52 protein-coding genes and 1 pseudogene (1 of these 53 running past the window's edge) are annotated in these 56,429 nt (G+C 70.9%); 34 read left to right on the top strand and 19 right to left on the bottom strand.

The features are described from left to right. Positions 1-430 carry the 3' portion of an alpha/beta hydrolase gene (locus IG08_RS0111365; RefSeq protein ID WP_030599653.1) on the top strand. Its footprint begins 698 nt before the window's first position, so only the last 430 of its 1,128 coding nucleotides appear in the window; its start codon lies beyond the left edge, outside the window; its stop codon occupies positions 428-430. Positions 431-545: 115 nt separating this feature from the next. Next, entirely contained in the window at positions 546-1,937 is a 1,392-nt protein-coding gene (locus IG08_RS0111360; RefSeq protein ID WP_199820850.1) for an ICP22 family protein, read from the top strand. A 42-nt stretch (positions 1,938-1,979) separates the two neighbouring features. Here the strand turns inward: IG08_RS0111360 and IG08_RS0111355 are convergent, their stop codons facing one another. Further along, on the bottom strand, positions 1,980-3,314 hold the full coding sequence (locus tag IG08_RS0111355; protein WP_030599645.1) for a PH domain-containing protein: 1,335 nt from the start codon (positions 3,312-3,314) through the stop codon (positions 1,980-1,982). After that, positions 3,311-3,823: a PH domain-containing protein gene (locus IG08_RS0111350; RefSeq protein WP_030599642.1), complete on the bottom strand. Its 513-nt coding sequence runs from the start codon at positions 3,821-3,823 to the stop codon at positions 3,311-3,313. The genes IG08_RS0111355 and IG08_RS0111350 overlap by 4 nt, the downstream gene beginning before the upstream one ends. Before the next feature lie 31 nt (positions 3,824-3,854). Here IG08_RS0111350 and IG08_RS0111345 point away from each other — a divergent pair, with 31 nt between their 5' ends. Further along, positions 3,855-5,006, top strand: a complete 1,152-nt coding sequence (locus IG08_RS0111345; protein WP_030599640.1) for an NADH-quinone oxidoreductase subunit D — start codon at positions 3,855-3,857, stop codon at positions 5,004-5,006. Here IG08_RS0111345 and IG08_RS0111340 read toward each other — a convergent pair. Further along, positions 4,971-6,035, bottom strand: coding sequence for an SAM-dependent methyltransferase (locus tag IG08_RS0111340; RefSeq protein ID WP_030599637.1), 1,065 nt, complete (start codon positions 6,033-6,035; stop codon positions 4,971-4,973). The two genes, IG08_RS0111345 and IG08_RS0111340, sit on opposite strands and share 36 nt — an antisense overlap. Positions 6,036-6,153: 118 nt before the next feature. Here IG08_RS0111340 and IG08_RS0111335 point away from each other — a divergent pair, with 118 nt between their 5' ends. From IG08_RS0111335 to IG08_RS0111325, 3 genes are all read left to right on the top strand, one after another. Beyond that, entirely contained in the window at positions 6,154-7,356 is a 1,203-nt protein-coding gene (locus tag IG08_RS0111335; protein WP_030599635.1) for a sensor histidine kinase, read from the top strand. An 84-nt stretch (positions 7,357-7,440) separates the two neighbouring features. Beyond that, positions 7,441-8,112 carry a response regulator transcription factor gene (locus IG08_RS0111330; RefSeq protein WP_030599633.1) on the top strand — a complete coding sequence of 224 codons (672 nt, stop codon included), beginning with the start codon at positions 7,441-7,443 and terminating at the stop codon, positions 8,110-8,112. A gap of 50 nt (positions 8,113-8,162) precedes the next feature. Beyond that, the gene (locus tag IG08_RS0111325; protein ID WP_030599630.1) at positions 8,163-8,807 is read left to right on the top strand and encodes an AAA family ATPase; all 645 of its coding nucleotides are present in this window, start codon (positions 8,163-8,165) and stop codon (positions 8,805-8,807) included. A gap of 15 nt (positions 8,808-8,822) precedes the next feature. Here IG08_RS0111325 and IG08_RS0111320 read toward each other — a convergent pair whose 3' ends face one another. After that, positions 8,823-9,929, bottom strand: a complete 1,107-nt coding sequence (locus IG08_RS0111320) for a DUF5937 family protein (RefSeq protein ID WP_030599628.1) — start codon at positions 9,927-9,929, stop codon at positions 8,823-8,825. A gap of 168 nt (positions 9,930-10,097) precedes the next feature. Here IG08_RS0111320 and IG08_RS58935 point away from each other — a divergent pair. Then, positions 10,098-10,314: pseudogene (locus IG08_RS58935) on the top strand (hypothetical protein). Here the strand turns inward: IG08_RS58935 and IG08_RS0111310 are convergent. Then, a complete protein-coding gene (locus tag IG08_RS0111310; protein ID WP_030599626.1) occupies positions 10,304-11,479 on the bottom strand; it encodes a threonine aldolase family protein in 1,176 nt (391 codons plus the stop codon). The pseudogene IG08_RS58935 and the gene IG08_RS0111310 sit on opposite strands and share 11 nt — an antisense overlap. A gap of 185 nt (positions 11,480-11,664) precedes the next feature. Here IG08_RS0111310 and IG08_RS0111305 point away from each other — a divergent pair, with 185 nt between their 5' ends. The 10 genes from IG08_RS0111305 to IG08_RS0111260 all read left to right on the top strand — a co-directional run bounded on the left by IG08_RS0111305 (position 11,665) and on the right by IG08_RS0111260 (position 20,828). Further along, positions 11,665-12,621, top strand: a complete 957-nt coding sequence (locus IG08_RS0111305) for a Rossmann-like and DUF2520 domain-containing protein (RefSeq protein WP_030599624.1) — start codon at positions 11,665-11,667, stop codon at positions 12,619-12,621. Next, complete coding sequence (panC, locus tag IG08_RS0111300) at positions 12,618-13,619, top strand: pantoate--beta-alanine ligase (protein ID WP_030599623.1); 1,002 nt, start codon at positions 12,618-12,620, stop codon at positions 13,617-13,619. Before IG08_RS0111305 ends, panC begins: the two co-directional genes overlap by 4 nt. Further along, positions 13,616-15,331, top strand: coding sequence for an L-aspartate oxidase (locus IG08_RS0111295; RefSeq protein WP_030599621.1), 1,716 nt, complete (start codon positions 13,616-13,618; stop codon positions 15,329-15,331). The genes panC and IG08_RS0111295 overlap by 4 nt, the downstream gene beginning before the upstream one ends. 5 nt (positions 15,332-15,336) lie before the next feature. Next, the gene (gene nadC / locus IG08_RS0111290) at positions 15,337-16,323 is read left to right on the top strand and encodes a carboxylating nicotinate-nucleotide diphosphorylase (RefSeq protein WP_030599619.1); all 987 of its coding nucleotides are present in this window, start codon (positions 15,337-15,339) and stop codon (positions 16,321-16,323) included. Between the two features lie 6 nt (positions 16,324-16,329). Next, positions 16,330-17,127 (top strand): type III pantothenate kinase, encoded by a 798-nt coding sequence (locus tag IG08_RS0111285; RefSeq protein ID WP_030599617.1) that lies wholly within the window; start codon positions 16,330-16,332, stop codon positions 17,125-17,127. A gap of 337 nt (positions 17,128-17,464) precedes the next feature. After that, entirely contained in the window at positions 17,465-18,118 is a 654-nt protein-coding gene (locus tag IG08_RS0111280; RefSeq protein ID WP_030599615.1) for a hypothetical protein, read from the top strand. 809 nt (positions 18,119-18,927) lie between these two features. Further along, entirely contained in the window at positions 18,928-19,122 is a 195-nt protein-coding gene (locus IG08_RS0111275) for a hypothetical protein (RefSeq protein ID WP_030599612.1), read from the top strand. Between the two features lie 176 nt (positions 19,123-19,298). Next, a complete protein-coding gene (locus IG08_RS0111270; protein WP_030599608.1) occupies positions 19,299-19,703 on the top strand; it encodes a BlaI/MecI/CopY family transcriptional regulator in 405 nt (134 codons plus the stop codon). 9 nt (positions 19,704-19,712) lie between these two features. Beyond that, positions 19,713-20,252 (top strand): amino-acid N-acetyltransferase, encoded by a 540-nt coding sequence (locus IG08_RS0111265; protein ID WP_030599606.1) that lies wholly within the window; start codon positions 19,713-19,715, stop codon positions 20,250-20,252. A 240-nt stretch (positions 20,253-20,492) separates the two neighbouring features. Further along, positions 20,493-20,828, top strand: coding sequence for a histone-like nucleoid-structuring protein Lsr2 (locus IG08_RS0111260; protein ID WP_030599604.1), 336 nt, complete (start codon positions 20,493-20,495; stop codon positions 20,826-20,828). 16 nt (positions 20,829-20,844) lie between these two features. Here the strand turns inward: IG08_RS0111260 and IG08_RS0111255 are convergent, their stop codons facing one another. Continuing rightward, positions 20,845-21,489 carry an SCO3374 family protein gene (locus IG08_RS0111255; RefSeq protein ID WP_043454000.1) on the bottom strand — a complete coding sequence of 215 codons (645 nt, stop codon included), beginning with the start codon at positions 21,487-21,489 and terminating at the stop codon, positions 20,845-20,847. A 430-nt stretch (positions 21,490-21,919) separates the two neighbouring features. Between IG08_RS0111255 and IG08_RS0111250 the strand changes: the two genes are divergently transcribed. Further along, positions 21,920-24,445 (top strand): ATP-dependent Clp protease ATP-binding subunit, encoded by a 2,526-nt coding sequence (locus IG08_RS0111250; RefSeq protein WP_030599600.1) that lies wholly within the window; start codon positions 21,920-21,922, stop codon positions 24,443-24,445. A 69-nt stretch (positions 24,446-24,514) separates the two neighbouring features. Here the strand turns inward: IG08_RS0111250 and IG08_RS0111245 are convergent, their stop codons facing one another. Together IG08_RS0111245 and IG08_RS0111240 are read right to left on the bottom strand one after the other, a co-directional pair. Continuing rightward, the gene (locus IG08_RS0111245) at positions 24,515-25,147 is read right to left on the bottom strand and encodes an HAD family acid phosphatase (protein WP_030599598.1); all 633 of its coding nucleotides are present in this window, start codon (positions 25,145-25,147) and stop codon (positions 24,515-24,517) included. Positions 25,148-25,262: 115 nt separating this feature from the next. After that, entirely contained in the window at positions 25,263-28,382 is a 3,120-nt protein-coding gene (locus IG08_RS0111240) for an NACHT domain-containing protein (RefSeq protein WP_030599597.1), read from the bottom strand. Positions 28,383-28,755: 373 nt separating this feature from the next. Between IG08_RS0111240 and IG08_RS0111235 the strand changes: the two genes are divergently transcribed. Beyond that, positions 28,756-29,355, top strand: a complete 600-nt coding sequence (locus IG08_RS0111235; protein WP_030599595.1) for a M23 family metallopeptidase — start codon at positions 28,756-28,758, stop codon at positions 29,353-29,355. 8 nt (positions 29,356-29,363) lie between these two features. On the opposite strand, the gene IG08_RS0111230 is transcribed toward IG08_RS0111235, so the two are convergent. Then, positions 29,364-29,960 carry a TetR/AcrR family transcriptional regulator gene (locus IG08_RS0111230; RefSeq protein WP_030599593.1) on the bottom strand — a complete coding sequence of 199 codons (597 nt, stop codon included), beginning with the start codon at positions 29,958-29,960 and terminating at the stop codon, positions 29,364-29,366. Positions 29,961-30,129: 169 nt separating this feature from the next. Here IG08_RS0111230 and IG08_RS0111225 point away from each other — a divergent pair, with 169 nt between their 5' ends. The 3 genes from IG08_RS0111225 to IG08_RS0111215 all read left to right on the top strand — a co-directional run bounded on the left by IG08_RS0111225 (position 30,130) and on the right by IG08_RS0111215 (position 32,976). Then, entirely contained in the window at positions 30,130-31,743 is a 1,614-nt protein-coding gene (locus tag IG08_RS0111225) for an MDR family MFS transporter (RefSeq protein ID WP_030599589.1), read from the top strand. A gap of 294 nt (positions 31,744-32,037) precedes the next feature. Beyond that, on the top strand, positions 32,038-32,469 hold the full coding sequence (locus tag IG08_RS54075; protein WP_078655559.1) for a helix-turn-helix transcriptional regulator: 432 nt from the start codon (positions 32,038-32,040) through the stop codon (positions 32,467-32,469). Positions 32,470-32,529: 60 nt separating this feature from the next. Next, positions 32,530-32,976 (top strand): VOC family protein, encoded by a 447-nt coding sequence (locus IG08_RS0111215; protein ID WP_030599588.1) that lies wholly within the window; start codon positions 32,530-32,532, stop codon positions 32,974-32,976. Between the two features lie 40 nt (positions 32,977-33,016). Here the strand turns inward: IG08_RS0111215 and cseC are convergent, their stop codons facing one another. The 5 genes from cseC to IG08_RS0111190 form a co-directional block, all read right to left on the bottom strand. Continuing rightward, positions 33,017-34,351 carry a two-component system sensor histidine kinase CseC gene (gene cseC / locus IG08_RS0111210; RefSeq protein ID WP_030599587.1) on the bottom strand — a complete coding sequence of 445 codons (1,335 nt, stop codon included), beginning with the start codon at positions 34,349-34,351 and terminating at the stop codon, positions 33,017-33,019. A gap of 17 nt (positions 34,352-34,368) precedes the next feature. Continuing rightward, positions 34,369-35,073: a two-component system response regulator CseB gene (cseB, locus tag IG08_RS0111205; protein WP_030599585.1), complete on the bottom strand. Its 705-nt coding sequence runs from the start codon at positions 35,071-35,073 to the stop codon at positions 34,369-34,371. A gap of 79 nt (positions 35,074-35,152) precedes the next feature. Next, positions 35,153-35,761, bottom strand: coding sequence for a hypothetical protein (locus IG08_RS0111200; RefSeq protein ID WP_030599584.1), 609 nt, complete (start codon positions 35,759-35,761; stop codon positions 35,153-35,155). A 101-nt stretch (positions 35,762-35,862) separates the two neighbouring features. Then, positions 35,863-36,402, bottom strand: a complete 540-nt coding sequence (locus IG08_RS0111195; RefSeq protein WP_030599582.1) for a SigE family RNA polymerase sigma factor — start codon at positions 36,400-36,402, stop codon at positions 35,863-35,865. A gap of 250 nt (positions 36,403-36,652) precedes the next feature. Next, complete coding sequence (locus IG08_RS0111190) at positions 36,653-37,582, bottom strand: HhH-GPD family protein (protein ID WP_030599579.1); 930 nt, start codon at positions 37,580-37,582, stop codon at positions 36,653-36,655. A 184-nt stretch (positions 37,583-37,766) separates the two neighbouring features. Between IG08_RS0111190 and IG08_RS0111185 the strand changes: the two genes are divergently transcribed. Next, the gene (locus IG08_RS0111185; RefSeq protein WP_078655545.1) at positions 37,767-38,609 is read left to right on the top strand and encodes a hypothetical protein; all 843 of its coding nucleotides are present in this window, start codon (positions 37,767-37,769) and stop codon (positions 38,607-38,609) included. Between the two features lie 103 nt (positions 38,610-38,712). On the opposite strand, the gene disA is transcribed toward IG08_RS0111185, so the two are convergent. Together disA and radA are read right to left on the bottom strand one after the other, a co-directional pair. Continuing rightward, a complete protein-coding gene (gene disA, locus IG08_RS0111180; protein WP_030599575.1) occupies positions 38,713-39,837 on the bottom strand; it encodes a DNA integrity scanning diadenylate cyclase DisA in 1,125 nt (374 codons plus the stop codon). Between the two features lie 80 nt (positions 39,838-39,917). Next, positions 39,918-41,327: a DNA repair protein RadA gene (gene radA / locus IG08_RS0111175; protein WP_030599572.1), complete on the bottom strand. Its 1,410-nt coding sequence runs from the start codon at positions 41,325-41,327 to the stop codon at positions 39,918-39,920. Between the two features lie 187 nt (positions 41,328-41,514). Between radA and IG08_RS0111170 the strand changes: the two genes are divergently transcribed. After that, positions 41,515-43,236 carry a BACON domain-containing protein gene (locus tag IG08_RS0111170; RefSeq protein ID WP_030599570.1) on the top strand — a complete coding sequence of 574 codons (1,722 nt, stop codon included), beginning with the start codon at positions 41,515-41,517 and terminating at the stop codon, positions 43,234-43,236. Positions 43,237-43,240: 4 nt separating this feature from the next. On the opposite strand, the gene IG08_RS0111165 is transcribed toward IG08_RS0111170, so the two are convergent. Further along, entirely contained in the window at positions 43,241-44,089 is an 849-nt protein-coding gene (locus tag IG08_RS0111165; RefSeq protein WP_030599567.1) for a DUF3109 family protein, read from the bottom strand. A 71-nt stretch (positions 44,090-44,160) separates the two neighbouring features. Here IG08_RS0111165 and IG08_RS0111160 point away from each other — a divergent pair, with 71 nt between their 5' ends. From IG08_RS0111160 to ilvD, 4 genes are all read left to right on the top strand, one after another. Next, positions 44,161-45,093, top strand: a complete 933-nt coding sequence (locus IG08_RS0111160; protein ID WP_030599564.1) for a Ppx/GppA family phosphatase — start codon at positions 44,161-44,163, stop codon at positions 45,091-45,093. A 148-nt stretch (positions 45,094-45,241) separates the two neighbouring features. Further along, positions 45,242-46,066, top strand: coding sequence for a sugar phosphate isomerase/epimerase family protein (locus IG08_RS0111155; RefSeq protein WP_030599562.1), 825 nt, complete (start codon positions 45,242-45,244; stop codon positions 46,064-46,066). 34 nt (positions 46,067-46,100) lie between these two features. Then, the gene (locus IG08_RS0111150) at positions 46,101-46,706 is read left to right on the top strand and encodes a TetR/AcrR family transcriptional regulator (protein ID WP_030599559.1); all 606 of its coding nucleotides are present in this window, start codon (positions 46,101-46,103) and stop codon (positions 46,704-46,706) included. A gap of 123 nt (positions 46,707-46,829) precedes the next feature. Beyond that, positions 46,830-48,683: a dihydroxy-acid dehydratase gene (ilvD, locus tag IG08_RS0111145; RefSeq protein ID WP_030599557.1), complete on the top strand. Its 1,854-nt coding sequence runs from the start codon at positions 46,830-46,832 to the stop codon at positions 48,681-48,683. Positions 48,684-48,737: 54 nt separating this feature from the next. Here the strand turns inward: ilvD and IG08_RS0111140 are convergent, their stop codons facing one another. After that, positions 48,738-50,822 (bottom strand): protein kinase domain-containing protein, encoded by a 2,085-nt coding sequence (locus IG08_RS0111140; protein ID WP_030599550.1) that lies wholly within the window; start codon positions 50,820-50,822, stop codon positions 48,738-48,740. A 181-nt stretch (positions 50,823-51,003) separates the two neighbouring features. On the opposite strand from IG08_RS0111140, the gene IG08_RS0111135 reads away from it, so the two are divergent. The 4 genes from IG08_RS0111135 (at position 51,004) to IG08_RS0111120 (ending at position 53,107) form a co-directional block, all read left to right on the top strand. After that, positions 51,004-51,321 (top strand): SH3 domain-containing protein, encoded by a 318-nt coding sequence (locus IG08_RS0111135; protein ID WP_030599549.1) that lies wholly within the window; start codon positions 51,004-51,006, stop codon positions 51,319-51,321. 26 nt (positions 51,322-51,347) lie between these two features. After that, the gene (locus IG08_RS0111130) at positions 51,348-51,686 is read left to right on the top strand and encodes an SH3 domain-containing protein (RefSeq protein ID WP_030599546.1); all 339 of its coding nucleotides are present in this window, start codon (positions 51,348-51,350) and stop codon (positions 51,684-51,686) included. Between the two features lie 48 nt (positions 51,687-51,734). Next, positions 51,735-52,241, top strand: coding sequence for a hypothetical protein (locus IG08_RS0111125; RefSeq protein ID WP_030599545.1), 507 nt, complete (start codon positions 51,735-51,737; stop codon positions 52,239-52,241). Positions 52,242-52,303: 62 nt separating this feature from the next. Continuing rightward, a complete protein-coding gene (locus tag IG08_RS0111120; protein WP_030599542.1) occupies positions 52,304-53,107 on the top strand; it encodes a class I SAM-dependent methyltransferase in 804 nt (267 codons plus the stop codon). Here the strand turns inward: IG08_RS0111120 and IG08_RS0111115 are convergent. After that, positions 53,071-54,522, bottom strand: a complete 1,452-nt coding sequence (locus IG08_RS0111115; RefSeq protein ID WP_030599540.1) for a SulP family inorganic anion transporter — start codon at positions 54,520-54,522, stop codon at positions 53,071-53,073. The genes IG08_RS0111120 and IG08_RS0111115 overlap by 37 nt on opposite strands. A 248-nt stretch (positions 54,523-54,770) precedes the next feature. Between IG08_RS0111115 and IG08_RS0111110 the strand changes: the two genes are divergently transcribed. Together IG08_RS0111110 and IG08_RS0111105 are read left to right on the top strand one after the other, a co-directional pair. Then, entirely contained in the window at positions 54,771-55,586 is an 816-nt protein-coding gene (locus IG08_RS0111110; RefSeq protein ID WP_030599538.1) for an ABC transporter ATP-binding protein, read from the top strand. Beyond that, entirely contained in the window at positions 55,583-56,374 is a 792-nt protein-coding gene (locus IG08_RS0111105) for an ABC transporter permease (RefSeq protein ID WP_030599536.1), read from the top strand. Before IG08_RS0111110 ends, IG08_RS0111105 begins: the two co-directional genes overlap by 4 nt. Positions 56,375-56,429 lie beyond the last annotated feature (55 nt).

Genomic DNA, 56,429 nt, shown 5'->3' with positions numbered 1-56,429 from the left:
GGTGGGTGAAAAGCCGGGCAGTTGGGGCGTCATCGGCGACTCCACGGGCGGCTACTGCGCATTGAAGCTCGCCCTGCACCACCCCGATGTGTACGCCGCCGGAGCGGGCCTGTCCCCCTACTACGACGCGCCGACCGACCCCACCACGGGCGACCTCTTCCACGGCGACAAGGAGCTGCGCGACCGCGCGAACCTGTGGTGGTACCTCAAGCACAGGCCCGCCTCGGACACCTCACTGCTCGTCAGCAGCAGCAAGGTCGGCGAGTCGAACTACAAGGACACGCTGAAGTTCATAGAGCGGGTGAAGGACACGCGGCTGACGCGGATCTCGTCGATCATCCTCGAAAGCGGCGGGCACAACTTCAACACCTGGCGGCGGGAGATTCCGGCGACGCTGCAGTGGATCAGCGGGCGGCTGGACGACCGCTGAAAATGATCAATTCGACAGCGGGTCTGATTCCTGATGTCGTGTGAAGCCTGCGGTGTGGCTGTGTTTTTACGGGGCGGGGCACCACGATTCGCCTACGCGCGGTAAGTTTCTGGCCATGCCACGTGGACGTCACCGCCATTCCCCTCCTTTGCACAGACTGCTGCCTCCTTCGGCGATCGCCGGCGTCTCGCTCGTGTGCGCCTTCGGCCCCTGGTTGTTCTCGGAGCCGGCCGTGCTCCGCGTCGTCTCCGCGTTCGCCGCGGCGGTGGCGGTCGTCGGTGCGGCCTTCATGCGCCGCTGGGACGCGCAGGCGGGCAAGCAGGTCGCCGACCTCACGCGCGCGCGTGCCAGCGACGAGTGGCGCTATGAGGAGCGGGTCGCCGAGCTGGAGACCGATCTCGAGGAGTCGCGCGAACTGCGCGTCAAACTGGAGCAGCGGCTGCGGTCGAAGCGTGCGGAACTGGCGGGGCTGCGCAACGAACACGCGGCGCTGCTGCGGCGGTACGCCACGGCGGAGACCGAGCGTGCGAGCGCCCTGGAGGGCCGCCGTCTGCTCGAGATAGAGGCGACCGCTCCGGCGCGTGCGCTGCCGCCGGTGCCGACGCAGGCTTCTGCGCCGGCTGTGGAGGAGGCCGTGGCTGTGGCTGCCCCGGCCGAGACCGAGCCCGAAGCGGACGTAGAGGTGGAAGCCGAGGCCGACGTCGCGGACGAGGCTCCGGAGACGCCCGCGATCTTCTCCCCGGATGGGTCCCGGCTGTTCCTGCGGGCGAAGGCGGCGCTGAAGCGGCTCGACGACGGTGACGATTCCCCGGCGGACGAGTCCGAGGACGATACCGGGTCCGATGCAGGCTCCGAGGCCGGGTCCGAGACCGGTGGCGAATCCACGGGCGAAGCCGAGGACGAGCCGAAGGACGCGTCCGAGAACGCGCCCGAGGACTCTTCCAAGACGTCTTCCGAGAACGCGGCCAGGGGCCAGTCGCAGCACGGGCCGAAGTACGAGCCCGAGGCCGAGCTCGACAGCGAACCGGTGAACGTCGGTTCCGTCGCGGCGGAGACCGGCCCCGCCGGCGGCACCGAGGCGGAGGCCGCGCAGGAGGACGAGGCGCAGGGGAAGCCCGAGGCGGTCGACGGGCATGAGCGCGCGGCCGCCACCACTCCGGCCAGAATCGCCCAGCCCGCCCAGCAGCCCTCCGGGCACTTCATAGCGCCCACCGCGGTGGCCGTCGTGCCCGCCTCTCCCGTGCGGCGCCCGCTGGTCGAGGGCGGGTTCGACTTCTTCGGTACGAAACAGGGGGTGTCGCGGGACGCCCTGGAGGCCGTGCAGAACGAGGACCTCGCCGACGTCGTCGGCCAGGAGGCGCTCGCCCTCCACAAGGCCGAGTCGGAGGCTGCGGGGTTCAAGCAGGCCGACGAGGAGTCGCGGGGCGTCGGCCAGGTGATCGACCTGACGGCCCACGACGAGACGGAGCAGATCGACGTACAGGGGCTGCGGAGCGCGGTTTCCTGACGGGCGTTCTCACGAACGGACGGGTGCCTGCAGGGGGCACGGTCAGACCATCCAACGGTCCGGCCGTGCCCCCTTCCGTCCGGTCCGCGACCGCTCCGCCTGCCTCTTGAGCAGCTCCGCGGCTTCCTGAGCGTCCCGCAGCCGCGTTGTCACGGTCTTGTTGGCCCCGGTGTCCACGTGAACGTCGGCAACCCGCCAGAGCCGCTCCCAGGGCCCTTGCGCGAGCCGTACGCTCTGGACCTTCGCGTGCGGTACGAGCGCCAGGCTCCGCCGCAGCAGCCCGTGCCGTGCGGCGAACACCGTGTCGGTGACGGCGAGTCCGTGGCCGCGCCACCACACCGGCACACACCGTCCGGCCCGCCGCGGGGGCCGCGACAGCGCCGACGCCGGCGGCACGGTCACCCCGGGCAGTACGCGCGCGACGACCGCCTCGGCGACCTCGCGCGGAGCGACCGGCACCAGCACGGAGTTGGACGACCCGGCCACATCCAGCTCCACCCGAACCCAGCCGCGCCGCCGCCACAGCAGCGGCTCCACGATCCGTACGGTCTGCACGCGCCCCGGCGGCACGGTCTCGTGGGTGCGGTCCAGGAGGCCGTGGTCGATGCGCAGGCCGTCCGGGGACTCGCCCACCGTCCAGTCGTACTCGGAGACGAACCGCCCCACGCTGCTCGCGCCCGCCGCGCCGAGCAGCGGCACGGCGGTCGCGAGGACCGTCCACACGCTGTGGGTGGCCAGCCACAGCAGTGGCGGTACGACGAGGGCGGCGGCCAGGGTGCCCCAGGTGGCGCCCGTCAGCACGAGGGAGATCGCGAGGTCGCGGGCGGGCGTGCGCAGCAGCTCGCGCACGGGCGCCTCGCCGACTTCGTGTGCCGTCTCGGGGGCGAATCCGGCGGCGCGCGCGAGCAGTTCCGCGCGGAGCGCACGCGCCTCGCGCTCCCCGAGGAAGGCGAGCTCGTCCTTCTTGTCCGCGCCCACGACGTCCAGTTTGAGTTTCGCGACGCCCGCCACGCGCGCGAGGAGCGGCTGGGTGATGTCGACGGCCTGGATCCGTTCCAGCCGGATGTGGGCGGTGCGCCGGAACAACAGGCCGGTACGGATGCGCAGTTCGGTGTCGGTCACCGCGAAGTGGGTGAACCACCAGGTGAGGAAGCCGTAGAGCGCGGCGGCGGGGAGGAGCAGGGCGAGGGCGATCAGCAGGGTGGTGGTCGTCAGCCGGGTCAGCTGGCGCTGCGCCTGGTCGGGGTCGTGCACGGCCCACCCGATGAGCACGGCGACCGGCGCCCACGCCCGCCTCAGCGGCGTCACGGGGTGCAGCCGCCGCTCGGTGACGGGCGGCTTCTCCCGTACGGCGTCGTCGACGCCCGGCGCCGTCACAGGCCCGCCGATCGGGCCTCGCCGAGTTCGGTGAGCCGGTCGCGCAGCCGCTCCGCCTCGGCCGGGTCGAGGCCCGGAATGGTCGCGTCGGTCGCCGCGGCGGCCGTGTGCAGCTGCACGCTGGCCAGCCCGAAGTGCCGTTCGACGGGCCCGGAGGTGACCTCGACCAGCTGCATGCGCCCGTACGGCACGACGGTCTCCTCGCGCCACAGCACGCCCTTGCTGATCAGCAGGTCGTCGGCGCGCTCGGCGTACCGCCAGGAGCGCCAGTTGTGGCCGAGCATCACCCAGCCCCAGGCCATGAGCGCGAGCGGCAGCAGCGCGAAGGCGGCCCAGACCGGCCCGGCGAGCAGGTCGAGCAGCAGCCCCAGACCGACGGCCAGCAACCCCAGCCACACCACCAGCAACAGCCGTCGCATCCGCAGCAGCCCCGGCGGCAGCCCGGTCCACACCGGCTCGCCCTCCGCTGCCGCCGTCTTTCCGGTGTTCCCCGCGCTCCCCGTCTCCATATGGCCAGCGTACGTAGGAGAGACTGTGCCCATGACTCCTACGACGGAGACGATGGTCGGTATCGGCGGCGCCGCCGAGAGCACCGACATGGTGCTCAACATCGGCCCCCAGCACCCGTCCACGCACGGTGTGCTGCGCCTCAAGCTTGTCCTGGACGGCGAGCGCATCATGCGTGCCGAGCCGGTGATCGGCTATATGCACCGCGGTGCGGAGAAGCTGTTCGAGGCGCGCGACTACCGCCAGATCATCATGCTCGCCAACCGCCACGACTGGCTGTCGGCCTTCTCGAACGAGCTGGGTGTGGTCCTCGGCGTGGAGCGCATGCTCGGCATGGAGGTCCCGGAGCGGGCGGTGTGGACGCGCACGCTGCTCGCCGAGCTGAACCGGGTGCTGAACCACCTGATGTTCCTGGGCTCGTATCCCCTGGAGCTGGGCGGCATCACGCCGGTCTTCTACGCGTTCCGGGAGCGGGAGGTGCTCCAGAACGTCATGGAGGAGGTCTCCGGCGGCCGCATGCATTACATGTTCAACCGCGTCGGCGGCCTGAAGGAGGACCTGCCGGCCGGCTGGGCCACGCGCGCGCGTGCCGCCGTCGCCGCCGTGCGTTCGCGCATGGACCGGTTCGACGACCTGGTGCTCGGCAACGAGATCTTCCGGGGGCGCACGCGGGGCGTGGGCGCCCTCGCGCCGGAGGCCGTGCACGCGTACGGCGTGAGCGGGCCGATCGCGCGCGCCTCGGGCGTCGACTTCGACCTGCGCCGCGACGAGCCCTACCTCGCGTACGGCGAGCTGCAGGACACCCTGAAGGTGGTGACCCGCAAGGAGGGCGACTGCCTCGCCCGCTTCGAGGTCCTTCTGGAGCAGACGCACAACGCCCTCGACCTCGCCGACGCCTGTCTCGACCGGCTCGCCGACCTGCCGCCCGGGCCGATCAACCAGCGGCTCCCGAAGGTCCTGAAGGCACCCGAGGGGCACACGTACGCGTGGACCGAGAACCCCCTCGGCATCAACGGCTACTACCTCGTCAGCAAGGGCGAGAAGACCCCGTACCGGCTGAAGCTGCGCTCGGCCTCGTACAACAACATCCAGGCGCTCGTGGAGCTGCTGCCGGGCACGCTGGTCGCGGACATGGTGGCGATTCTGGGGTCACTGTTCTTCGTGGTCGGGGACATCGACAAGTAGGTCGCCGAGGCCGAGGGGCGCGCCCGGTCCGTTCAGTCCGTCTGGCATTCCCACCGGCTGGAGCAGCCAGCCGAAGTCGCCGAGTCCGCCCGCCGCGGTGAGCTCGGCGGCCTCGCCGGCGCGGGCGAGGGCGCGTACGTAGGCCGCGGGTTGTGTGGATGCGAGTGCGAGCGGGGGGCGTGCGCCAGCAATGCCCAAGGCGCGCAGGGCGTCACGTTGGCGCAGCACGCGCCCCCCGGACGCAGCGCACGCCGCCGCGCACGCGTCCAGCGCGACGTGCGCCGTGATGTCGCACGACCCGTCCGGCACGGGCGCCGTCTCACGCCCCTCCCGGAAGCCGGTCAGCGTCCCGAACAGCGGGCGCGCGTCGGCCGTGTGCGCGTAGTCGACGGCCACCGCGAGCCCCCGGTCGACGGACGCGACCGCGGCGGCCCAGGCGAGGTCCCGGGGCAGGCCGATCTCGGCCCGCAGCCCCTCCTCGGCCGGCAGCGGCCACCAGCGCGCCAGCCACTCCGCCTCCGCGCCGGAGACCGGTTCCCCGAGCCGTTCGCGCCCGTCCCGCCGTACGAGAACCAGCCGCGGTACGCCCGTGGAGTCCACCTCCGCGATCTCCACGGGTACGTTGTCCAGCCATTCGTTGGCGAACAGCAGGCCGGTGATCTTCTTCGGGAGCTCGGGCAGCCACTCGATCCGGTGATCGAGATTTTCGGGGCGGCCGGCGATCTCCACGCCGTACGCGCGCGTGCGGGCGGCCACGTCGGCGGGCAGCGCGGCGAGCACCCCGGTCACCAACTCGCCCCGCCCCGCGGCCATGTCGACGAAATCGAGCTCCGAAGGCCGCCCCAGCGCCTTGTCGACCCGGCACATCAGCCGGGCCACGGCCTCGGCGAAGAGGGGGGAGGCGTGCACGGACGTACGGAAGTGACCGGCCGGCCCCTCGGGCCTGCGGTAGAACCCGCCGGGCCCGTACAGGGCGGCCTCCGTGGCCGCTCGCCGGCCGCGCCACTCGTCCGCTGTTTCCTTCGTCACGCCGTCAGGCTAAGCGCACAGGAGAACGAGGCCTCCACCTTGGGGAGTATGCGGGGGCGGTGCGGATCGACCCTCCGGTTGACCCCTGCACACAGTGCGCTTCCCTACGCTGGGTTACGTGCAGCGCCTCTACGACTTCCTCCGCAGGCACCCGACATGGGTCGACAGCTTCTGGGCCGTCTTCCTGTTCGGGATCTCGCTGGCGAGCGAATACGCCCGCGATGAGCCTCGGGGCACCCGGACCGAGGCGGTGATCGTTCCGGTCCTCCTCCTGTTGTGCCTGGTGATCGCGCTGCGTCGGCGCATGCCGGAGAAGATGTTGCTGCTGGCCGCCGCGCTCGGCGTGGTGCAGCTGGCCGTGGACATCGAGACGACCACTGCCGACTTCGCCATGCTGGTCATCGTCTACACCGTGGCCGCGACCGGGGCCCGCTGGGCCTCCCGGCTCGCGCTGGCGATGGGACTGTGCGCGGCCCCCCTGGCGCAGTTGCGCTGGCTGAACGAGGACACGAACGCCCTCGGCAACGTCGCTCTCATGATCTTGCAGACCGTGCCGTTCGCGCTCGCCTGGGTGCTCGGCGACTCGATCCGCACCCGCCGTGCCTACTTCGCCCAGCTGGAGGAGCGCGCCGCCCGGCTCGAGAAGGAGCGCGAGGCGCAGGCGAAGGTCGCGGTCGCCGCCGAACGCGCCCGGATCGCGCGCGAGCTGCACGACGTCGTCGCGCACAACGTGTCCGTGATGGTCGTGCAGGCCGACGGCGCCGCCTATGTCCTCGACGCCGCGCCCGACCAGGCGAAGAAGGCTCTGGAGACGATCTCCTCCACCGGCCGCCAGGCCCTCGCCGAGATGCGCCGCCTGCTCGGCGTCCTGCGCACCGGCGAGCACCAGGAGGGCGGCGAGTACGTCCCACAGCCCGACGTCGAGCAGATCGAGGACCTCGTCGAGCAGTGCCGCGGCTCCGGTCTGCCCGTCGACTTCAAGGTCGAGGGGACCCCGCGCCCGCTGCCCAGCGGCGTCGAGCTGACGGCGTACCGCATCGTGCAGGAAGCGCTCACCAACACCCGCAAGCACGGCGGGCCGAACGCGGGCGCGAGCGTGCGCCTGGTCTACTTCGACGACGGACTCGGCCTGCTCGTCGAGGACGACGGCAAGGGCGCCCCGCACGAGCTGTACGAGGAGGGCGGCGCCGACGGCCGGGGCCACGGTCTGATCGGCATGCGCGAGCGGGTCGGCATGGTCGGCGGCACGCTGGACGCGGGGCCGCGCCCCGGCGGAGGATTCCGCATCAGTGCGCTGCTCCCGCTCAAACCCGCGCATTGACGCCGACGTACGCCCTTTGTTGACACCTGTAACGACCCTGCTGCTCGACCCTGATCGACTCCACGGAAACGGAAGAGGCTCCCGATGACGATCCGCGTGATGCTCGTCGACGACCAGGTGCTGCTGCGCACCGGGTTCCGGATGGTGCTCGCGGCCCAGCCGGACATGGAGGTCGTGGCGGAGGCGGGGGACGGGGTGGAGGCCCTTCAGGTGCTGCGGTCGACCGCCGTCGACGTGGTGCTGATGGACGTCCGTATGCCGAAGCTCGACGGCGTGGAGACCACCCGCCGTATCTGCCAGGAGGCCGAGCCGCCGAAGGTGCTGATCCTGACCACCTTCGACCTCGACGAGTACGCCTTCTCCGGGCTGAAGGCGGGCGCCTCCGGCTTCATGCTCAAGGACGTGCCGCCCGGCGAGCTCCTGACCGCCATCCGCTCGGTGCACAGCGGTGACGCGGTCGTTGCGCCCTCGACGACCCGGCGGCTCCTCGACCGGTTCGCACCGATGCTGCCCAGCACCGGCAAGGCGCCCCAGTACAAGGAACTGGAGCGGCTCACCGACCGCGAGCGCGAGGTCATGGTGCTGGTCGCGCAGGGGCTGTCCAACGGCGAGATCGCGGCCCGGCTGGTGCTGTCCGAGGCGACCGTCAAGACGCACGTGGGCCGCATCCTGACCAAGCTGGGCCTCAGGGACCGGGTACAGGTGGTGGTCCTGGCGTATGAGACGGGGCTGGTGCGCGCGGGCGGGCACGGCTGAGTCACAGGGGGTGTGATCCCCGTGTAACCGCCGCCCACTAGGGTCTGCGCATGCTCCTGTGGATCAACGGCCCTTTCGGGGGAGGAAAGACACAGACGGCGTACGAGATCCAGCGCCGTCTGCCGGGCAGCGTGGTCTGCGATCCCGAGCACGCCGGCTTCGGTCTGCGCCGCACGCTGCCGCCCGAACTGCGCGGCAACTTCCAGGACCTGACCTCCTGGCGCCAGGGCGTCGTCGAGGTCCTCGACCTCGCCCTCACCAAGCACGACGGCGCGGTGATCGCACCCATGACGGTCACGGACTCCGGCTACTTCGAGGAGACCGTGGGCCGGCTGCGTGAACTCGGCCATGACGTACGGCACTTCACCCTCCTCGCCGAGCGCGAGACCGTGCTGCGGCGGCTGCGGGAGCGCGGCTTCGGGCACCTCCTTCAGTACGTTTCCGGGAAGAGCGCGAGGAAGAACGCCGGGCTGCGCAGGGAGAGTTGGGCCGTGCAACAGCTCGACCACTGCCTGGAGCGGCTGCGCGAGCCGGAGTTCGCCGAGCACCTGTGGACGGACCACTCCACCGTGCCGAAGACGGCGGACCGCATCGCCGTGCTCGCCGGGCTGACGCTGCGGCCGAACACCGAGGGTGCGGTGCGGACGCGGCTCAGGCAGGTGCGGGTGGGGCTTCAGCACATCCGGTTCGACTGACGGACTGCCGGCGAGCTAGCGCAGTATCCCTTCCAGGAAGTCGCTGCCCAGCCGGGCCACCACGGTCACGTCCAGCTGATGCAGGACGTACCGCCCACGCCGACGGGTGGTGATCAGGCCCGCCTTCTTCAGCACGCTCAGGTGCCGGGATATCTCGGGGGCCGTCATGCCGTGCACCTGCGCCAGCTCGCTCGTGGTGTACGCGCTGCGGGCCAGATGGCGGCAGAGCCGCATTCGGACGGGGTGGGAGAGCGCGGTCATCCGCAGGGCCAGCTGCTCGACCGAGGGCGGAGCGGCGAGTTCGGGGGAGCCGACCGGGTAGTGCAGCGCCGGCTGCCAGCCGTACCGGTGCAGGACGCTCAGGTGCGGCCAGCCCAGGCTTGTCGGGACCAGCAGCAGACCGCCGTCCGCCGTGGCCGTGTGCCCGATGCCCAGCTTGTCGATCGTGATCCGCCCGTCGGCTTCGTCCAGGGCCACCGCCGGGGACACCGCGGTCAGCGCCTCGGCGAGGCCCTTGTGCCTCAGGAGGTCCGTCTTGTGGCGGGCATCCGCCGCGAGCTGGTGGCTCAGCCGGGACCAGGTCTCCGCGAAGAACGCCTCGTCGCAGTCCTCCACGAACTGCCTGAACCAGGACCGGATCCGCGGCGGGTCGGTCAGCAGCCGCTCGGCGAACCGCACCTGCTGCGGCCCGCGAGATGCGGCCAACTCCAGGGCTCGCCGGTGCAACTCGGCGTCGGAGAGCACGCTGGGGCCGTGCGAGTAGTACGGCAGCGCACACGTGAACTCCAGGGCCGCGTCCACGAACTGCTCGTCCGTCAGCTTGTCGAGCAGATCCAGGTCCTCGGCGATGGTGGCTCCCGGAAGGGTGCTCCTGCCCGGAAGGCCGGCGAAGGGCATGAACAGGTCGGAGAACGTCGTCCGCCACAGGAAGTCCGCCTCGCACATCCGGTCGGCCAGATGCGGGTCGAGCCGGGCGGTCACCCCCGTCACCCAGCCCTGCAGCCCCGGATGATGCCCCGGCTCGGACAGCGCGTGCAGCGCCATGCCGAGCTCGGCCAGGGGCGAGGGCACGACGGCGACCCTCTCCGGCCGCAGCCCCGCGATGTCGATGCGCACGCTCATGACCTCATGGTGCACTCCGCCACTGACAACGCCGCTCCCGATTGACGGCGGCCGTCAATCGACGCGACTTCGCCGCCGTAGGGGCGCAACCTGGAATGACCGGGGCGGCCGCGGAGCCCGGTCCCCTCACTGGAATGCGTCCCATACGTCCCGAGAAGGCGATCCGCCATGAGCATCACCCAGCAGTACCTCCTCGACACCTACCGGGCCCAGCGCCTCGGGACACCCGCGCCGCCCGCCCCCGGCTCCCACGACTGGCAGGTCGTGCGCGAGCTGCGCGACCACCGGCGGTTCCGGGGCGGTCCTCGCCGGGCGCCCGGCCCATGGGCGGATACGGCAGGCCCTGGGCCGGTGGCTGCACCGCCGGCCGCGGCCTAGCTGCTGACGTCCTTCAGCCGCGCGACGAAGTCCGCGACCGCCGCCTTCACGTCGTCGGCGGTCCACTCCAGGCCGGCGGCGCCGACGGTGACCTCGGTGAGGGCCAGGCCCGGCCCGCCGCGCTCCCAGTAGCCGGCGAACAGATACGTCCCCGTCTCCTCCGCCTGCCGCACGGCTGCCTGCATCAGCACGTCGCCGTCGTACGGCAGCCAGACCTGGAACTGGTGGGTGTGCGGCTCCTCGGGGTGCACGCGCGCCCAGGGCGTGCCGGCCTCGGCGAATCCCTCCCGCAGCGCGGCGGCCACCACGCGCGCGTGCCGCACGTACTCGGGCAGCCGGGGCAGCTCCCGCTCCAGGCCGACGAGCGCCGACAGCGCCGTGGGGAACTGCTGGAAGACCATCCCGCCGTACCGGTGTCGCCAGGTCTTCGCCTCCTCCACCAGGGTCTTCGGGCCGGCGAGCGCCGCGCCGCCGAAGCCGTCGAGGGACTTGTAGAACGACACGTAGACGCTGTCCGCCAGGCCCGCGATCTCGTCCAGAGGGCGGCCGAAGTGGACGGTGGACTCCCACAGGCGTGCGCCGTCGAAGTGCACCACCGCGTCGCGCCCGTGCGCCGCCTCCACGATCTCGGTGACCTCCTCCCAGGTGGGCAGGACGAATCCGGCGTCCCTGAGGGGCAACTCGAGCATCAGCGCGCCGAAAGGCTCCTCGAACTCGCGTACCTCGTCGGCGGTGGGCAGCCGGGGCTCGCCGGTCAGGCGCACCGTGCGCAACCCGCTGACCTGGGTGAAGGCATGGCGTTCATGGACCTCGGGGTGGGCCAGGGCGTGCAGGGCGACCGTGGGGTTGCCGGTACGGGCCGCCCAGCAGCGCAGGGCCACCTGCTGGGCCATCGTGCCCGTGGGGAAGAAGGCGGCGGCCTCCGTTCCCAGCAGGGTCGCGACACGTTCCTCCAGGGCCGCCACGACCCCGTTCCCGTAGATGTCCGTGGATTCGTCCAGGTCGTACACCTCGGGTGCGGCTTCCGTCAGTGACACGAGCCGCTGCTGGATCGTGCCGCTCACTCCTCCGCGCCACAGGACACGCCGCGCCTCCCGGAAGGCGGCCCGTCGCCGCTCCCGCAACTGGTCCTCCGCCGACCGCTCTTCAACCTGCTCCGCCGTATCACTCATGCCTCGGATCATGCCGCGCGCCCCTCCACGCGGGCACTCGCATTTCCGTACGGGACGCGTACGCGCGCGGTCCGCGACAACCCACAGCCTGTGGACAACCGGACGCCCCTGGAACCAATCGCGTTAACATGACGAGAAATCGTCCGGTACCCAGATGCGGACTGGAACGGGAAGGCCGCCGTCGCGTGAGTACAGTCCAACAGCCAGACCCCCGGGACCGCCCCGCGCGGCTCACCGTCGGCGTCGTCGGCGCCGGTCGTGTGGGCCCCGTACTGGCCGCGTCCCTCCAGCTCGCCGGGCACCGCCCGGTGGCCGTATCCGGAGTCTCCGACGCCTCCAGGCGGCGTGCCGCGCTGATGCTCCCCGACGTGCCGCTCGTCGCTCCCGCCGACGTCCTGCAGCGTGCCGACCTGGTGCTGCTGACCGTTCCCGACGACACCCTGCCCGGCCTGGTGGAGGGCCTCGCCGAGACCGGGGCCGTGCGGCCGGGACAGCTGCTGGTGCACACCTCCGGGCGGTACGGCGCGAAGGTCCTGGACCCGGCCCTGCGCGCGGGCGCGCTGCCGCTGGCCCTGCACCCGGCGATGACCTTCACCGGCACCCCCGTGGACGTCCAGCGTCTCGCCGGCTGCTCCTTCGGCGTCACCGCCCCCGACGAGCTGCGGCTGGCCGCCGAGGCCCTCGTCATCGAGATGGGCGGCGAACCCGAGTGGATCGCCGAGGAGAACCGCCCGCTCTACCACGCGGCCCTCGCGCTGGGCGCCAACCACCTGGTCACCCTGGTCGCCCAGGCCATGGAGCTGCTGCGCGCGGCCGGTGTCGAGGCCCCCGACCGGATGCTCGGCCCGCTGCTCGGCGCCGCCCTCGACAACGCCCTGCGCTCCGGCGACGCGGCCCTCACCGGCCCCGTCGCGCGCGGGGACGCGGGCACGGTCGCCGCGCACGTCGCGGAGCTGCGCAAGCACGCCCCGCAGACCGTCTCCGGCTATCTGGCGATGGCCCGCGCGACCGCCGACCGGGCGCTCGCCCACGGCCTGCTGAAGCCGGAACTCGCAGAGGACCTTCTCGGGGTACTCGCCAACGGGAGCCACGGGACCCCGGGGAACCCCGGGGCCGACGGCGCCGAGGGAGACGCCCGATGACCACCAACCTGGTGCGCACCGCCGCCGAACTGCACGCACGCGTGCGCGTGGGCCGCCGCGCAGTCGTGATGACCATGGGCGCCCTGCACGAGGGCCACGCCACGCTCGTCCGCACCGCCCGCGAGATCGCCGGCCCCGAGGGCGAGGTCGTCGTCACCGTCTTCGTGAACCCGCTGCAGTTCGGCGCGGGCGAGGACCTCGACCGCTACCCGCGCACCCTGGACGCCGACCTCAAGCTCGCCGAACTGGCGGGCGCCGACGCCGTGTTCGCGCCCGCCGTGGACGAGGTCTACCCGGGCGGCGAGCCCCAGGTCCGTATCAGCGCCGGCCCCATGGGGGAGCGCCTGGAGGGCGCCGTGCGCCCCGGCCACTTCGACGGCATGCTCACCGTCGTCGCCAAGCTGCTGCACCTCACCCGCCCCGACGTCGCCCTCTACGGCCAGAAGGACGCCCAGCAGCTCGCCCTGATCCGCCGCATGGTGCGGGACCTGAACTTCGGCGTCGAGATCGTCGGCGTGCCGACCGTCCGTGAGGACGACGGCCTGGCCCTCTCCAGCCGCAACCGCTACCTCTCGCCCACCGAGCGGCGCACGGCGCTCGCGCTGTCCCGCGCGCTGTTCGCGGGCCGCGACCGGCACGCGGCACAGGAGGCGCTGCGCGCGCGGGCGCTCGAAGTGCCCGCCACGCACGCGCGTGCCGAGGCCCTGAGCGCCATAGGGGAGTCCCGCGCGGCGGCCGACACGCACGCCGTCGCCAAGGCCACCCCCGGCGGCCCTACGGCCGTCCGCGCCGCCGCCCGTCTGATCCTCGACGACGCCGCCCGCCTCGACCCGCCGCTGGTCCTGGACTATCTGGCCCTCGTCGACCCGTCCGACTTCACCGAGATCCAGGACGACTTCACCGGTGACGCCGTCCTCGCCGTCGCCGCCCGGGTCGGGACAACCCGGCTGATCGACAACCTCCCCCTCACCTTCGGAACCCTCGGAGCCGCCTCGTGACCAGCACAGGCATACGACTGCACGCGCCCGCGCCAGGGTGGTCCATCTCCGCGGACGTGATCGTCGTCGGCTCCGGGGTCGCCGGTCTCACCGCGGCCCTGCGCTGCGAGGCCGCCGGCCTCAGGACGGTCGTCGTCACCAAGGCCCGCCTCGACGACGGTTCCACCCGCTGGGCGCAGGGCGGCATCGCAGCGGCTCTCGGCGAGGGCGACACCCCCGAGCAGCACCTCGACGACACGCTGGTGGCGGGCGCGGGTCTGTGCGACGAGGAGGCCGTACGGATCCTCGTCACCGAGGGCCCCGACGCCGTGCGCCGCCTCATCGCGACCGGTGCCCACTTCGACGAGTCCGAAGCGGGTGACCTGGAACTGACCCGCGAGGGCGGCCACCACCGCCGCCGTATCGCACACGCGGGCGGTGACGCGACCGGCGCGGAGATCTCCCGGGCGCTCGTCGAGGCGGTACGCGCGCGTGGTCTGCGCACGATCGAGAACGCGCTGGTCCTGGACCTGCTCACGGACGCCGACGGCCGTACGGCGGGCGTCACCCTGCACGTCATGGGCGAGGGCCAGCACGACGGCGTGGGCGCCGTGCACGCCCCCGCGGTGGTCCTCGCGACCGGCGGCATGGGCCAGGTCTTCTCGGCTACCACCAACCCGTCCGTGTCCACGGGCGACGGTGTGGCACTCGCCCTGCGCGCGGGCGCCGAGGTCAGCGACCTGGAGTTCGTCCAGTTCCACCCGACCGTGCTCTTCCTCGGCGCGGACGCGGAGGGCCAGCAGCCCCTGGTCTCCGAGGCCGTACGGGGCGAGGGCGCCCACCTGGTCGACGCGGCCGGCGTGCGCTTCATGGTCGGGCAGCACGAACTGGCCGAACTCGCGCCCCGGGACATCGTGGCCAAGGGCATCATGCGCCGCATGCAGGAGCAGGACGCCGAGCACATGTTCCTCGACGCCCGGCACTTCGGCGCCGACATGTGGGAGCACCGCTTCCCGACGATCCTCGCCTCCTGCCGCGCCCACGGCATCGACCCGGTCACCGAGCCCATCCCGATAGCGCCGGCCGCCCACTACGCCTCCGGCGGCGTGCGCACGGACTCCCAGGGCCGTACGACCGTCCCGGGCCTGTACGCGTGCGGCGAGGTCGCCTGCACCGGCGTGCACGGCGCGAACCGGCTCGCGTCGAACTCCCTGCTGGAAGGCCTGGTCTACGCCGAGCGCATCGCCGAGGACATCGCCGCGGCCCAGGGCGAGAACGGCCTCCACGCGCGCGTGCCCGCACCGGTCGAGCGCCCCGAGAAGCCCGCGCACCCGCTCCTCGCGCCGGAAGCCCGCTTCGCGATCCAGCGGATCATGACCGACGGCGCAGGCGTCCTGCGCTCCGCCGAGTCCCTCGCGAAGGCCGCCGAACAGCTCCAGCGGCTGCACTCCGACGCCCGCGACGCCCTCGACGAGAACGGCAAGACCGCCGAGCCCGGCGTCGACACCTGGGAGGCCACCAACCTCCTGTGCGTGGCCCGCGTCCTGGTCGCCGCGGCCCGGCAGCGCGAGGAGACCCGCGGCTGCCACTGGCGCGAGGACCGGCCCGACCGCGACGACACGGCATGGCGCCGCCACATCGTCGTACGGCTGAATCCCGACCGCACCCTCGCCGTACACACCACCGATACCGCAGACTTCCCCCCGACCCGGCAGCCCCTTCAGGAGCAGTGACAGACGTGAGCACCCCCGACCTTCCCCTCGCCCCGACCGGAGGCTGCGGCGACGGCTGTGCCTGCGGCGCGGACGCCGGCATCGGCGGCGAGGAGTATCTGGAGTGCGGGCTCGACCCCGCGCTCGCCCAGCTTCTGGCCGACGCCGGACTCGACCCCGTGGAGGTCGAGGACATCGCCAACGTCGCCATCCAGGAGGACCTCGACCACGGCGTGGACGTGACGACCGTCGCGACCATCCCCGAGGACGCCGTCGCCACCGCCGACTTCGTCGCGCGCGAGGGGGGCGTCGTGGCGGGCCTCAGGGTCGCCGAAGCGGTCGTCTCGGTCGTCTGCGAGGCCGAGTTCGAGGTCGAGCGGCACGTGGAGGACGGCGACCGGGTGGAGGCCGGGCAGAAGCTCCTGTCGGTCACCACGCGCACGCGTGACCTCCTCACCGCCGAGCGCAGCGCGCTCAACCTCCTGTGCCGGCTGTCGGGCATCGCGACCGCCACGCGCGCGTGGGCGGACGTCCTGGACGGCACGAAGGCACGCGTGCGTGACACGCGGAAGACGACGCCGGGGCTGCGGGCCCTGGAGAAGTTCGCGGTGCGGTGCGGCGGCGGTGTGAACCACCGGATGTCTTTGTCCGACGCGGCGCTGGTGAAGGACAACCACGTGGTCGCCGCGGGCGGTGTCGCGCAGGCCTTCAAGTCCGTACGGGAGGCCTTCCCGGAGGTGCCGATCGAGGTCGAGGTCGACACCCTGCACCAGCTGCGTGAGGTCGTGGACGCCGGCGCCGACCTGATCCTGCTGGACAACTTCACGCCGGGCGAGTGCGAGGAGGCGGTCGCGCTCGTGCACGGCCGTGCCGCGCTGGAGGCCTCGGGCCGGCTCACCCTGGAGAACGCCAAGGCGTACGCCGGCACGGGCGTCGACTACCTCGCCGTAGGGGCGCTCACCCACTCCTCGCCGATCCTGGACATCGGTCTCGACCTGCGCGCGGCGGAGTAGACAGCCATGCTCCTCACGATCGACGTAGGCAACACGCACACGGTCCTCGGCCTGTTCGACGGCGAGGACATCGTCGAGCACTGGCGGATCTCGACGGACGCGCGCCGCACGGCCGACGAGCTGGCGGTGCTGCTCCAGGGCCTCATGGGCATGCACCCGCTCCTCGGCGACGAACTGGGCGACGGCATCGACGGCATCGCGATCTGCGCGACCGTGCCGTCCGTGCTGCACGAGCTGCGCGAGGTGACGCGGCGCTATTACGGCGACGTGCCCGCCGTGCTCGTGGAGCCGGGCGTGAAGACGGGCGTGCCGATCCTCACCGACAACCCCAAGGAGGTCGGCGCGGACCGGATCATCAACGCGGTGGCCGCGGTCGAGCTGTACGGCGGACCGGCCATCGTCGTGGACTTCGGTACGGCCACGACCTTCGACGCGGTGTCCGCGCGCGGGGAGTACGTCGGTGGGGTCATCGCGCCCGGCATCGAGATCTCCGTCGAGGCGCTGGGCGTCAAGGGCGCGCAGCTGCGGAAGATCGAGGTGGCGCGGCCGCGGAGCGTGATCGGCAAGAACACGGTCGAGGCGATGCAGTCCGGGATCATCTACGGGTTCGCCGGTCAGGTCGACGGGGTCGTGACCCGAATGGCCAAGGAACTGGCGGAGGATCCGGACGACGTGACGGTGATCGCGACGGGGGGGCTGGCCCCGATGGTGCTCGGCGAGTCCTCGGTGATCGACGAGCACGAGCCGTGGCTGACGCTGGTGGGGTTGCGGCTGGTGTACGAGCGGAACGTGTCGCGGATGTGAGCGGGGTGGGGGTGGCGCCGGGTTGTTTTTCGCCCCCGCCGCCCCTACCCGTCCCATCCCCGGGGGCTGCGCCCCCGGACCCCCGCTGTCGGCCCTGAACGGGCCTTGTCCTCAAACGCCGGACGGGCTGAAATCCACCGCCGGTGCCTGGAAGCGAAGCCCGCAGCAGGTGGGTGGGGGGTCGGGACGGTGGTTCCCGTCCTCGAACGCCGGACGGGCTTGCGATGCGCGTCCGCCCGGGTGGCTCCTCGCGCCACACCCGTGCTCCCTATGTCGAGTTTGTCTGATTAGCGCGTACTGTCGCCGCATGCCCACGCCATACGGATCCCGCGGCGGCATGGTGTTCGGCGCGGAGGAGCTGCGTGTGCTCCGCCGCGCTCTCGCCCTCGCCCTTCACCCCAGCCCCGCCTCGGCCGAGGACGTCCAGGACTGCCTCCGCCTCGCCGAGTCCCTAGACGAGGCGACACGTGAGGGTGCCCGGCTGCGAGCCTTCCTGGTGGCCGATCTCGCCCGCTATCGCGCCGCCCTGCCCGGCACCGCCGCCGGCTACCTCACGCTCCTGGAGGAGGCGCTGGGGGCCGGATACCGCCCGCATTCCGACGACCTCGCCGCCCTGCGGGCCCTGCGCGGCAATCCCATCGCGGCGGCTCTCCTGGACCGTTGCCTGGTGCTGGCCGAGCGGGACGTACGAGCCCGCCTCGCCGGCGCCACGGCGGCCGGACGCGCTGCACCCGCCCCGACGGTCCCCGCGTCCCGCACGCGGCTCCTGGCGCTCCCTGGAGGCCTTTCCGGCGCCGCCCAGGCCCCTGCCGAGCAGGACGCGAAGGACCCGACCAAGCCGGCGGAGAAGCCCGCCGAGCGCCCGGCCCCCAAGCCGGCCCCCGCCGGCCCGAAGCCGTCCCGCCCCATCCCCACCCCGGGCGAGGTCTTCCCCCGCCGCAAACCCACCCCGCCAGCGACAAGCCCCCCACAACAGCTGGCCGCGGGCTGAAACCTCCCGGCACCCCCACTCGCCGCCGGCCGGCCCGAGCCGGCCGTCGGCCCGGCCTCAGCCCCATGCCGACAGCCGGCCCCGTGTCCGATGCGGGCTGCCGGCAATTGGCCGCGAGCTGAGGCGTCCCGGCGCCGGCCCTCGCCGACGGCCGACCGGCGCCCGGAGTCGGCTGGCGGTCCAGCCTTCGATCCTTGCCGTCGGCCGGCGCCAGCAGTCGTCCAAAGCGCGGTGCCGGCGGTTGGCCGCAAGTCGATGCATCCCGCCCCTCGCCGAAGGCGGGCCCGCGCCTGGGGCCGGCCTTCGGCTCAGCGCCCAACCCTCTCCGCCCGTCGGCCCGCGTCGGCAGTCGGCGACGGCGCCGTGCCGGCGGTTGGCCGCGGGCCGATGCATCCCGGCCCTCGCCGAGGGTGAGCCCGCGTCTGGCGCCGGTCTTCGGCTCAGCGCCCGACCCTCTCCGGCCTCCGGCCCGGCGCCGGCAGTCGGGCACGGCGCCGTGCAAACGACCGTCTGCGCCGGCCGTCGGCCAAGACGCCCCGGTTCTTGGTCGACGGCCGGCGCAGACGATCGGCCGTACGGCTACCCCCTCGACCCTCGCCATCGGTCGCCCCGCCCCCACCAGCCGCAGACCGAGACACCACCCGGCCCCGTCCCAGTCCCGCCCACCGCCCGTAGGCACAAGGCGCCGACGACCCGTGTCATCGTCCGCCCCCCCCCACCCCGCCCCACCCCGCCGCAGGCGAAGCCGTCGGCCCCATTTCGCCCCACCCCGCCCCGACCGCCCCCCGGCCCGTGGCTACCCTGGACGCATGGACTACGTCTCCGCGCTCGTGCCCCCGGTCGTCATGGCCGTGTTCTTCATCGGTGTGGTCAGGGTGATCGTGAAGACCCAGGGTGGGGCGAACAAGGCCAAGGAGGACGCGGCCGTCGACGCCGTCCTCGCGCGTGCGGAGGGGACCCGGCAGGCCTCCGGCACCGCGAAGGCGAACGCGGGCGACGCCTGAGCGCTCCACGGCGCCCTCAGCGGCGTACGACTCCCACAAGCCCTGTGCTTTCCGAGTCGTACGCCCTTTTTGTTCCTGTTTGCCGCTGAAGTGCACGTCCGCCATGCCAATACCGAGTTCTCCCACTATTGTGCTGAGCTGTGCCTCGCCCATTGGGAGAACTCGAAGACGCGGTCATGACGCGGGTGTGGAAGTGGAACCGTCCGGTGACCGTTCGAGAAGTCCTGGAAGACCTTCAGCAGGAACGGTCGATCGCGTACACCACGGTGATGACCGTTTTGGACAATCTCCATCAGAAGGGCTGGGTGCGTCGTGAGGCGGAAGGCCGGGCCTATCGATATGAGGCGGTCTCCACACGCCCCGCCTACGCCGCCGCACTCATGAACGACGCCTGGTCGCAGAGTGACAACCCCGCCGCCGCTCTCGTCGCCTTCTTCGGCATGATGAGCGACGAACAGCGACAGGCCCTGCGGGACGCCGTACGCATCGTCCAGGGACCGGAAACATCCGAACCGGCACCGGATGCCGCCGAAACCGTCGAGGAGAACCCCGGCTCGGCGCAGCGGGGCGGCGGGCGATAGCGTCCGCTCATGTCAGCAGAGAGCCAGGGTCCCGAAGTCGCCGCAAAAGCCATCACCGTCCGACGGGCCCGCACCAGCGATGTCGCGGCCATCCGCGGTCTCCTTGACGCGTACGTCCGTGACCGCATCCTGCTCGACAAAGCGACGGTGACGCTTTACGAGGACATCCAGGAGTTCTGGGTGGCCGAGCGAGACGACAACGCCGAGCTGCTCGGCTTCGGCGCCCTGCATGTGATGTGGGAAGACCTCGCGGAAGTCCGTACTCTCGCGGTGAAGCCCGGCCTGAAGGGCGCGGGCGTCGGGCATCAGTTGCTGGAGAAGTTGTTGCAGACCGCTCGCTGGCTCGGCGTTCGACGCGTTTTCTGTCTGACCTTCGAAGTGGACTTCTTCGGCAAGCACGGCTTCGTCGAGATCGGTGAGACACCCGTTGACACCGATGTCTACACGGAGCTACTGCGTTCCTATGACGAAGGTGTGGCTGAGTTCCTCGGACTCGAACGAGTGAAACCGAACACCTTGGGCAACAGCCGGATGCTTCTGCATCTGTGATCGCCAAGGATCCGGCGGATCCGCGGTATTCGACGGCGCGCCCCTGCCCAGGTTCCCTATGTCCGAAACGCGCATGTTTCCGGTCGGCGGGAGCCCTGTCGGTCTCCCCTAGGGGTTTGTGTTTTCTCAGCAAAAGCGGTTTGCTTTCCGACGTACTGCAGTACTGCATATAACAGGGGACGGCGAAACGGCGGATGCCGCAGACCCCAGGCCCTCAAGTATTGGATGAAAGGAAATCCGGTGGCACAGAAGGTTCAGGTCCTTCTTGTCGACGACCTCGACGGCGGCGAGGCGGACGAGACTGTCACGTTCGCGCTGGACGGCAAGACGTACGAGATCGATCTCACGACTGCCAATGCGGACAAGCTCCGTGGCCTTCTCGACGCGTACGTGAAGGGCGGCCGTCGTACCGGAGGTCGTGCTTCGGGTGGACGCGGAAAGGCGCGTGCCGCTTCCGGCGGCAGCCAGGACACCGCTCAGATCCGTGCCTGGGCCAAGGAAAACGGTCACGAGGTCAATGACCGCGGCCGTGTTCCGGCGAACATTCGCAAGCTTTACGAAGAGGCCCACGCCTGATCGACGGGGCAAAGGTCTATGGCTGTGCGCATGCGCGCCGCAGTCGCAGCCGGTGGCAGTGCGTTGCCACCGTGTTCAGCACGCGTACGAGATCGGGGGCGCCCCCACCGCCCCCCACGGCCGACACCGTCGGCAGCGAGGCCTCGACCTCGCACCCAGGCTCGGGGGGCCGCAGCCATACGGCGGCCCCCTGCAGGGTCCCCTGGCGGCCCGGCGGAAGCGGCGCGTCCATGAGTCCGCCCTCGCCGATCGCGAGCAGATCGAGCGCCAGCGCGCCCCACTCCAGCCAGTCCAGCACCCCCGGCAGCTCCTCCGCGCCGCCCGCGGCCATCAGCAGCCGCATCCGGTCGCCCTCCACGGCCACCGGAGAGCCCGGCGCCAGATGACGCAGCGCGGCGCGGCCCGCCTCGGCCGGCACGTCCAGGACGTCGAAGCGCAGGCCCACCCGCAGCCGTACCGGAATGTCGAGCCTTCCCGGCTGGGCGGGCACTGTCGCCCAGCCCAGTTCGTTCTCATACCAGCGGCGGACCGATTCGCCGGAATCCCCCGAATCGGCCGGATCGGCCGGATCGCTCGCCTCGAGCGGCCGGCGGGGGAGCGGGACGGTGGTGAGGTCTGTGGCGAGCGGAGGGCGTGTGACCGGGGGGAGGCTGCCAACCATGCCAAGTGCAACCACCGGAAGGGCCTGCGGGTTACGCTGGGTGGTCCGGTAAATGCGCAGAGTGCTGAAAGAGGGGGCGTGCGGGGGTGCGGGGAGGCGCAAGGTTGTTCGCCCATAGCGGAGCGAACCGGTGCGCGCGGCATGGAGTGTCCGTCCGAGCGGGTAAGACATCCCTAGTGAGAGGGGGCGACACGCAGGAAAGGCCGTCTCACGTTCGCCATCGGCGTACTGATGGTGGGGGTAACTGCCTGGCCTGCGGGAACATCGTCTCGCACCATCGGGTTGGAGCAGATGTCGGCGTTCGGGGTCAGGAGGCCAAGGACGGTGTCGGCAGTTGGAATGAGCGGTCCCCGCTTGCGGGACTAAGCTGCGGAAGGACAGGGAGGGGAAGTTCCCCCCACTGCCTGACCGCTCTGAGGAGCGATTAACGATGTTCGAGAGGTTCACCGACCGCGCGCGGCGGGTTGTCGTCCTGGCTCAGGAAGAAGCCCGGATGCTCAACCACAACTACATCGGCACCGAGCACATCCTCCTGGGCCTGATCCACGAGGGTGAGGGTGTCGCCGCCAAGGCCCTTGAGAGCCTCGGGATTTCGCTCGAGGCGGTCCGCCAGCAGGTGGAGGAGATCATCGGGCAGGGGCAGCAGGCCCCGTCCGGGCACATCCCCTTCACCCCCCGTGCCAAGAAGGTCCTGGAGCTGTCGCTCCGCGAGGCTCTTCAGCTGGGCCACAACTACATCGGCACGGAGCACATCCTGCTCGGCCTGATCCGTGAGGGCGAGGGTGTCGCCGCCCAGGTCCTGGTCAAGCTGGGCGCCGATCTCAACCGGGTGCGGCAGCAGGTCATCCAGCTGCTCTCCGGCTACCAGGGCAAGGAGACCGCCACTGCCGGCGGCCCTGCCGAGGGCACCCCCTCGACGTCCCTGGTCCTCGACCAGTTCGGCCGGAACCTCACCCAGGCCGCTCGTGAGTCCAAGCTCGACCCGGTCATCGGGCGCGAGAAGGAGATCGAGCGGGTCATGCAGGTGCTGTCCCGCCGTACCAAGAACAACCCGGTCCTGATCGGTGAGCCCGGCGTCGGTAAGACGGCGGTTGTCGAAGGACTGGCTCAGGCGATCGTCAAGGGCGAGGTGCCCGAGACGCTGAAGGACAAGCACCTCTACACGCTTGACCTCGGCGCGCTGGTCGCCGGCTCCCGCTACCGCGGTGACTTCGAGGAGCGCCTGAAGAAGGTCCTCAAGGAGATCCGCACCCGCGGCGACATCATCCTGTTCATCGACGAGCTGCACACGCTGGTCGGTGCGGGTGCCGCCGAGGGCGCCATCGACGCCGCTTCGATCCTGAAGCCGATGCTGGCCCGTGGTGAGCTGCAGACCATCGGTGCGACCACCCTGGACGAGTACCGCAAGCACCTGGAGAAGGACGCGGCCCTCGAGCGCCGCTTCCAGCCGATCCAGGTCGCGGAGCCGTCCCTGCCGCACACGATCGAGATCCTCAAGGGTCTCCGTGACCGGTACGAGGCCCACCACCGTGTCTCCATCACGGACGAGGCGCTGGTCCAGGCCGCCACCCTGGCCGACCGGTACATCTCGGACCGCTTCCTGCCGGACAAGGCGATCGACCTGATCGACGAGGCCGGTTCCCGGATGCGCATCCGCCGGATGACCGCGCCGCCGGACCTCCGCGAGTTCGACGAGAAGATCGCCGGTGTCCGCCGGGACAAGGAGTCCGCGATCGACTCGCAGGACTTCGAGAAGGCCGCCTCCCTCCGCGACAAGGAGAAGCAGCTCCTGGCCGCCAAGGCCAAGCGGGAGAAGGAGTGGAAGGCCGGCGACATGGACGTCGTCGCCGAGGTCGACGGCGAGCTGATCGCCGAGGTCCTCGCGACCGCCACCGGCATCCCGGTCTTCAAGCTCACCGAGGAGGAGTCCTCGCGTCTGCTGCGCATGGAGGACGAGCTCCACAAGCGGGTCATCGGCCAGGTCGACGCCGTCAAGGCGCTGTCGAAGGCGATCCGTCGTACGCGCGCCGGTCTGAAGGACCCGAAGCGTCCCGGTGGTTCGTTCATCTTCGCCGGCCCGTCCGGTGTCGGTAAGACCGAGCTGTCCAAGGCGCTCGCCGAGTTCCTCTTCGGTGACGAGGACGCGCTGATCTCCCTCGACATGTCGGAGTTCAGCGAGAAGCACACGGTCTCGCGTCTCTTCGGCTCGCCCCCCGGCTACGTGGGCTACGAAGAGGGCGGCCAGCTGACCGAGAAGGTCCGTCGCAAGCCGTTCTCCGTCGTTCTCTTCGACGAGGTCGAGAAGGCCCACCCGGACATCTTCAACTCGCTGCTGCAGATCCTGGAGGACGGTCGTCTGACCGACTCCCAGGGCCGGGTCGTGGACTTCAAGAACACGGTCATCATCATGACGACCAACCTCGGCACCCGGGACATCTCCAAGGGCTTCAACCTGGGCTTCGCGGCCTCGGGCGACAAGAAGTCGAACTACGAGCGCATGAAGAACAAGGTCTCGGACGAGCTCAAGCAGCACTTCCGCCCCGAGTTCCTCAACCGCGTCGACGACGTGGTCGTCTTCCCGCAGCTGACCCAGGACGACATCCTCAAGATCGTTGACCTGATGGTCGGCAAGGTGGACGAGCGGCTCAAGGACCGGGACATGGGCATCGAGCTCTCCCAGGCCGCCAAGGAGCTGCTGTCCAAGAAGGGTTACGACCCGGTGCTGGGTGCGCGTCCGCTGCGTCGCACCATCCAGCGCGAGATCGAGGACACGCTCTCGGAGAAGATCCTCTTCGGCGAGCTGCGCCCCGGTCACATCGTGGTCGTGGACACGGAGGGCGAGGGCGAGGCCAAGACCTTCACCTTCCGCGGTGAGGAGAAGTCGGCACTGCCCGACGTCCCGCCGATCGAGCAGGCGGCCGGCGGTGCCGGGCCGAACCTGAGCAAGGAGGCGTAAGCCTCAGGGCTACGTCGGAAAGGGGCCGGTGCTTTCGAGCACCGGCCCCTTTCGTATGCCCGCGGGCGGTTACGACAGCTGGCCGTCGTAGTCCGGGAGCTTGTAGGTCTTCTCGGCGTGGCCGCCCGACAGGTCGGTGGCGCTGTTGCCGATGTTCGCGATGATCGTGTAGCCGTCGTTCTCGATGTCGACGCGCTGGGCGGTCTTGTACGCGGCGACGTCCTTGAAGAGGTCGACGAGGCTGCGGACGTAGAGGCCGGAGACCTGGTAGCCGACGTGCTCGAGGTTGTAGTCGGTCACCGAGTAGATGATGCCGGGGCGGGCCGTCACGAAGAACAGGGAGACGCCGTGCTCCTGGGCGTACTCGGCGACTTCGAGGACCGGGGCGTTGGCCGGCTGCGGGTAGCTGAAGCCGAAGTCGGTCTCCAGGGTGGTGTTGTCGATGTCGAAGACGATCGCCTGCTTCTCGCCCGGCGTCGTGTTCGCTATGCGCTGCTTCAGGTAGGGCAGGGCCTGGTCCATCACCGCCTGGCAGTCCGTCTGCCAGGTGTCGTAGTCGACGTCTTCGGCTGCGGCCGTGGCGGTCGTGGAGGTGCTCGTGGTCGTCGTCGCGGCCTCGGCGGGGACGGCCAGTGCCACGAGGGCGGTCGCGGAGACGGCGGTGATGGCTGCGCGGCGCGCCCAGGGGCGTCGTGTGGTCATCTGTGGGGGTTCCTCTCACGTCCTGCACATGGAGTTGTCGCGTGCATGTTTGTTGGTGAGGGTGGCGCGAGGGGAACCGTAGGGTTACTGGAGGGTAAGTGGCCAGAGATGTGCGTCACACCACGGCGTACACCTTGGACGCGGTGGGGGTGACGGGGAGTTGGGCGAGGATGTGCTCCGGTACCTCGAAGGTGTCCGGGGCGAGGACGATCCGCATCGTGTGGAGGTTGGGGAACAGGGCCGGGATGCTCGAAATGTCCTCGGTGCCTGTGAAGTTGTTGAGGCGCAGGGTGGTGATGCCGGGCAGCGGTGGGCCGTTCCAGCCGGTGACCTGCCAGTTGAGGCGCAGTCTCTTGAGCCGGGGGACGCGGGCGATCTCCTCGTAGTCCTCGGGAGACAGTGGAGTGGCGACATCGGTGGCCAGGCTCAGTTCGCTGAGTGACCGGAAACGATGCAGGCCGCGTAGGCCGGTGTGGGTGAGCGCGCCTTTGGAGAAGCGCAGATGGCGCAGGGGCAGGTCTGTGGGGATGGCTCCGTCGAGGGAGTCGGCCTGCAGGGCCGGACCGAGTTCGAGATGCTCCAGGGACGTCGAACCGGAGAACACGGACAGGGCTCCCGGCCGTTCCAGGCCGGGCGTGAGATCCAGGCAGAGCCGGTGCAGAGGGAGGTGGGCGAGCGGGGTGAGGTCGTCCACCTGCGGACACCTGATGATCTCCAGATAGGTGAGCCGGCGCAGGGGCGAGAGACAGCTCAGGTCCCACATCCCCTTGCCGTCACGGAGGACGAGGTCGGTCACCGCGTCGGGGTCGAGCCGGGACGGGTCCGCGTCGCCGACCAGCTGGAGGCGCTGCCTGCCGCCGAGTTCGTCCAGGATGCGCAGGTGTTCCGTCGAGTGGGCGGTGAAGAAGAGGCCGTCCTCGCGCAGGTGGGCGACGACCTGCTCGGCGTACCGTCGCGCCGGGAACCGGTGCCAGGTCCAGGTGAGCTGGGCCCGCACGTCCAGGGCCGTATGGGTCCGGAACCGGGCGAGCACCGGCAGCGCCGCATCCGTCCCGATGAGCGACGCGGCGATGACCACCGCCCGCGCCTCCGCGTCGCTCAACACCTCCGGCCCCGGCAGCAGCTCCAGCGCGAGCGGGCCGGCCGAGGCCAGCGCGCGGGCCTCCTCCGTCGTCCGGGGCGGAATCAGCGCCGCCGCGTTCTGCTCCACGGCCGCCCGTACCCCCGGATCGAGCTGCGTCGCGTGTTCCAGTGAGGCCAGGGCGAGGAGCCGTACGCGGGTGGCCGCCGGGCCGGACAGGTGCCGGGCCGCCTCGGTGAGGTCACTCAGCAGCTCCGCCCTCTCCCGCGGCCGCGCATGCGCCACCGCCATGCGGAACACGTCCGCCCACTGCTCGTCCGCGGCGGCGCCCCGTACCAGCAGCCCGAGGTCCCCGTCCTCCACCGCCGCCTTCGCGCCCAGGTAGTCCTGGAAGGTGCGGTGGACGAACTCGACCGTGCCGACGGTGGGTTCGCGGAGCAGGCCGCTGCGGACGAGGAGGTGGCGCAGGATCACCTCCGCGTTGCCCTGGGCCGCCGCGGCCGGGAGGGACGGCAGGACGTCGGTGACGATGCGTTCGGCGCGCTCGCGGTCCATCTCCGACTGGTTGTTGCGGATCAGCCAGTAGGCGAGGCGCTGGAGCAGCTGGATCTGGGGGAGTTCGGTGAGCTGGACACCGTCGCCGTCCCCCTGGGGAAACATGTCCCGCTCCTCGTCCCGGCGGGCTAGCAGCATCGAAAGGGCGGCGTCGTACAACTCCTGGCGCCCGTGCGGGAGATAGCCGCGGCGGTCGCGGTGCAGGGCGCAGATCAGGCCGCACATCAGGGGGTTGGTGGCGAGCCGACCGAGGTCGGGCTTGGTCTGGACGGCGTCGAGGAGGGAGCGCCGGTAGCTGTCGAGGAGGTCCGGATCGGGTGCGTCGATCCGGGCCGCCGTGTGCCAGCGGGCGATGAATGCGGCCACGTCGTCCCGGCTCATGGGCGTGAGGGCGAGTTCCGTGAAGCCGTCGGGGGTGAGCCAGTCCTCCCGTACGGCGGAGGGGCGTGAGGTGACCAGCCACTGGTTGCCGGGATAGACGTCCAGCAGGTCGCGCAGCCAGCGGCGGGTGCGTTCGCGTTCCCGCTCGGGGATCTCGTCGATGCCGTCGATGAGGAGCAGGCCGCGGCGGGCGGTGAGGACGCGGTCCGCCCAGCCGGGCGGTTGGGTGGCGTGGAAGGGGACGCGTACGGCTTCGAGGAAGGCGTCGGGGGCGGGGAGGCCGTCGGAGCGCCGGACGAGGGTGCGCAGCGGGAGGACGAACGGGATGCGGTCGCCTCGCTCGCCCCTGGCCGCCGTCACCGCGAGCCACTGCACGAGGGTCGTCTTGCCGGAGCCGGCCACGCCGCGCAGCAGCACCAAGTCGTGCTCGGCGAGGGCCTGTTCGGCGGGCAGCGCGGTCGCGGCGGCGATGGTCGGCCCGTCGGGGCCGCTCGCGTGGTCGTCCTCGGCGGGACCCAGGGCCTGGAGGCTGAGGTAGGCGGCGTCCAGGGGCCAGCGGTCGGGGGAGTCGACCAGGTCGATGCCGTAGATGGTCAGGTGGCTGTGCTTGGTGGTGACGTAGGAGAGGTAGCGCTGTTCGAAGGCGGGGTCGGTGCCGTCGGGTGGGGGTGTGCGGGCGATCAACTCGTCCACTTTGGCGATGAGTTCGCTCTGGCGGCGGGTCTGTTCGACGAGTGTGCGGGCGACGAAGGTGGAGCGCTGGGTGAAGAAGTGGACGATGTGCAGACAGGCCGTGTGCAGGAGACGGCCGTAGAACAGGCCTGCGTCCAGCGAGAGGTCGCGGTCCGGATTGCCGCTCGCCGTGCGGAGGGTGGCGGCGAGGAACGCGTGGCCGAGCTCGACCGCCTGGACGTCCGTCATGGTGAGGTCGCCGAGGGCGTGGAGGGTGTCGGCCAGGGCGTGGGTGACGGCCTGTTCCTCGTCGGGGGGTATGGGGCGCTCGCCTGTTTTCAAGGACTGGCGGACCAGGGCGGCGGAGAGTTTGTGGAGCGCCGGTTTGTCGAGCGTGCGGGTTTCGCCTTTGAGGGAGACGTAGGCGGCAATGCGGATGGGTTTGTCCACCAAGCCCGCGCCGGGGAGTTCGGGGACGAAGAGTTTCCTGATCAGGGGAGTGACCGCGGCCGAGGCCAGCTTGACGCCGATGGTCGCCGGATCCATGGGCGCTCTCCCCCTGAGTCGTCCGTCCAGGGCAGCAGCGTAGCCCCGGTCACATTCCCGGGTCCCTCGATCTTGGCGGCCGGTGACATGCCGCACAGGCGATTTGTCCGGTACTAGGCGGAGTAGTGGAAAGGCCCGAAAGGGCAAAAAGGACTTTTGGTTCGGAACCCCTGGATCGGTTTCGCCGTTCTGGGTGGATTCATCCCTGATGGGGTCTCTGTCAAGGAGGGTGAAGTTTTGGGATGAAGTACTAGCTTCCGTCGTAGTTCACAGGTTTTGGTACCTGTGGTCCTCGGGGGTACCAAGGGGTGCTCCATCCGGCGGCCACCTGTGTGCCGGGTGGTTTCTCCGTCCCCGTCCCCATGAGGTTCCGATGCTCCAGCGTGTCTCGTCCCGCTCTTCCCGTACGTCCCTGCTCCGCACCCGCGCGACCGTGCTGGCCGTCGGGCTGGGCGCGTCGGTCGTACTGGGGTCAGGGGTCGCGGCCGCGGCCGGCACCTCAGTGACCTCGGCAGCCCCGGCGGCCAAGTCCACGGTCGCCGCCAAGAAGGCCGCCTCCTGGGTCGACCCCGTGAAGAAGTACACGCTCAGCGCGAGCTTCGCCCAGTCCGGCAGCATGTGGAACTCCACGCACAGCGGGCAGGACTTCGCTGTCGCCAGCGGCACGCAGGTCTTCGCCGCGCACGGCGGCACCGTGGTCAAGGCCGGTTCCAGCGGCGCCGGTGACGGGTCCGCGTACGGCAACGCCATCGTCATCAAGCACGGCAACGGCACCTACTCGCAGTACGCCCACCTCTCGCGCATCCAGGTGAAGGTCGGCCAGGTCGTCACCACCGGCCAGCGCATCGCCCTGTCCGGCAACACCGGCAACTCCAGCGGCCCGCACCTGCACTTCGAGATCCGTACGACCGCGAACTACGGCTCGGCCATCGACCCGGTCGCCTTCCTGCGCTCCAAGGGCGTGACCCTCTAGCGCGGCTCTCAGGGGGTCTTCGTGCCCTCGTGCGCCTGGGTCACCAGGTCCGTCGCGACCTCCAGGACCGCCTTGCGCTTCTCCTCGGGAGTGGCGTCCAGGTCCTGGATGAAGAACATCCCGGCGTGCAGAGTGAAGATCGCGCTGACGCAACGGATCTGGTCGACCAGGGCCGCGTCCGGGTCCATGATGATCTCGCGCAGGCCCTGCATGCGGTCCTTGAAGGTCTCACCGACGCGCAGTTCCCGGACCGCCGCCTGGTTCTCCTGCATGAAGCGGAACAGCGGCGCCGCGCCGGCCAGGATCGCGCTGTAACGCCGTACGATCTCCTGCTTCGTCTCCAGCGTGTGCGGCTGCTGCTTGCCCCACTCGGTCAGGTCGAGGATCGGCTGCGTCAGGTCGTCGAAGATGCTGACGAGGATCTCTTCCTTGGTCTTGAAGTGGTAGTACAGAGCCGCCTTGGTGACGTCGAGGCTCTCGGCGATCTCGCGGAGCGAGGTCTTCTCGTACCCCTGCTCGGCGAAGAGTTCGAGTGCGACGTCCTGGATGCGCTGGCGGGTGTTGCCGCGGCGCTGCTGCTTGGTGCCGTCCATGGTGCCGCCCATCCTCGCGCTCCTCGGGTTCCCTGAAAACTTACTTGCCGACCGACTAGAAAACTTACTTGACGCCCGGCTAGTTACGGGTCTACCTTCCCCAGTGTAGTCAGCTAGCCGGTCGGCAAGTAAGTAGTCGGCCGGGGGGAAGTAACCAGAAGGACCCAGGGGAGTGGGAACGATGGCGGACACACGGACAGTCGAGACCGAGCCGGACGAACAGCCGGACGAACAGCCGGACACACAGCCGGACAAGCAGCCGAAGAGCGTACGGGTCGTGCTGCTCGCGCTCATGATCACCATGATGCTCGCGATGCTCGACAACATGATCGTGGGCACCGCGATGCCGACGATCGTGGGCGACCTCGGCGGACTCGAGCACCTGTCGTGGGTGGTGACGGCGTACACCCTCGCGACCGCGGCCTCCACCCCGATCTGGGGCAAGCTCGGCGACATGTACGGGCGCAAGGGCGCCTTCATGACGTCGATCGTGATCTTCCTGATCGGCTCCGCGCTCAGCGGCATGGCCCAGAACATGGGCGAGCTGATCGGGTTCCGGGCGATCCAGGGCCTCGGCGCCGGCGGTCTGATGGTCGGCGTCATGGCGATCATCGGTGACCTGATTCCGCCGCGGGAGCGTGGCAAGTACCAGGGCATGATGGCCGGCGTCATGGCGCTCGCGATGATCGGCGGCCCGCTGGTCGGCGGCACCATCACCGACAACTGGGGCTGGCGCTGGTCCTTCTACATCAACCTGCCGCTCGGCGTGATCGCGCTGGCCGCGATCAGTGTCGTACTGCACCTGCCGAGGAAGCGGTCCAAGGCGGGCATCGACTACCTCGGTGTCGTGCTGCTGACCGTCGGCATCACCTCCATCGTCCTCGTCACCACCTGGGGCGGTACGGAGTACGCCTGGTCGTCCGCGCGGATCATGGAGCTCATCGGGATCGGCGTGGCCTCGCTCATCGGCTTCGTGTTCTGGCAGACCAGGGCCGCCGAGCCGATCGTGCCGCTGCACATCTTCCGCAGCCGCAACTTCACGCTGATGTCGGTCATCGGCTTCATCACCGGCTTCGTGATGTTCGGTGCGACGCTCTTCCTGCCGCTGTACCAGCAGTCGGTGCAGGGCGCGTCCGCGACCAACTCCGGGCTGCTGCTCCTGCCGATGCTCGGCGCGATGCTGGTGACCTCGATGGTCGCGGGCCGGGTGACCACGAACACCGGCCGGTACTACGTCTTCCCGGTCGTCGGCAGCGCCCTGATGGTCGTCGGGCTGTACCTGTTGTCCACGATGGACACCGGGACCTCGCGCTTCACCTCCGGTGTGTTCATGGCGGTCGTCGGGCTCGGCATGGGCTGCCTGATGCAGATCACCATGCTGGTCGCGCAGAACAGCGTCGAGATGAAGGACATGGGCGTCGCGTCCTCGTCGACCACCCTGTTCCGTACGCTCGGCTCCTCCTTCGGTGTCGCCATCATGGGCGCCCTGTTCAACAACCGGGTCCAGGACGTCATGACCGAGCGGGCCGGTGCGCTGGGCTCGAAGGTCACCGAGCAGTCGGCGCAGCTGGACGCGGCGAGTCTGGCGAAGCTGCCGGAGGCGGCGCGGGAGGCGTACCAGCACGCGGTGTCCGCGGGTACGCACTCGGCCTTCCTGCTGGGAGCCGTCGTCGCGGTGGTCGCGCTGGTGGCGGCCGTGTTCGTGAAGGAGGTTCCGCTGAAGGGCGCGGGGCCGAAGGCAGAGGGTGCGAAGGACGACGCTCCGGCTCCGGCGCCGGTGGTCGAGACCGTCTGACCTCGCGATGAGCTGAAGGCCCCCGGCTGGTGTCCGCCCCGGGGGTCTTCGTCGTGTTAGCTCGCCCCCGCCGCCCCTACCCGTCCCGTCCCTGGGGGCTGCGCCCCCAGACCCCCTCTGTCGGCCTGAACGGCCTCGTCCTCAAACGCCGGACGGGCTGAAAAACTCAGCCCCTCCGGCGTTTGAGGAGCGGGGTCTGGGGCGGAGCCCCAGAAGGATGGGACGGGTAGGGGCGGCGGGGGCGAAAACATCGCACCGGCGCCCGTGTCAGTGCCCCGTGCCACCATCGGTCGTATGGACAAGACGCGGCAGTTGCGGCTGGCCAAGGACGCCATGGATCGTGACTGGTCCGACCCGGAGCTCGATCTGGACGCGGTGGCCGCGCACGCGGGCTACTCGCGGTACCACTTCATCCGGGCGTTCCGCGAGGCCTACGGCGAGACGCCGGGCCAGTACCTCACCCACCGCCGTATCGACCGGGCGGAGGACCTGCTGCGGACCGCCGACCTCTCGGTCACCGAGATCTGCCACCTGGTCGGCTTCAGCAGCCTGGGCACGTTCTCGACCCGGTTCAAGGCATGGACGGGCCTGACACCCAGCGAGTACCGGACGAAGCACGTGGGGCGCGGGGCCGCCCTCATACCCGGGTGCTACGCCATGCTCTGGGTGGGCGGGTTCCGCAGCGGCCCGGGCCGTACAGAGCGCAATTCCGGAGAAGCGGGCTGACGGCACCGCTGCCTACGGTGACAGGGCAAGCGGAACCGACCCCACCCACAGGAGCACACCGTGATCAAGGGACTCAAGATCTCGACCGTCTGGGTTCTCGACCAGGACCGGGCCAAGGAGTTCTACACCGAGAAACTGGGCCTGGAGGTCCGTACGGACATGACGATGGGTGAGGGCGGGATGCGCTGGCTCACCGTCGGCTCCCCGGACCAGCCCGACGTCGAGCTCACGCTGATGGTGCCGGGCGCGGCGGCGATGGACCCCGAGTCCGCCGAGATGATCAGGAAGCTGGTGGCCAAGGGGGCGCTCGGCGCGGGCGTCCTGACCACCGACGACATCCACGGCGACTACAAGAAGCTCAAGGACCGCGGCGTCGAGTTCCTGCAGGAGCCGCAGGAGCGCCCCTACGGCACGGAGGCGCTCTTCCGCGACGACTCCGGGAACTGGTTCTCCTTCACCCAGCCCCGCGAGGGCGGACTCGACATGGACCAGGACTGGTCCTGCTGAGCCACCAAGGCCACCAAGGCCACCAAGGCCACCAAGGCGGCTACGGCAGCATCGGATAGCTCCCGGTGGCCGTCGGCGCGTGCTCCGGCAGCCACAGAACCGCCACCGCCCCCTCCGCCGGGACAGCCTCCGGCGCGCCCGCCGGCCGTACGTTCCGGAAGGTCAGCCGCGCGCCCAGCACCCGTGCCTGCCCCGCCGCGATGGTCAGGCCGAGCCCGTGGCCATGGCCCGCCCGGTCGGCGCTGCCCGTGCGGAAGCGGCTCGGGCCGTCGGCGAGGAGGTCCCGGGGGAAGCCGGGGCCGTGGTCGCGGACCCGGATGACCCGGCCCTCGACGGTGACCTGGATGGGCGGCTTGCCGTGCCGTGCCGCGTTGGCGAGGAGGTTGAACAGCACCCGCTCCAGGCGCCGCGGGTCGGTCGTGACCTCCGACTCGTGCACCACCCGCACCTCGATCTCCGGGTCCTTCGCCGCCACCCGCCGGGCCACGAACTCGCCCAGCAGGATGTCCTGCAGCTCGGCCCGCTCGGAGGCCCCGTCGAGGCGGGCGACCTCCAGGACGTCCTCGACGAGCGTGCGCATGGCCTTCGCCCGGTCCAGCACCAGTTCCGTCGGCCGGCCGGGCGGGAGCAGTTCGGCCGCCGTCAGCAGCCCCGTCACCGGCGTACGCAACTCGTGCGCGATGTCCGCCGTCACCCGGCGCTCCGCGTCCAGCCGCTGCTGCAGCGCGTCCGCCATGGCGTCCACCGCACGCGCCAGGTCGTCGGTCTCGTCCCGTACGACACCGCCGATCGCGTCCCGCACCCGCACGTCCGACTCGCCCTTGGCGACCTGGTTCGCGGCGGCCGCCGCCTTGCGCAGCCGGCGCGACAGCTGGCCGCCGATGAGCACGCCGAGCGCGCTGCCGCCGAGGACGACCGCGATGGAGCCGATCACCAGGGCCTGGTCGAGGTCCTTGAGGATGTCGGTGCTGCGGTCGGTGAACCCGGTGTGCAGGGACAGCACATGCCCGCCCTTGACCGGTACGGCGGCCCAGATGTCCGGCCCGCGGTCGGCCCGGTCGGAGACGAACGTCGCCAGGCGGCCCTCCTCGACCTTCTCCCGCAGCGCGGGCGGCAGGTGCGGGTCGTCGACGTCGATGTTGGGGAAGTTCGGCTTGTTGGCCAGCTCGTAGTTGCGCTGGGCGATCCCTATCCGCTCGACGGCGAGATCGCGCGCGTTGTCCAGCATCGACACCCGGGCGGCGTTGTGCACGACCAGGCTGAGCGCGATCGCCACGAGCGCGCCGACCAGTGCGATCGCCGCGCTGAGCTTCCACCTCAGCCCCGTACGCATGCCCATGCGCTCCAGAACCGGGCGCCGACGGATCCCCCGCATACCCCAGATACCCCTGCTCAGGCCTTCAACTTGTAGCCGAAACCGCGGACCGTCTCGATCCGGTCCTGGCCGATCTTCGTACGCAGCCGCTGCACATGGACGTCGACGACGCGGGTGTCCCCGCCCCAGCCGTAGTCCCACACGCGCTCCAGGAGCTTGTCCCGCGAGAGCACCGTCCCCGGCGCGGAGGAGAACTCGAGGAGCAGCCGCATCTCGGTGGGGGTGAGCCCCACCGGCTGCCCGGCCCGGCGCACCTCCATGCCCTCGGTGTCGATCTCCAGCTCGCCGAAGGTCAGCACCCCGCCGGCGGCGGACGCGGCCGTCTCCTCGGACCGGTCCCCGCCGCCCGCGTGCCCGAAGCGGCGCAGCACCGCGCGGATGCGGGCGACCAGGACGGCACCGTCGAAGGGCTTGGTCACGTAGTCGTCGGCGCCCGCCTCCAGGCCCAGCACCACGTCGATCGAGTCGGCGCGCGCCGACAGCATGATCACCGGCACGGTGGACTCGTCGCGGATACGGCGGCACAGGCTGACCCCGTCGAGGCCCGGGACCATGACGTCCAGCAGGGCGATGTCGGGGCGGTTCGCGCGGAACGCCTCCAGGCCGGACAGCCCGTCGGGCATGGCGGTGACCGCGAAGCCGTCCCGCTCCAGGGCGAGTTGGGTGGCCTCGCGGATGACGTCGTCGTCCTCGACGAACAGGACGTGGGTCTGGTCTGCCATCCGGCTGCTCTCAGTCGTCGTTGTCGCTGCTGTTGCCAGGGGATCGGTCGGGGCGGCCCGATCGGTTCACGCGGTGCGGTCAGCTGTCCGGAACCGGCGAGGCGTCCCCGCCGCCGACGTTGCTGTAGTCGCTGCGCATCCGGTACACCGCGGCGAACTTTCCCGAGGTCCAGCGGTATGTGATCACACTCTCGCCGGACGGGCTCGACACCGGGTCGCCCTTCTCGTACACCTGCTTGGTCACCACCAGGTCGCCGCGGTCTATGTCGGCGTAGACGGGAGGTTCCTCGGCCTGGAAGACATTCTGGTACGAACCGTCCACCTCGCGATAGACGTACGAGCCGACGCCGACGAGATCGGCGCAGGTCACCACGTTGATGACGACGTCGTCGGCCGTTCCTCCGGTCAGGCTGCCGTAGAACAGGTCGACCGGGTACTGGTCGGCGCCGCAGGGCTTCAGGTCGCGCTTGACCGCGTCCGAGACCTTCGGGTCCGACTTGAGGATGTCGACCGCGGTGTCCCGGTCGAGCCGGGGCGAGGCCATGGCGGACGGCGCGTCCGAGGGCGAGGCGCCGGCCCCCGCCACCGCCTCGGCGTGTGCCGGCCCCTCGTCGCGGGTGCCGGTGCCGCCGGTGGCGCAGGCGGAGACGAAAAGGGTGAGGGCGGCGAGCACGGCCGCTGCCGTGATCGCCGCCTGAAAGGTCCCGCGGGCCGCACCGGAGCCGGGCGGGGCGGGCCCGACGGAGTCGGAGTCCTCGCCCGTGCGCCCGGCGTCCCTGGCCCTGGTGGCTAGGCCGCGCAACGCTCCCGCTCCTCACGCTCCAGCGCGCGTGCGTCCAGGTCGCGGGCCTCCAGCTCCTCGCGGAGCCGGGCGAGCGCCCGGTGCAGCGTGCTCTTGACCGTACCGGCCGACATGCCGAGGGCGGCGGCCGTCTCCTCCGTGGACATCTGCTCCCAGTGTCGCAGCACAACCACGCTGCGCTGCTTGGGGGCGAGCACCTTCATGACGTCCATCAGCAGGGCGCGGTCCGCGGACTGCTCGGTGGAGTCGTCGACCGAGCAGTCCGGAAGCTGCTCGGTGGGGACCTCGTCGAGCTTCCGGGCCCGCCACCACTCGGTCCGCGTGTTGATCATCACCCGGCGCAGGTAGGCGTCCGCCAGCCGCTTGTCCTCGATGGTCTCCCAACGGCCGTACGTCCGTACGAGCGCCGTCTGGAGCAGGTCCTGCGCGTCGACAGGGTCCGGGACCAGGCGGCGTGCGCTGCGCAGCAACGCGTCCTGCCGGGTGCGGACGTACTCCTCGAACTCGAGCACCTCGCTCTGCGCCATGTCGACCGCCTCCTGATCCCCGTGGTCCGCCCGGCCCCTCGGCCGTCGTCCGTTCTCCGTCGTCCCGGTTCCGCCGGGCATGCAAATGAAGCTACGGAGCCGTTGTCACGGGGCTGTGCGAGGCAGCGCGCGGCTGGCACTCGGCTGTCCGTCGGTTGTGTAACGGAGAGAGGAAAGGGGGAAACCGGCGGACCGAATGGCGTCTGTATGGGCTGATTTGGGGTATTGGCTACGGCAACAGAAGCCCGGGTTACGTCAACGGAAGCCGATACAAACCACCGGTCAGTGGCTCCACCAACCCGTCCGCCACCAGCCCGTCCAGCGCCCTCGCGCGCTGCACCGGCTCGTGCCACACCCGGTCGAGAGCCGCCTGCGGCACGGGCGCGTGGGCCTCGCGCAGTACGGCGAGCAGCTTGCCGCGAACCTGGCGGTCCGTGCCGGCGTACGTCTGACCGCGCCGCGGCGGCCCGTCGTGCTCGGGCTTGCCCGCCAGCCGCCAGGCACACTGCGCGGCGATCGGACAGCGGTGGCACGTCTCGTTCTTGGCCGTGCAGACCAGCGCGCCGAGCTCCATGGAGGCGGCGGCCCAGCGGGCGGCCGTTCCCTCGTCCTCGGGCAACAGCGCCCGGGCCAGCTTGCGTTCGGCGGCGGTGGTGGCGTTCGGCGGGTACTGCGCACCGGTCACGGCCCGCGCGAACACCCGCCGGACGTTGGTGTCCAGCACGGCGTGCCGCTGCCCGTACGCGAACGAGGCCACCGCGGCGGCCGTGTACTCACCGATCCCGGGCAGTGCGAGCAACTGCGCGTGATCCGGCGGTACGTCACCGCCGTGCCGCTCCGTTATGGCCACCGCTGCTCCGTGCAGCCGCAGCGCGCGCCGCGGATAGCCGAGCCGGCCCCAGGCGCGTACGGCCTCGCCGGGTGCCTCCGCCGCCAGGTCGGCGGGGCGTGGCCAGCGGGCCAGCCACTGCTCGTAGACCGGCAGGACCCGGTTCACCGGTGTCTGCTGCAGCATGAACTCGCTGACCATCACCCCCCACGGTCCGGCTTCCGGTCGCCGCCAGGGCAGATCACGGGCGTGCTCGTCGAACCAGTCGATGACGGGCGAGTGCAGCGGCTCACCGGAGGCGCTGACGACGGGGCTGTCGGTGCTGTGCGGGGGCTTCGTGGGCGCAGTCATGGCCCCTCGATCCTCCCATGCGCAGGCGCCCGCTCGGGCGGACCGCCACCCCGAGGGGGTACGGAACCTGCGTATTCGCCAAAGCCGTGGAACGGCTGTTTCCGGAATGATGATCCGGAAAAGTTGTGACCCCTGGCGGCGGGTGGGGGCGGCGAAGTCGCCGATCTCTCGTACAGTTTGCGCCGTGGGATCTCTGCGCAATCCGGTCGGGCCGCTTCCCTCCTCCATCTACTGGCGACGGAGGGCCGTCATGCTGTCCGTGTTCGCGGTGTTGGCGCTGCTGATCGCATGGATCGTCGGCTCGGGCGGCGGAGGCGGCAACAACGGCGCCGACGGGTCCAACGACAAGAACCCCTCCCCCTCGACGATCACACCGGGGCCGTCCGGCTCCGGGCCCGCGATCAGTCAAGCCCCGGGCGGACGCGACGAGTCGACCGGCGGCGGGGACTCCAGCGGGACGGGGACGGGTGACACCGGTACGGGTGGCGGCTCCGGTTCCTCCTCCGGCTCGGGTTCGAGCTCGGGCTCCGGCAGCTCCGGTGCGGCGGACGGTTCGGGTGCCGCAGGTGGCGGCTCGGGCGGCGGGGTCGGCAGGGACGACACCGTTCCGGCGGGCTCCACGCTGCCCAACTGCACTGCGAGCGCCGTGAAGTTGACCGTGACCAGCCGCAACAACGCGTACGGTCCCGACGAGACGCCCGCCCTGCTGCTGACCGCGACGAACTCCTCCGGCAGCGACTGCAAGGTCGATCTCGGCCCGAAGAACGCGGTGTTGACGATCACTCAGGCCGGTGCGGGGGACGCGTACTGGTCGTCCGCGGACTGTCCTTCCGTCTCCGGGAGTCTGGTGTTCCGGGCGGCTGCCGGCAGCAGCATCACGTACACCGTGAAGTGGGACCGCAAGCCGAGTGCTCCGCAGTGCGCCACGCCTCCGGCGGGGTCGGCCGGGGCCGGGACGTACCTGGTCGAGGTGAAGACGCCGGGGTACGCCACGGCGCAGGCTTCGTTCGTGTTGGAGAACGACTAGGAAGTGCCGCTATCGGTCGTTGGTTGGCTGTGGCGCCATGGGGGCTGGTCGCGCCCACGCGGCGGAGCCGCCAATGACACAGCCCCGCGCCCCTGAAGGGGCGCTAGACGTAGCGTTCCAGAATTGAGCTCTCCGCCAGCCTCGACAGGCCCTCCCGTACGCTCCGTGCCCTTGCCTCGCCCACTCCGTCAACCGTCTGCAGGTCGTCCACACTCGCGGCGAGGAGTTTCTGCAGGCCGCCGAAGTGCTCCACGAGGCGGTCGATGATCGCGCCGGGCAGCCGTGGCACCTTCGCCAGCAGTCGGAAGCCCCGCGGGGACACCGCGGAGTCGAGCGCCTCGGGGGAGCCGGTGTAGCCCAACGCCCTTGCCACCGTGGGCAGTTCGAGGAGCTCGGCGTGGGTGAGCGCGTCCAGCTCGGAGAGGGCCTCCTCGACCGTGCGGGAGCGTTTCGCGGTGGGCTCGGGGACGTAGTCCCGTACGACGAGCTCGCGCTCGGGCTCCACGCCGGCGATCAACTCGTCCAGCTGCAGGGCCAGAAGGCGGCCGTCCGTGCCGAGCTCGACCACGTACTCGGCGATCTCCGTGGCGATGCTGCGGACCATCTCCAGTCGCTGGGCGACCGCCGAGACGTCCCGGACCGTCACCAGGTCCTCGATCTCCAGTGCCGACAGCGTGCCCGCGACCTCGTCCAGCCGGAGCTTGTACCGCTCCAGGGTCGCCAGCGCCTGGTTGGCCCGGGACAGGATCGCCGCCGAGTCCTCCAGGACGCGGCGCTGGCCGTCGACGTACAGCGCGATCAGCCGCATGGACTGGGAGACGGAGACGACGGGGAAGCCGACCTGCTTGCTCACCCGGTCCGCCGTACGGTGCCGGGTGCCGGTCTCCTCCGTCGGGATCATCGGGTCCGGGACCAGCTGGACGCCGGCCCGCAGGATCTTCGACAGGTCCGAGGAGACCACGATGCCGCCGTCGAGCTTGCACAGCTCACGCAGGCGCGTCGCCGTGAACTCGACATCCAGGACGAAACCGCCCGTGCACATCGTCTCGACGGTCTTGTCGGAGCCGAGCACGATGAGCCCGCCCGTGTTGCCGCGGAGAATCCGTTCGAGGCCGTCGCGCAGGGCCGTGCCGGGTGCCACGGCGCTCAGTGAGGCGCGCATCAGGCCATCGGCACCGGAGCTCCCACCGGACTTTCCGGGAGCTGCTGCCCGGTCGTTGGCTGCCACTGCACTCCTCCGGTCGCAGGTTCTGAGTCGCTCCCGTCCGCACACGTTGTTCGTACGGACGGGCGAGACCAGGGCAAAGTCTACCGGCGCTGCTCCTCGTCCCGTGGGGCCTCTCGACGACGCGAGCGCGGAAGGACCCTCAGGGCGTCCCCTATGTCGGCGACTTCCAGGACCTTCATACCGGCTGGAATCTTTCCGGGGTCGCTCGGCACGAGGGCGTGGGTGAAGCCCAGACGGTGTGCTTCGGCGAGCCGCCGCTGGACGCCCGTGACCCGTCTGACCTCGCCCGCGAGGCCCACTTCGCCGATCGCGACGAGGTTCTTGGGGAGGGGAGTGTCGCTGGCCGCGGATGCCAGCGCGAGGGCGATGGAGAGGTCCGCGGCCGGCTCCGAAAGCTTCACACCGCCCACTGTCGCGGAGTAGATGTCCCGCTTTCCCAGGGCGCTGATCCGGCCGCGCTGCTCCAGAACGGCGAGCATCATCGAGACACGGGAGGTCTCCAGACCGGATGTCGTACGCCGCGGGGAGGGGATCTGGGAGTCGACGGTGAGCGCCTGGACCTCGGCGACCAGTGGGCGGCGGCCCTCCAGGGTGACCGTCAGACAGGTCCCGGGGACCGGTTCGTCACGACGTGTCAGGAAAAGTCCGCTCGGGTCGGTGAGGCCCGTGATGCCCTCGTCGTGCAGTTCGAAGCAGCCGACCTCGTCCGTCGTGCCGTAGCGGTTCTTGACGCCCCGCACGAGCCTGAGGCGCGCGTGCCGGTCGCCCTCGAAGCTCAGGACGACGTCCACGAGGTGCTCCAGCAGGCGTGGGCCCGCGATCGCGCCGTCCTTGGTGACGTGGCCCACAAGGAGGGTGGACATCCCGCGCTCCTTGGAGACCCGGATCAGCGCGCCCGTGACCTCCCGCACCTGGGCCATGCCGCCGGGCGCGCCGTCGATCTCGGGGGAGGCCACCGTCTGCACCGAGTCGAGGATCAGCAGGGACGGCTTCACCGCGTCCAGATGTCCGAGTACGGCGGACAGATCGGTCTCGGCGGCGAGATACAGGTGGTCGTCGATGGCCTTGATGCGGTCGGCGCGCAGCCGGACCTGGCTCGCCGACTCCTCGCCGGTCACATACAGGGTGCGGTGTTCGTCGCTCGCCGCCTTCGCCGCCACGTCCAGCAGGAGCGTGGACTTGCCGACCCCGGGCTCGCCCGCGAGGAGGACCACGGCGCCGGGCACCAGACCGCCGCCGAGCACCCGGTCCAGCTCGGGCACGCCGGTGGAGCGGGCGGTGGCCTGACGGCCGTCGACCTGGCCGATGGGCACGGCGGAGGTGGTGACACGTCCGGGTGCCGTCGTACGGACGGCGGGCGCGCCGTACTCCTCGATCGTCCCCCAGGCCTGGCACTCGGGGCAGCGACCGAGCCACTTGGCCGTCTGCCAGCCGCACTCGGTGCAGCGGTAGGACGGACGCTCCTTGGCGGACTTCGTACGGGCAGCCATGCACGAACCGTAACCGCCGCCACTGACAACGCGGGCGCCGCCCGGTGCGGGAATCGGCCACGCCCCGTCATGAACAAGCCACGGAATCAAGGGTTCCTGTCCCCTATTGAGGGATCGTTTCACCCGTATGGATTAAAAGTGCTCAAGGTGCAGGAAGGGGCCAAGTCCGGCCCCCTACGGTCCACGGGTGATGAGCAGCAGTCCGGAGACCTCGACCCGCACCACCGGCGCACACCGGTCGCACCGGGAGGCGCGCGACCGCGCTGCGGCGCGCACGCTGGCGCAGCGGACGCCCGCGCGCTACGAGCCGTATCTGGACGGCCTGTTCACCTACTGCCTGTCCGTGCTGTGCGACCACGACGCGGCCACCGCCGCCCTCGGCGACGTCCTCGCGCTCGCCGAGAAGCGCCACGGCCCCGAGGCCGCCGGGGACCGTCGGGCCTGGCTGTACGCGCTGGCCCGCTGGGCCTGTCTGCGCAAGCTGGCCGAGGCCAAGCAGAAACGTCAGGCCACGCACGCCGCAGGGCGGCACAGCACCGAAAAGCGACGGTCCGCGAATCCGCCGGTGTCCGACGAGGTCCGGGAGCAGCGTCGGCGCGAACTCGCCCAGCTCGCCTGGCCGGAGGCCGCCGGCACCACCCCCGAGCAGCGCGAGGCGCTCGAACTCGCGGTACGCCACCACCTCGCCGCCCACGAGGTCGCCGCCGCCCTCGGCATGGACCTCGCCACCGCCCGCGAACTGCTCGCCTCCGCCGCCTGCGAGGTCGAGCGCACCCGCGCGGCCCTCGCCGTCGTCGAGACCGGCGGCTGCCCGGGCGTGGCCCGCCTCACCGGCGACAACCAGCTGGTGCTCAGCGCGGCCGTGCGCAAGGAACTCGTCCGGCACGTCGACGACTGCCCGCGCTGCCGCCGCAGCGCCGAGCGCGCGATCCCCGGCCGCTGGCCCGGCGCGATGATCACCCCTGCCGAGCTGCCCGTCCTGGAAGCCCCTCGCGCGGCTCTGCACGTCGCCATGGCGCACCTCCCCCGCGCGCGTGCCGCGGCCCCGCGCTTCGACCGGCGCGGCTTCCCGATGGACCCCAAGGACCGTGCCGCCCGCCGCGACCGCCTACGCGCGCGTGCCGTCACCACGACCGTAGTCGCCACCGTCGTCGCCGCTCCCGTGCTCGCCCTGTGGGCCGCCTACCGGGGCGCACCGACCGGCGAGGGCCCGGGCGGCGGCACCGCCAGCGCGAGCGAGGCGCACGGCCCCGACAGCCTCGACGGCGAGGCCGCGGGCACCGGCTACGAGAACGCCGGCAATGCCAGCGCCAAGGCCGCCAACCGCTTCACCAAGGACGGCAAGCCCGACGTCTCCGTCGAGGTCATCAGCGTTTCCGGCGTCGGCAAGAAGGGCGCCGGAAACCTGGAGGTGGCCGCCGACAACAGCGGCGACACCACGCTCGTCACCCTCACCGCGACCGGCGACGCACCGGTCCGCTGGTCCGCCACCACGTCGGCCTCCTGGCTCTACCTGAGCCAGTCGTCGGGAACGCTCGAGCCCGGCGAATCGTTGACGATCAAGGTGTACGTCGACCATCTGCGCGAGCCCGCCGGGTACTGGACCGCGCGCGTGGCGATCTCACCGGCCGGCGCCGTCATCTCCATCGAGGGCTACGGCCCCGCGCCCACACCGTCCGACCCCGGCCCCACGGCACCGAGCGACCCGCCGCCCTCGTCGTCCGACCCGGACCCGACGACTCCGCCTCCTACGGAGCCCACGGACCCGCCGCCCAGCGAGGAACCGCCCCCGTCCTCGCCGGACCCCGAGCCCACGGATTCCACCCCCACCGACCCGTCCCCGTCCGCGCCGGAGAGCTCGACGCCACCGCCCGGTGACAGCGGCGACCCGAGCCCCTCCACCTCGTGAAGCGCTAGCCGACGGGATCCGCCGGATGCGGTGCCAGCAACGGCAGCTGCGAGGCCAGCCGCTCCTCGCACAGCTCGACCAGGCGGTCATAGCCGGCCTTGCCCATCAGCTCGACCAGCTCGGGCCGGTAGGACACGTACACCGGATCGCCGGCGCCGTGCGCCGAGGTCGCCGACGTGCACCACCAGTGCAGGTCGTGGCCGCCCGGGCCCCAGCCCCGGCGGTCGTACTCACCGATCGACACCTGGAGCACGCGCGTGTCGTCGGGCCGGTCGATCCAGTCGTAGGTCCGCCGCACCGGAAGCTGCCAGCAGACGTCCGGCTTGGTCTCCAGGGGCTCGCGGCCCTCCTTCACGGCGAGGATGTGCAGCGAGCAGCCCGCGCCGCCCGCGAACCCGGGCCGGTTCTGGAAGATGCACGAGCCCTGGAACGGGCGGGTCTGCCGGTCGCCGTCCTCGTCCTCCGAGGTCCAGCCGCCGCGCACGCCCTCGTCGTGGTGCTGCCAGATGTCCGGTGTGAGCCGCGCCACGTGCCCGGCGACCCGCTTCTCGTCGTCCTCGTCGGAGAAGTGGGCGCCCAGCGTGCAGCACCCGTCGTCCGCGCGGCCCGCCTGGATGCCCTGGCAGCCGCTGCCGAAGATGCAGTTCCACCGAGAGGTCAGCCATGTCAGATCGCACCGGAAGACCTGCTCGTCGTCCGCAGGATCCGGGAACTCCACCCACGCGCGTGCGAAGTCGAGCCCCTTCTCGTCCGCTGCCAGGGCCTGCTTCGCCTTCTTCGACTGCTTCGGTGGCTTCACCGGCGAAGAACCGGCGGCAGATTTGTCGGCCTTCGCCTTTTTCGTCTTTGGCACGGGTCAAGGGTAAGTCTCCTCAGCCCCCTCCGGAGACGGCCGTCGGTTCAGCTGGCAGTAGCGTTCCGTACATGAGACTCGGTGTCCTCGACGTGGGATCGAACACGGTGCATCTGCTGGTGGTGGATGCGCACCCGGGCGCGCGCCCCCTGCCCGCGCACTCGCACAAGGCGGAACTGCGTCTTGCCCAACTCCTCGACGAGGCCGGGGCCATCGGCCCCGAAGGGGTCGAAAAACTGATCGGTGTCGTCCAGGAGGCCCTCCAGGCCGCCGAGGACAAGGGCGTCGAGGACCTGCTCCCCTTCGCCACCTCCGCCGTGCGCGAGGCCAGCAACGCCGACGACGTCCTCGCGCGCGTGCAGGCCGAGACCGGCGTCGAGCTCCAGGTCCTCACCGGCGCCGAGGAGGCCCGCCTCACCTTCCTCGCCGCCCGCCGCTGGTTCGGCTGGTCCGCGGGCAAGCTCCTCGTCCTCGACATCGGCGGCGGCTCCCTGGAGATCGCCTACGGCATCGACGAGGAGCCCGACGCCGCGGCCTCCCTCCCGCTCGGCGCGGGCCGCCTCACCGCGGGCTGGCTGCCGGGCGACCCCCCGGACCCGGAGGCCATCCGGACCCTACGACGGCATGTCCGCGCCCAGATCGCCCGCACCGTGGGCGAGTTCACCCGCTTCGGCGCCCCCGACCACGTGGTCGCCACCTCCAAGACCTTCAAGCAGCTCGCCCGCCTGGCAGGCGCGGCCCGCTCCACCGAGGGCCTGTACGTCCAGCGTGAGCTGAAGCGCGAGTCCCTGGAGGCGTGGGTCCCGAGGCTGGCGGGGATGACGACGGACCAGCGGGCAGAGCTGCCGGGCGTCTCGGAGGGCAGGGCGAACCAGCTGCTCGCGGGCGCCTTGGTGGCCGAGGGCGCGATGGACCTGTTCGGCGTGGAGACCGTCGAGATCTGTCCTTGGGCGCTCAGGGAGGGCGTAATTCTGCGGCGACTTGACCACATGGGGTCGGTGTAGAGACGTAAGGGGCGCGGGGCTGTGACATGTGCGGCTCCGCCGCGTGAGCGCGACAAGTCACGGTGCACCCGCGCCCGCCTATGGCGAACACCACAACGGCGAATAGGCACCCCGCACCAGACCAACCGCAACCCTTAGGCTGACCCCCGTGGCAGAACCAGTCGTACGGATCCCGGATGCGAAGGTCGCCCTCTCGACGGCCTCCGTCTACCCGGAGTCCACCGCGACGGCCTTCGAGATCGCCGCACGCCTCGGATACGACGGCGTAGAGGTCATGGTGTGGACCGACCCGGTGAGCCAGGACATCGAAGCCCTGCGCAGGCTCAGCGACTACCACCAGGTCCCGATCCTCGCCGTGCACGCCCCCTGCCTGCTCATCACCCAGCGCGTGTGGTCGACGGACCCCTGGGTCAAGCTCCAGCGTGCCCAGGCGGCCGCCGAGAAGCTGGGGGCGACCACGGTCGTCGTCCACCCCCCGTTCCGCTGGCAGCGCCAGTACGCCCGTGACTTCGTCACCGGGATATGGCGCATGGCGAACGAGACGGACGTACGGTTCGCCGTCGAGAACATGTACCCCTGGCGCTACCGCGACCGCGAGATGCTCGCGTACGCCCCCGACTGGGACGTGACGAAGGAGGACTACCGCCACTTCACGATCGACCTCAGTCACAGCGCGACGGCCCGCTCCGACGCGATGCAGATGGTCGACCGGATGGGTGACCGCCTCGGCCACGTCCACCTGGCGGACGGCCGCGGATCGGCCAAGGACGAGCACCTCGTCCCCGGCCGCGGCACCCAGCCCTGCGCCGAGCTGCTGGAACGCCTCGCCCTGACCGGCTTCGACGGCCATGTCGTCATCGAGGTCAACACCCGGCGGGCGATGTCCAGCGCCGAACGTGAGGCCGACCTCGCCGAGGCCCTGGCGTTCACGCGGCTGCACCTGGCCTCGGCGGTGAAGGTGCCCCGGCGATGAGCATCCGAGGGGTTCGAGGGAAAGGCGCTCGGCGGTGAACGACGTCACCGCGCGGAAGCGGGGCCGGCCCCGTCGTACGGAATCGGCCGACACCCGCGACCTCATCCTGACCGCGGCCCGCGAGGAGTTCTCCGAGCGCGGCTACGAGAAGACGTCGGTACGCGGCATCGCGAAGGCCGCCGGGGTCGACTCGGCCCTCGTCCACCACTACTTCGGCACCAAGGAGCAGGTCTTCGAGGCGGCGATCGAGGTCGCCGCGGCTCCTGCGCTGGGCGCACCGGACGCGGTCGCCGAAGGCCCCCTGGAGGGCGTCGGCGAGCGCCTCACGCGCTACATCTTCGGCGTCTGGGAGAACCCGGCCACCCGTACGCCCCTCCTCGCGATCGTCCGCTCGGCCGTGAACAACGAGACCGCGGCCGCCGTCTTCCGCCGCATCGTCGCCTCCCAGCTGCTCCGCCGTATCGCCGCTCAGGTCGACCTGCCGGACGCCGAGCTGCGCGCCGAGCTGGCGGCCGCACAGCTCGTCGGGACGGCCATGCTCCGGTACGTGATCAAGGTGGAGCCGCTGGCCTCGGCGGACGTGGAGCAGATCATCGCGCGGGTGGCACCGGTGGTGCAGGGGCATCTGACGAACCCCTGATTCCTGAGACATCCGTCCCGTATTCCGGACGCCGTGTCCGCCCCCTGGATGACCGGCGTACGCTCGATAGCAGTCAGAAGTCTCTGATCGCAGTCTCTGCAGTCCCTGAAGGAGCGAGCGACGATGCCCGAGCTGAGGTCCCGCACAGTCACCCACGGCCGCAACATGGCGGGCGCCCGCGCCCTAATGCGCGCCTCCGGTGTACCCGGTGCGGACATCGGCCGCAAGCCGATCATCGCGGTCGCCAACAGCTTCACGGAGTTCGTGCCGGGCCACACCCACCTGCAGCCGGTCGGCCGGATCGTCAGCGAGGCGATCGTCGAGGCCGGCGGCATCCCGCGCGAGTTCAACACCATCGCGGTGGACGACGGCATCGCGATGGGCCACGGCGGCATGCTGTACTCCCTGCCCTCCCGCGACCTGATCGCGGACTCGGTCGAGTACATGGTCGAGGCCCACTGCGCCGACGCCCTGATCTGCATCTCCAACTGCGACAAGATCACCCCGGGCATGCTGAACGCGGCCCTGCGCCTCAACATCCCCACGGTCTTCGTCTCCGGCGGCCCGATGGAGTCCGGCCGCGCGACTCTCGTCGACGGCACGGTCCGTACGCTCGACCTGGTCGACGCGATCTCCGACGCCGTGAACGACAAGATCTCGGACGAGGACATCCTCCGTATCGAGGAGAACGCCTGTCCGACCTGCGGCTCGTGTTCCGGCATGTTCACGGCCAACTCGATGAACTGCCTGACCGAGGCCATCGGCCTCTCCCTCCCGGGCAACGGCTCGGTCCTGGCCACGCACACGGCCCGCAAGGCGCTGTACGAGGACGCGGGGCGCACGGTGATGGACATCACCCGCCGCTACTACGAGCAGGACGACGAGACGGTCCTGCCCCGCAACATCGCCACCATCGCCGCCTTCGAGAACGCGATGGCTCTGGACATCGCCATGGGCGGCTCGACCAACACGATCCTGCACCTGCTGGCGGCGGCGCAGGAGGCGGGTGTCCCCTTCGGCCTCGACGAGATCAACGCGGTCTCGCGCCGGGTGCCCTGCCTCGCCAAGGTCGCCCCGAACGTCGCGAAGAACCGTACGTACTACATGGAGGACGTGCACCGCGCAGGCGGCATCCCGGCCCTCCTGGGCGAACTGCACCGCGCGGGCCTGCTGAACGAGGACGTCCACTCCGTCCACAGCCCGTCCCTCGCGGACTGGCTGAAGACGTGGGACGTCCGCGCCGGCTCCCCGTCGCCGGAGGCGCTGGAACTGTGGCACGCGGCCCCGGGCTGCGTCCGTTCCGCCGAGGCCTTCTCCCAGTCGGAGCGCTGGGAGGCGCTGGACGAGGACGCCGAGGGCGGCTGCATCCGCTCGGCCGAGCACGCGTACTCGAAGGACGGCGGCCTGGCGGTCCTCAAGGGCAACCTGGCGGTCGACGGCTGCGTCGTGAAGACGGCCGGCGTCGACGAGTCGATCTGGACGTTCGAGGGCCCGGCGGTGGTCTGCGAATCCCAGGAAGAAGCCGTGGAGAAGATCCTCAACAAGCAGGTCACGGACGGCGACGTGGTCGTCATCCGCTACGAGGGCCCCAAGGGCGGCCCCGGTATGCAGGAGATGCTCTACCCGACGTCCTTCCTCAAGGGCCGCGGCCTCGGCAAGACCTGCGCCCTGATCACCGACGGCCGCTTCTCGGGCGGCACCTCGGGACTGTCCATCGGCCACGCGTCCCCGGAGGCGGCCTCCGGCGGCACGATCGCCCTGGTCGAGGACGGCGACCGCATCCGCATCGACATCCCGAACCGCACGATCGAGCTCCTGGTCGACGAGGCCGAGCTGGCCCGTCGCGAGGCTGCTCTGGGCGGGGTGTACGCCCCGAAGAACCGCGAGCGGAAGGTGTCGGCGGCGCTGCGGGCGTACGCGGCGATGGCGACCAGCGCGGACAAGGGCGCGGTGCGGGACGTGTCCAAGCTGGGCTGAGGTTCTTTTTCGGGGGCCGTCTCTTCGGGGGCGGCCCCTTTTGCATGCCGTGCGCTACCAGGCGGACGGGTTGCGGGCGTCTACGGCGAAGACGGTGCCGTCGGGGGCTGTGGCGTAGACGTGGTGGTCGGCGAGGACCGGCTTGGGCAGCGCGCCGACGACCTGGCCCGAGTTCGAGCCCAGGCGCGCCGCGGTCTGCCCGACGAGGCGCCCCTTGTCGGCGTCGACGGCGAGCAGCCGCCCGTCGGCGGCCGTGAGGTACACGTGGCTGCTGTCGGCGACCGGTACCGAGCCTCGGCTCACGGACGTTTCGAGGTGCCAGAGCCGCTTGCGCGCCTCCAAAGAGACGGCGTCCAGTGAGCCGGTCGCCGACAGGAGGTAGACGATGTTCCCGTGCACGGTGGCCTGGGCGTCAGGGCGCGGGGCCGGGAGCGCCACGCGGCGCGACGACTCGGACGCCGGGGTGTAGCGGACGACCGCGTCCGTGTCGCCGTAGACCTTGTTGGCGGAGAGGAAGAAGACGGATCCGCCCTGAACGCCTACGGGCGCCAGGTTTCCGTTCAGCCGGGCGTCCCACCGGACGGCTCCGGTGGCCGGGTCCACCGCGGTGACTTGGGTGGTCGTGCCGTCGTCGGGAGAGCTCACCGCGTATGCCAGCGGGTTCCCGGCGAACGAAGCGAAGGACGGCTGGGCCTGACCTGGAATCCGGTGACTCCACTTCGTGCTGCCCGTCGCGGCGTCCACGCCCGTGACCGTCCCGTCGGGGAGGGTGAGCAGGAGCGTTCCCCCGGCGACCCGCAGTCCAGTGTGCGTGGGCATCTTCTGCTGCCAACGCGCCTTGCCCGAGGCGGGGTTCAGTGCTTCCAGGCGCTGAGCCTGGTCCGTCAGCGGCTGCACGAGACCGCCTGCGAGGACCGGCGGACCGCTCCTGCTCGACGCGGCTACGGAGTGCCGCCACAACACGTCGCCGTCGGACGGGTCCAGGGCGAAGATCACGCCGGGCTGCGCACAGATCAACTGCTGTGTTCCGTACGAACACTGCGGCGCGCCCGCGTCTTCGGACACCGCCTCCGTTTCCCAGGCGGCGAACCCCGACGCCGAGGGTGTGCCGCCGCCCTCCGGCGAGGTGCCGTTGCTGCCGAGCAGCCGGACAGAGGCGAAGGCACCGGCCACGACGAGGACAAGAGCGACGGCAGCGAGGACCGTTCTTCTACGGGGGCGTCTTCTGGTCCGGGGTTCCGGTTCCCGTAGTTCAGGCCTCGGCTCATCGCCTGTCCGCTGGGCCGGTATGAAGGCCTGGGTGTCGTACGAGGCCGCCACCGACCGCAGCTCCCGCATCAACTCGTCCGGGGTGGGACGGTCCTCGGGTTCCTTGGCGAGGCAGCGCAGTATCAGCGGTGCCAGATTTCCGGGAACGCCGGTGAGGTCCGGCTCGTCATGCACGACCTGGTAGGCGACAACGTAGGGACTGTCGGAGTCGAACGGCCCGCGCCCCGTCGCCGCGTGTACCAGCACGGAGCCGAGCGCGAAGACATCGGCGGCAGGTCCGACCTCCCGTGGCCGTCGGAACTGCTCGGGCGCCATGAACGGCGGAGTACCGATCAACTTCCCGGTCTCGGTGCGCAGTTCGCTGTCCTTTGGCCGAGAGATGCCGAAGTCGATGACCTTGGGCCCGTCATCGGCGAGCAGCACATTGCTCGGCTTCAGATCCCGGTGCACGACCCCGACCCGATGGATGTCCCGCAGGGCCTCCGCCAGTCCGGCCATCAGGCGGCGCAACTGGGCAGGATCCATGGACCCGTTCCGCTTCACGTGGTCGGACAGTGTCGGACCGGGAATGAACAGCGTGGCCATCCAGGGCCGTTCGGCCTCGGGATCGGCATCGACGACGGACGCGGTGAAGGCGCCACTCACCCTCCGAGCGGCGGCCACCTCCTGCCGGAACCGCCCCCTGAACTCGGGATCCCTGGCGAACTCCGCGTGTACGACCTTCACCGCGAGCTTCATCCCTGAGGTGCTGCGGGCGAGGTGTACGACGCCCATCCCACCGGATCCGAGACACGACTCGAGACGGTAGTGACCGGCGTACTCGGGAAGTTCCGCTTCCGCGCCCGCTCCGGTGTTGCGCTGTGGCGCCATGGAACCACCCCCGTGCTGTTCGTCCGCGCGCGCGACGCACGGAGCCTAGTCGATGACTCGTACGAGACAGAGGCGGCTTGTTAGTCTCCGCGTGCGAGTTGCGTACATGTGTTTCATGGCGTGATTTAGGGGAATCAACGGGACCCCATGGAGTCATGGGGACCAACGGGGGAGGTTTTTCATGTCTGTTGACCGTGTGGAAGAGGCCGGGGGAGTCGACGAGGCCGAGGCTCTCACGGCGGCTGCGACGGTTCGCTATTACTCGGTCGCGCCGGGCGTCCGGCTCAACGTTCGCAGCGGCCCCGGCACGAGCTACAGCATCGTGCGGGTCCTGCCCGCGGGCTCCAAGGTGCCGATCTACTGCCAGACACCGGGTACGACGGTGACGGGCCCCTACGGCACGAGCAACATCTGGGACAACATCAGCAACGGCCAGTACGTCTCGGACGCCTACATACTCACCGGCAGCGACGGCTACGTCGCCGACCGCTGCGCCTGATCCCACCACAACCCGGGGGGAAGTCCATGTCATCCCTGAGACGAAGATCCGTCATGCTCGCCGGCTTCACAGGAGCCCTCCTCATGGTGGGCGCCGTCACTGCCGAGGCCGCGACCCTGCACTACTACGACGTCGCGCCGGGCGTGGCCCTGAACGTCCGCAGGGGCCCCGGCACCCAGTACAGCATCGTCCGTACCCTGGCCGTCGGTGCGAAGGTGCCGATCTACTGCCAGACGCCGGGCACGACTGTCACGGGCACGTACGGCACCAGCAACATCTGGGACAACATCGATGACGGCGAGTTCGTCTCCGATGCCTACGTGAACACCGGCAGCGACGGCTACGTAGCCTCCCGCTGCGCCTGACCCCGCCCACCGAGGAGCCCGCGGCACCCCCGGAGCCATAATCGACGCGTGAGCGACGAAACCGGCACCCAGGAAACCCCCGCGGGCTCCGAGGGCACCCCCCGCCCCGAACCCATCCGCTTCTTCGGCACCACCTGGGTGAACCACGACAACGGCTACACCCCCCGCCGCATCGCCGCCGCCACCGGCTCCCTCGCCGCCGCGGCCGCCTCCTGCCTGGTCCTCCGCTTCGCCTACGAGGGCCTCCAGATCGCCGACACCGGCAGCTTCGTCACGCTCCTCGTCATCGTGATGTTCACGGTCTGCAGCGCCCTCGCCTTCCGTACCACCTGGGACGGCTTCGGCAAGCGCCCCGACCCCGACCGCCAGGCCTCCCTCCGCGGCCTCCTGGCCATCGGCTTCGTCGGCTCGCTCCTCGCCTACTTCTTCCGCTCCCTCACCGAGGCCCCGGGAGAGAAGCTGCACCGCGAGGAGTACGAGAGCGCCCTCAAGCTGCACGAGAAGCGCACGTCCCGCCGCACGGGCAACCCGTCGAAGAAGCGCCGCCGCACCTAGTCCCCGCCCCCTCTCACCGAAAACTCACCGCGCCCCGAACCCACCAGCGCCACCATGGCCGTATGACGGTCTCCTCCCACACCGCCCGAGCCCACTCCTTCAACGCCGCCGCAGCCCAGTACGCCGCCAACCGCCCCTCCTACCCACCCGCCCTCTTCGACACGATCGAAGAAGTCGCCGGCCGCTCCCTGTCCGGCGCCCGGGTCGTGGACGTGGGCGCCGGCACCGGCATAGCGACCGCCCTGCTGCACGCGCGCGGCGCCGACGTGATCGCGGTGGAGCCGGGCGACGGCATGGCGGCCCAGTTCCGGCGCTCCCACCCCGGCATACCGATCGTCAAGGGCAACGGCAACACCCTTCCCCTGGCTGCCGCCTGCGCCGACTTCGTCACCTACGCCCAGGCCTGGCACTGGACCGACCCCGCCCTCGCGATCCCGGAAGCCCTGCGCGTGCTGCGCCCGGGAGGCGCGCTGACCCTGTGGTGGAACACTTACGCCCTCGATGTGCCGTGGATCGCCGCCCAGTCGGAACGTATCGGGCGGGAGTTCTACGACCGCACGGACCGCACCGGGCGCGAGGCCGACACCCACCCGGCCGTCGAGGTGAACGGCAGCGGTGCCCGAGCCGTCCTCGCCGACCCGACCGGCCGCCTGGACTTCGCCCGGCGTCAGGTCCGCTGGAGCCGCCGCGTCCCCGTCGACACGCACTTCGCCAACCTCGGCAGCCACTCCATGTTCCTGGTCGCCGGTGAGGAACGCGCCGCGGCCTTCTTCACCGAGGAGCGGCCGCGCCTGCTGGAGGTCTTCCCGGACGGAATCGTCGAGGAGACCTACGAGGTCGAGCTGCTCGTCGCCACCAACCCCTGACCCCGCGCGGCGGCCCACCCCTCCAGGGCCGCCGCACACGCATGGTCGACATGCCGCAACCCGCCCAACTCCAGCCGCACCTCCCTGTCCCGCGGCAGCGCCTCCAACGCGTCCAGCAGCTTCGGCAGCCGCAGGAACGTCGCATGCCCCAGCACCCGTACGACGATCCCCGCGTCCCCCCGGTCCTCGGTCTCCACGTGCACATGGCTGACGTCCCACGCGGTCTTCGCCACGGCCAACGCCAGCCCCACCAACACCCCCTCGAACAGGTTCCCGACCACGATCGCGACGGCCGTCACCCCCAGCACGATCACCTCTCCCCGGTGCCCGCGCCACAGCCCCCGCACCTCCCGCACCGGCACAAGCTTGCACCCGGCATGCACCAGCAGCCCGGCCAGCGCCGCCACCGGAATCACCCCGAGCACCCCGGGCAGCAGCACCGTGAACACCAGCAGCCACACCCCGTGCAGCACCCGCGAGGCCTTGGTCCGCGCCCCCGCCCGCACTCCCCCAGAGGGGGGACCCCCAGCCGCACTGCGCACGATCACCGCGGTCATCGGCAGCGCACCCAGCAGCCCGCACACGGCGTTCCCCGTGCCCTGCGCGATCAACTCCCGGTCGTAGTCCGTCCGCGCCCCCGACCGCAGCCGGTCCACCGCCGCCGCACTGAACAAGGACTCCGCCGACGCGATCAACGCGAACGCCACGACAGTCCCGATCACCCCCACTTCCGTAAGCCGCCCGACATCCGCCGCCTCCGGCACCCGCACGGCATCGACCAGTCCCCGCACCTCCACCCGCCGCACCGCCAGGTCGAACACCCCGGTCACCAACGAGGCCAGCACCACCGCCAGCAACGGCGCGGGCACCAGCCGAGCCCCCCGCCGCCACCGAGGCCACAGCAGCAGTACGGCAATGGTGGCACCGCCCACTGACAACGCCACCGGATCCACCCGCCCCGGCAGCGCCACCAGCCCGGCGATCTTCCCGAGCCCGCTCGCCGGCGCACCCGCGCCCCCCAGCGCGTACACCTGCCCCGCGACCAGCACGAGCCCGATCCCGGCGAGCATCCCCTGTACGACGGCCACGGACACGGCCCGGAACCACCGCCCCAGCCGCAGCACCCCGAGCCCGAGCTGCACCAGCCCGGCCCCGAGCACCAACACCCCGAGCACCTCGACGCCGTACCTCTGCACGGCTTCGTACACGAGCACGGTCAGCCCCGCTGCCGGCCCGCTCACCTGCAGGCTGCTCCCGGGCAGCGCCCCGGCGACCAGGCCGCCGACGATCCCGGTGACCAGCCCGAGCTCGGCCGGCACGCCGGAGGCTATGGCGACGCCCACGCACAGCGGCAGCGCGACGAGAAACACGACGAGGGAAGCGAACAGATCGGCCTTGCCTACGCGACAGCGCATCAGAGCGGCACCTCCGGTTGCGGATCCTGCGAGCTGGAGATGCGTGGGGCGCCGAACCGGGGGAGGACTCGGCACTGAAATCCATTGTCGGGAACGGGAGTTGATCGCGCAGCCTGTTCGCGCCGCCACCCGATGGAAACGGAAGCACACGAACCGGATCACCCGCCTCCGATCACGCCACCGCGCGCCTGCGCCGTCGAGTCGCACCCCACTTGACGGTGTCTGCCGCCAGGAGCATTATTCATCGCATGATGAATTACGAGTCCGGGCCACCCGCCAACGAACAGGAAGAGCAAGCCGAGGCGCCCGCCATCCACGCCGCAGGCCTCACCGTCGTCCGCGGCCCCCGCACCGTCCTGCGCGGCCTCGATTTCGCCGTCCCACGCGGCCAGATCACCGGCCTGCTGGGCCCGTCAGGCTGCGGCAAGTCCACGCTGATGCGCGCGATCGTCGGCACCCAGGCCAAGGTCACCGGCACCCTCGACGTCCTCGGCCGCCCCGCCGGCCACCCCACCCTCCGCACCCGCATCGGCTACGTCACCCAAGCCCCCTCCGTCTACGACGACCTGACTGTCCGTCAGAACCTCGACTACTTCGCAGCGATCCTCGCCCCGGGCCGCGCGGCCGCCGACCGCCGCCACGCCGACGTCACCCGGGCCATCACCGACGTCGACCTCACCACCCACGCCGACGCCCTCGCCGGCAACCTCTCCGGCGGCCAGCGCAGCCGCGTCTCCCTGGCCGTAGCCCTCCTCGGCACCCCCGAACTCCTCGTCCTCGACGAACCCACGGTCGGCCTCGACCCGGTCCTGCGCCGAGACCTCTGGAACCTCTTCCACGACATCGCGGCATCCCGCGGCGCGACCCTCCTCATCTCCTCGCACGTCATGGACGAGGCCGAGCGCTGCCACCGCCTCCTCCTCATGCGCGAGGGCCAAATCCTCGCCGACGACACCCCGGACGCCCTCCGCACCCGCACACACTCCGAGACGGTCGAAGCGGCCTTCCTCCACCTGGTCGACGAGGCCGTCGCAGCCGGCCGCAGGAAGGAGACGACCCGATGAGTACGACGACCACCGCGGCGCCCCCGAGCGCCCCTGCCCCCACCAGCGCCCTGAACGCCTCCCGCACCCTCGCCACCGCGGCCCGGGTCCTGCGCCAGCTCCGCCACGATCCGCGCTCGATCGCGCTGATGATCCTGGTCCCCTGCGTGATGCTGTTCCTGCTGCGCTACGTCTTCGACGGCAGCCCGCGCACCTTCGACAGCATCGGCGCCTCCCTCCTCGGGATCTTCCCGCTGATCACGATGTTCCTGGTCACCTCCATCGCCACCCTGCGCGAGCGCACCTCCGGCACCCTCGAACGCCTCCTCGCCATGCCCCTCGGCAAAGGCGACCTCATCGCCGGCTACGCCCTCGCCTTCGGCACCCTCGCGATCATCCAGTCGGCCCTCGCGACCGGCCTGGCCCTCTGGTTCCTGGGCCTGGACGTCACCGGCAGCCCCTGGCTCCTCCTCCTGGTGGCCCTGCTCGACGCCCTCCTGGGCACAGCCCTCGGTCTCTTCGTCTCTGCCTTCGCCGCCTCGGAATTCCAGGCCGTCCAGTTCATGCCGGCGGTGATCTTCCCCCAACTCCTCCTCTGCGGCCTCTTCACTCCCCGCGACAACATGCACCCCGTCCTGGAGGCCATCTCCAACGTCCTACCGATGTCCTACGCCGTCGACGGCATGAACGAGGTCCTCAGGCACACCGACATGACGGCGACCTTCGTACGGGACGCGTTGATCGTGGCGGGCTGCGCACTGCTGGTCCTGGGCCTGGGCGCGGCGACACTACGACGCCGGACGGCGTGACTTCCCCATTTCAGCCCCTCCGGCGTTTGAGGAGCGGGCGTCCAGGGGGCGGGGC

Origin of the sequence: Streptomyces fulvoviolaceus, from assembly GCF_000718165.1 — a bacterium.
Lineage (GTDB): Bacteria > Actinomycetota > Actinomycetes > Streptomycetales > Streptomycetaceae > Streptomyces > Streptomyces fulvoviolaceus.
This window is presented reverse-complemented; position numbering and strand designations above follow the sequence as displayed.

What these genes read in the sequence shown, in the direction of transcription:
- IG08_RS0111360 (WP_199820850.1), top strand. Translation starts at nt 546, where the DNA reads ATGCCACGTGGACGTCACCGCCATTCCCCTCCTTTGCACAGACTGCTG.
- IG08_RS0111350 (WP_030599642.1), bottom strand. Translation starts at nt 3,823, where the DNA reads ATGGAGACGGGGAGCGCGGGGAACACCGGAAAGACGGCGGCAGCGGAG.
- IG08_RS0111345 (WP_030599640.1), top strand. Translation starts at nt 3,855, where the DNA reads ATGACTCCTACGACGGAGACGATGGTCGGTATCGGCGGCGCCGCCGAG.
- IG08_RS0111330 (WP_030599633.1), top strand. Translation starts at nt 7,441, where the DNA reads ATGACGATCCGCGTGATGCTCGTCGACGACCAGGTGCTGCTGCGCACC.
- IG08_RS0111325 (WP_030599630.1), top strand. Translation starts at nt 8,163, where the DNA reads ATGCTCCTGTGGATCAACGGCCCTTTCGGGGGAGGAAAGACACAGACG.
- IG08_RS0111320 (WP_030599628.1), bottom strand. Translation starts at nt 9,929, where the DNA reads ATGAGCGTGCGCATCGACATCGCGGGGCTGCGGCCGGAGAGGGTCGCC.
- IG08_RS0111310 (WP_030599626.1), bottom strand. Translation starts at nt 11,479, where the DNA reads ATGAGTGATACGGCGGAGCAGGTTGAAGAGCGGTCGGCGGAGGACCAG.
- panC (WP_030599623.1), top strand. Translation starts at nt 12,618, where the DNA reads ATGACCACCAACCTGGTGCGCACCGCCGCCGAACTGCACGCACGCGTG.
- IG08_RS0111285 (WP_030599617.1), top strand. Translation starts at nt 16,330, where the DNA reads ATGCTCCTCACGATCGACGTAGGCAACACGCACACGGTCCTCGGCCTG.
- IG08_RS0111280 (WP_030599615.1), top strand. Translation starts at nt 17,465, where the DNA reads ATGGTGTTCGGCGCGGAGGAGCTGCGTGTGCTCCGCCGCGCTCTCGCC.
- IG08_RS0111275 (WP_030599612.1), top strand. Translation starts at nt 18,928, where the DNA reads ATGGACTACGTCTCCGCGCTCGTGCCCCCGGTCGTCATGGCCGTGTTC.
- IG08_RS0111270 (WP_030599608.1), top strand. Translation starts at nt 19,299, where the DNA reads ATGACGCGGGTGTGGAAGTGGAACCGTCCGGTGACCGTTCGAGAAGTC.
- IG08_RS0111265 (WP_030599606.1), top strand. Translation starts at nt 19,713, where the DNA reads ATGTCAGCAGAGAGCCAGGGTCCCGAAGTCGCCGCAAAAGCCATCACC.
- IG08_RS0111255 (WP_043454000.1), bottom strand. Translation starts at nt 21,489, where the DNA reads ATGGTTGGCAGCCTCCCCCCGGTCACACGCCCTCCGCTCGCCACAGAC.
- IG08_RS0111250 (WP_030599600.1), top strand. Translation starts at nt 21,920, where the DNA reads ATGTTCGAGAGGTTCACCGACCGCGCGCGGCGGGTTGTCGTCCTGGCT.
- IG08_RS0111245 (WP_030599598.1), bottom strand. Translation starts at nt 25,147, where the DNA reads ATGACCACACGACGCCCCTGGGCGCGCCGCGCAGCCATCACCGCCGTC.
- IG08_RS0111240 (WP_030599597.1), bottom strand. Translation starts at nt 28,382, where the DNA reads ATGGATCCGGCGACCATCGGCGTCAAGCTGGCCTCGGCCGCGGTCACT.
- IG08_RS0111235 (WP_030599595.1), top strand. Translation starts at nt 28,756, where the DNA reads ATGCTCCAGCGTGTCTCGTCCCGCTCTTCCCGTACGTCCCTGCTCCGC.
- IG08_RS0111230 (WP_030599593.1), bottom strand. Translation starts at nt 29,960, where the DNA reads ATGGGCGGCACCATGGACGGCACCAAGCAGCAGCGCCGCGGCAACACC.
- IG08_RS0111225 (WP_030599589.1), top strand. Translation starts at nt 30,130, where the DNA reads ATGGCGGACACACGGACAGTCGAGACCGAGCCGGACGAACAGCCGGAC.
- IG08_RS54075 (WP_078655559.1), top strand. Translation starts at nt 32,038, where the DNA reads ATGGACAAGACGCGGCAGTTGCGGCTGGCCAAGGACGCCATGGATCGT.
- cseC (WP_030599587.1), bottom strand. Translation starts at nt 34,351, where the DNA reads ATGCGGGGGATCCGTCGGCGCCCGGTTCTGGAGCGCATGGGCATGCGT.
- cseB (WP_030599585.1), bottom strand. Translation starts at nt 35,073, where the DNA reads ATGGCAGACCAGACCCACGTCCTGTTCGTCGAGGACGACGACGTCATC.
- IG08_RS0111195 (WP_030599582.1), bottom strand. Translation starts at nt 36,402, where the DNA reads ATGGCGCAGAGCGAGGTGCTCGAGTTCGAGGAGTACGTCCGCACCCGG.
- IG08_RS0111190 (WP_030599579.1), bottom strand. Translation starts at nt 37,582, where the DNA reads ATGACTGCGCCCACGAAGCCCCCGCACAGCACCGACAGCCCCGTCGTC.
- radA (WP_030599572.1), bottom strand. Translation starts at nt 41,327, where the DNA reads ATGGCTGCCCGTACGAAGTCCGCCAAGGAGCGTCCGTCCTACCGCTGC.
- IG08_RS0111160 (WP_030599564.1), top strand. Translation starts at nt 44,161, where the DNA reads ATGAGACTCGGTGTCCTCGACGTGGGATCGAACACGGTGCATCTGCTG.
- ilvD (WP_030599557.1), top strand. Translation starts at nt 46,830, where the DNA reads ATGCCCGAGCTGAGGTCCCGCACAGTCACCCACGGCCGCAACATGGCG.
- IG08_RS0111140 (WP_030599550.1), bottom strand. Translation starts at nt 50,822, where the DNA reads ATGGCGCCACAGCGCAACACCGGAGCGGGCGCGGAAGCGGAACTTCCC.
- IG08_RS0111135 (WP_030599549.1), top strand. Translation starts at nt 51,004, where the DNA reads ATGTCTGTTGACCGTGTGGAAGAGGCCGGGGGAGTCGACGAGGCCGAG.
- IG08_RS0111130 (WP_030599546.1), top strand. Translation starts at nt 51,348, where the DNA reads ATGTCATCCCTGAGACGAAGATCCGTCATGCTCGCCGGCTTCACAGGA.
- IG08_RS0111120 (WP_030599542.1), top strand. Translation starts at nt 52,304, where the DNA reads ATGACGGTCTCCTCCCACACCGCCCGAGCCCACTCCTTCAACGCCGCC.
- IG08_RS0111115 (WP_030599540.1), bottom strand. Translation starts at nt 54,522, where the DNA reads ATGCGCTGTCGCGTAGGCAAGGCCGATCTGTTCGCTTCCCTCGTCGTG.
- IG08_RS0111110 (WP_030599538.1), top strand. Translation starts at nt 54,771, where the DNA reads ATGATGAATTACGAGTCCGGGCCACCCGCCAACGAACAGGAAGAGCAA.
- IG08_RS0111105 (WP_030599536.1), top strand. Translation starts at nt 55,583, where the DNA reads ATGAGTACGACGACCACCGCGGCGCCCCCGAGCGCCCCTGCCCCCACC.